At 60.5% G+C, this 57,671-nt stretch carries 52 protein-coding genes, 1 tRNA gene and 2 riboswitches (2 of these 55 running past the window's edge); of the genes, 32 read left to right on the forward strand and 21 right to left on the reverse strand.

Annotated features, from left to right (window positions below; all coding sequences use genetic code 11):
* A protein-coding gene (gene pcrA, locus RY113_RS09185) for a DNA helicase PcrA (RefSeq protein WP_396334232.1) crosses the window boundary here: on the reverse strand, positions 1-1,284 show its 5' portion. Its footprint begins 1,236 nt before the window's first position; only the first 1,284 of its 2,520 coding nucleotides appear in the window; its start codon is at positions 1,282-1,284; its stop codon lies off the left edge, out of view.
* Between the two features lie 109 nt (positions 1,285-1,393).
* Positions 1,394-2,275 carry an inositol monophosphatase family protein gene (locus RY113_RS09190; RefSeq protein ID WP_315914312.1) on the reverse strand — a complete coding sequence of 294 codons (882 nt, stop codon included), beginning with the start codon at positions 2,273-2,275 and terminating at the stop codon, positions 1,394-1,396.
* Positions 2,276-2,307: 32 nt separating this feature from the next.
* Here RY113_RS09190 and RY113_RS09195 point away from each other — a divergent pair, with 32 nt between their 5' ends.
* The 3 genes from RY113_RS09195 (at position 2,308) to rarD (ending at position 4,080) form a co-directional block, all read left to right on the forward strand.
* Positions 2,308-2,934: a hypothetical protein gene (locus RY113_RS09195; RefSeq protein ID WP_315914313.1), complete on the forward strand. Its 627-nt coding sequence runs from the start codon at positions 2,308-2,310 to the stop codon at positions 2,932-2,934.
* 49 nt (positions 2,935-2,983) lie between these two features.
* Positions 2,984-3,055: transfer RNA gene (locus RY113_RS09200), tRNA-Arg, on the forward strand.
* Between the two features lie 71 nt (positions 3,056-3,126).
* Positions 3,127-4,080, forward strand: coding sequence for an EamA family transporter RarD (rarD, locus tag RY113_RS09205; protein WP_315914314.1), 954 nt, complete (start codon positions 3,127-3,129; stop codon positions 4,078-4,080).
* A 56-nt stretch (positions 4,081-4,136) separates the two neighbouring features.
* Here rarD and RY113_RS09210 read toward each other — a convergent pair whose 3' ends face one another.
* The gene (locus RY113_RS09210) at positions 4,137-4,886 is read right to left on the reverse strand and encodes an NUDIX domain-containing protein (RefSeq protein WP_315914315.1); all 750 of its coding nucleotides are present in this window, start codon (positions 4,884-4,886) and stop codon (positions 4,137-4,139) included.
* Positions 4,887-4,991: 105 nt separating this feature from the next.
* Between RY113_RS09210 and RY113_RS09215 the strand changes: the two genes are divergently transcribed.
* The 4 genes from RY113_RS09215 to RY113_RS09230 all read left to right on the forward strand — a co-directional run bounded on the left by RY113_RS09215 (position 4,992) and on the right by RY113_RS09230 (position 7,898).
* Positions 4,992-6,041 (forward strand): SPFH domain-containing protein, encoded by a 1,050-nt coding sequence (locus tag RY113_RS09215; protein WP_315914316.1) that lies wholly within the window; start codon positions 4,992-4,994, stop codon positions 6,039-6,041.
* A 4-nt stretch (positions 6,042-6,045) separates the two neighbouring features.
* The gene (locus RY113_RS09220) at positions 6,046-6,939 is read left to right on the forward strand and encodes a hypothetical protein (RefSeq protein ID WP_315914317.1); all 894 of its coding nucleotides are present in this window, start codon (positions 6,046-6,048) and stop codon (positions 6,937-6,939) included.
* A gap of 48 nt (positions 6,940-6,987) precedes the next feature.
* Positions 6,988-7,323 (forward strand): YnfA family protein, encoded by a 336-nt coding sequence (locus RY113_RS09225; RefSeq protein ID WP_110104825.1) that lies wholly within the window; start codon positions 6,988-6,990, stop codon positions 7,321-7,323.
* Positions 7,324-7,487: 164 nt separating this feature from the next.
* Positions 7,488-7,898: an NUDIX domain-containing protein gene (locus RY113_RS09230; RefSeq protein WP_315914318.1), complete on the forward strand. Its 411-nt coding sequence runs from the start codon at positions 7,488-7,490 to the stop codon at positions 7,896-7,898.
* Between the two features lie 76 nt (positions 7,899-7,974).
* Here RY113_RS09230 and RY113_RS09235 read toward each other — a convergent pair whose 3' ends face one another.
* A complete protein-coding gene (locus RY113_RS09235; RefSeq protein WP_110104827.1) occupies positions 7,975-9,891 on the reverse strand; it encodes an ABC transporter ATP-binding protein in 1,917 nt (638 codons plus the stop codon).
* A gap of 273 nt (positions 9,892-10,164) precedes the next feature.
* Here RY113_RS09235 and RY113_RS09240 point away from each other — a divergent pair, with 273 nt between their 5' ends.
* The 4 genes from RY113_RS09240 to RY113_RS09255 all read left to right on the forward strand — a co-directional run bounded on the left by RY113_RS09240 (position 10,165) and on the right by RY113_RS09255 (position 13,009).
* Positions 10,165-10,977 carry an amino acid ABC transporter substrate-binding protein gene (locus RY113_RS09240; protein ID WP_315914319.1) on the forward strand — a complete coding sequence of 271 codons (813 nt, stop codon included), beginning with the start codon at positions 10,165-10,167 and terminating at the stop codon, positions 10,975-10,977.
* 32 nt (positions 10,978-11,009) lie between these two features.
* On the forward strand, positions 11,010-11,669 hold the full coding sequence (locus tag RY113_RS09245) for an amino acid ABC transporter permease (RefSeq protein ID WP_315914320.1): 660 nt from the start codon (positions 11,010-11,012) through the stop codon (positions 11,667-11,669).
* Positions 11,656-12,456: an amino acid ABC transporter ATP-binding protein gene (locus RY113_RS09250; protein WP_315914321.1), complete on the forward strand. Its 801-nt coding sequence runs from the start codon at positions 11,656-11,658 to the stop codon at positions 12,454-12,456. The genes RY113_RS09245 and RY113_RS09250 overlap by 14 nt, the downstream gene beginning before the upstream one ends.
* Before the next feature lie 133 nt (positions 12,457-12,589).
* Positions 12,590-13,009 carry a hypothetical protein gene (locus RY113_RS09255; protein WP_315914322.1) on the forward strand — a complete coding sequence of 140 codons (420 nt, stop codon included), beginning with the start codon at positions 12,590-12,592 and terminating at the stop codon, positions 13,007-13,009.
* Positions 13,010-13,012: 3 nt separating this feature from the next.
* On the opposite strand, the gene fdhD is transcribed toward RY113_RS09255, so the two are convergent.
* Complete coding sequence (fdhD, locus tag RY113_RS09260) at positions 13,013-13,846, reverse strand: formate dehydrogenase accessory sulfurtransferase FdhD (protein WP_315914323.1); 834 nt, start codon at positions 13,844-13,846, stop codon at positions 13,013-13,015.
* 67 nt (positions 13,847-13,913) lie between these two features.
* Here fdhD and RY113_RS09265 point away from each other — a divergent pair, with 67 nt between their 5' ends.
* Positions 13,914-16,247 (forward strand): FdhF/YdeP family oxidoreductase, encoded by a 2,334-nt coding sequence (locus RY113_RS09265; RefSeq protein WP_110104958.1) that lies wholly within the window; start codon positions 13,914-13,916, stop codon positions 16,245-16,247.
* Between the two features lie 651 nt (positions 16,248-16,898).
* On the forward strand, positions 16,899-17,612 hold the full coding sequence (locus RY113_RS09270) for a hypothetical protein (RefSeq protein WP_146212983.1): 714 nt from the start codon (positions 16,899-16,901) through the stop codon (positions 17,610-17,612).
* A 117-nt stretch (positions 17,613-17,729) separates the two neighbouring features.
* On the opposite strand, the gene RY113_RS09275 is transcribed toward RY113_RS09270, so the two are convergent.
* The 3 genes from RY113_RS09275 to RY113_RS09285 are packed head-to-tail and all read right to left on the reverse strand — an operon-like array spanning position 17,730 to position 20,055.
* Positions 17,730-19,016, reverse strand: coding sequence for a molybdopterin molybdotransferase MoeA (locus RY113_RS09275; protein WP_315914324.1), 1,287 nt, complete (start codon positions 19,014-19,016; stop codon positions 17,730-17,732).
* 10 nt (positions 19,017-19,026) lie between these two features.
* Entirely contained in the window at positions 19,027-19,365 is a 339-nt protein-coding gene (locus RY113_RS09280; RefSeq protein ID WP_245932025.1) for a DUF6457 domain-containing protein, read from the reverse strand.
* 3 nt (positions 19,366-19,368) lie between these two features.
* Positions 19,369-20,055 carry an NTP transferase domain-containing protein gene (locus RY113_RS09285; protein WP_315914325.1) on the reverse strand — a complete coding sequence of 229 codons (687 nt, stop codon included), beginning with the start codon at positions 20,053-20,055 and terminating at the stop codon, positions 19,369-19,371.
* Positions 20,056-20,229: 174 nt separating this feature from the next.
* On the opposite strand from RY113_RS09285, the gene RY113_RS09290 reads away from it, so the two are divergent.
* Together RY113_RS09290 and RY113_RS09295 are read left to right on the forward strand one after the other, a co-directional pair.
* Positions 20,230-20,910 (forward strand): TetR/AcrR family transcriptional regulator, encoded by a 681-nt coding sequence (locus RY113_RS09290; protein WP_315914326.1) that lies wholly within the window; start codon positions 20,230-20,232, stop codon positions 20,908-20,910.
* Positions 20,911-21,168: 258 nt separating this feature from the next.
* A complete protein-coding gene (locus RY113_RS09295) occupies positions 21,169-22,848 on the forward strand; it encodes an MDR family MFS transporter (protein WP_315914327.1) in 1,680 nt (559 codons plus the stop codon).
* A 141-nt stretch (positions 22,849-22,989) separates the two neighbouring features.
* Here RY113_RS09295 and RY113_RS09300 read toward each other — a convergent pair whose 3' ends face one another.
* The 3 genes from RY113_RS09300 to RY113_RS09310 form a co-directional block, all read right to left on the reverse strand.
* Positions 22,990-23,787, reverse strand: a complete 798-nt coding sequence (locus RY113_RS09300; protein ID WP_315914328.1) for an NlpC/P60 family protein — start codon at positions 23,785-23,787, stop codon at positions 22,990-22,992.
* A gap of 4 nt (positions 23,788-23,791) precedes the next feature.
* A riboswitch (cyclic di-AMP (ydaO/yuaA leader) is annotated at positions 23,792-23,993 on the reverse strand.
* A 150-nt stretch (positions 23,994-24,143) separates the two neighbouring features.
* Positions 24,144-24,953 carry a M23 family metallopeptidase gene (locus RY113_RS09305; RefSeq protein ID WP_245932026.1) on the reverse strand — a complete coding sequence of 270 codons (810 nt, stop codon included), beginning with the start codon at positions 24,951-24,953 and terminating at the stop codon, positions 24,144-24,146.
* 5 nt (positions 24,954-24,958) lie between these two features.
* Positions 24,959-25,220: riboswitch (cyclic di-AMP (ydaO/yuaA leader) on the reverse strand.
* A gap of 102 nt (positions 25,221-25,322) precedes the next feature.
* Positions 25,323-26,018 (reverse strand): metal-dependent transcriptional regulator, encoded by a 696-nt coding sequence (locus tag RY113_RS09310; RefSeq protein WP_110104838.1) that lies wholly within the window; start codon positions 26,016-26,018, stop codon positions 25,323-25,325.
* Positions 26,019-26,248: 230 nt separating this feature from the next.
* Here RY113_RS09310 and serC point away from each other — a divergent pair, with 230 nt between their 5' ends.
* The gene (gene serC / locus RY113_RS09315; protein ID WP_110104839.1) at positions 26,249-27,376 is read left to right on the forward strand and encodes a phosphoserine transaminase; all 1,128 of its coding nucleotides are present in this window, start codon (positions 26,249-26,251) and stop codon (positions 27,374-27,376) included.
* 129 nt (positions 27,377-27,505) lie between these two features.
* Here the strand turns inward: serC and RY113_RS09320 are convergent, their stop codons facing one another.
* Both RY113_RS09320 and RY113_RS09325 read right to left on the reverse strand, forming a co-directional pair.
* Positions 27,506-28,015 (reverse strand): DUF3027 domain-containing protein, encoded by a 510-nt coding sequence (locus RY113_RS09320; protein ID WP_110104961.1) that lies wholly within the window; start codon positions 28,013-28,015, stop codon positions 27,506-27,508.
* An 11-nt stretch (positions 28,016-28,026) separates the two neighbouring features.
* Entirely contained in the window at positions 28,027-28,407 is a 381-nt protein-coding gene (locus RY113_RS09325; protein ID WP_110104840.1) for a cold-shock protein, read from the reverse strand.
* Between the two features lie 199 nt (positions 28,408-28,606).
* Here RY113_RS09325 and RY113_RS09330 point away from each other — a divergent pair, with 199 nt between their 5' ends.
* The 4 genes from RY113_RS09330 to RY113_RS09345 all read left to right on the forward strand — a co-directional run bounded on the left by RY113_RS09330 (position 28,607) and on the right by RY113_RS09345 (position 33,195).
* A complete protein-coding gene (locus RY113_RS09330) occupies positions 28,607-28,846 on the forward strand; it encodes a hypothetical protein (RefSeq protein WP_110104841.1) in 240 nt (79 codons plus the stop codon).
* Between the two features lie 20 nt (positions 28,847-28,866).
* Positions 28,867-30,636, forward strand: a complete 1,770-nt coding sequence (locus tag RY113_RS09335; RefSeq protein ID WP_315914329.1) for a helicase-associated domain-containing protein — start codon at positions 28,867-28,869, stop codon at positions 30,634-30,636.
* Positions 30,629-32,278 (forward strand): DNA repair helicase XPB, encoded by a 1,650-nt coding sequence (locus RY113_RS09340; RefSeq protein ID WP_315914331.1) that lies wholly within the window; start codon positions 30,629-30,631, stop codon positions 32,276-32,278. Before RY113_RS09335 ends, RY113_RS09340 begins: the two co-directional genes overlap by 8 nt.
* Before the next feature lie 83 nt (positions 32,279-32,361).
* The gene (locus tag RY113_RS09345) at positions 32,362-33,195 is read left to right on the forward strand and encodes a class I SAM-dependent methyltransferase (RefSeq protein WP_110104844.1); all 834 of its coding nucleotides are present in this window, start codon (positions 32,362-32,364) and stop codon (positions 33,193-33,195) included.
* A 31-nt stretch (positions 33,196-33,226) separates the two neighbouring features.
* Here the strand turns inward: RY113_RS09345 and RY113_RS09350 are convergent, their stop codons facing one another.
* Entirely contained in the window at positions 33,227-34,654 is a 1,428-nt protein-coding gene (locus tag RY113_RS09350) for a sulfatase-like hydrolase/transferase (RefSeq protein WP_315914332.1), read from the reverse strand.
* Positions 34,655-34,695: 41 nt separating this feature from the next.
* A complete protein-coding gene (locus RY113_RS09355) occupies positions 34,696-35,583 on the reverse strand; it encodes a sugar phosphate isomerase/epimerase (protein WP_110104846.1) in 888 nt (295 codons plus the stop codon).
* 115 nt (positions 35,584-35,698) lie between these two features.
* Between RY113_RS09355 and RY113_RS09360 the strand changes: the two genes are divergently transcribed.
* Positions 35,699-37,192 carry a sulfatase-like hydrolase/transferase gene (locus RY113_RS09360; RefSeq protein ID WP_315914333.1) on the forward strand — a complete coding sequence of 498 codons (1,494 nt, stop codon included), beginning with the start codon at positions 35,699-35,701 and terminating at the stop codon, positions 37,190-37,192.
* Between the two features lie 168 nt (positions 37,193-37,360).
* Positions 37,361-39,733 (forward strand): polysaccharide lyase 8 family protein, encoded by a 2,373-nt coding sequence (locus RY113_RS09365; protein WP_315914335.1) that lies wholly within the window; start codon positions 37,361-37,363, stop codon positions 39,731-39,733.
* Positions 39,734-39,866: 133 nt separating this feature from the next.
* Here the strand turns inward: RY113_RS09365 and RY113_RS09370 are convergent, their stop codons facing one another.
* Both RY113_RS09370 and RY113_RS09375 read right to left on the reverse strand, forming a co-directional pair.
* Positions 39,867-40,856, reverse strand: coding sequence for a Gfo/Idh/MocA family protein (locus RY113_RS09370; protein WP_218867984.1), 990 nt, complete (start codon positions 40,854-40,856; stop codon positions 39,867-39,869).
* A gap of 16 nt (positions 40,857-40,872) precedes the next feature.
* A complete protein-coding gene (locus RY113_RS09375) occupies positions 40,873-42,024 on the reverse strand; it encodes a substrate-binding domain-containing protein (protein WP_315914336.1) in 1,152 nt (383 codons plus the stop codon).
* Positions 42,025-42,314: 290 nt separating this feature from the next.
* Here RY113_RS09375 and RY113_RS09380 point away from each other — a divergent pair, with 290 nt between their 5' ends.
* The 9 genes from RY113_RS09380 (at position 42,315) to RY113_RS09420 (ending at position 53,163) form a co-directional block, all read left to right on the forward strand.
* Positions 42,315-43,628, forward strand: coding sequence for an ABC transporter substrate-binding protein (locus RY113_RS09380; RefSeq protein ID WP_315914338.1), 1,314 nt, complete (start codon positions 42,315-42,317; stop codon positions 43,626-43,628).
* Complete coding sequence (locus RY113_RS09385; RefSeq protein WP_110104851.1) at positions 43,628-44,584, forward strand: carbohydrate ABC transporter permease; 957 nt, start codon at positions 43,628-43,630, stop codon at positions 44,582-44,584. Before RY113_RS09380 ends, RY113_RS09385 begins: the two co-directional genes overlap by 1 nt.
* A gap of 10 nt (positions 44,585-44,594) precedes the next feature.
* Positions 44,595-45,539 carry a carbohydrate ABC transporter permease gene (locus RY113_RS09390; RefSeq protein ID WP_110104852.1) on the forward strand — a complete coding sequence of 315 codons (945 nt, stop codon included), beginning with the start codon at positions 44,595-44,597 and terminating at the stop codon, positions 45,537-45,539.
* A complete protein-coding gene (locus RY113_RS09395; RefSeq protein ID WP_315914340.1) occupies positions 45,539-47,002 on the forward strand; it encodes a sulfatase in 1,464 nt (487 codons plus the stop codon). The genes RY113_RS09390 and RY113_RS09395 overlap by 1 nt, the downstream gene beginning before the upstream one ends.
* Complete coding sequence (locus RY113_RS09400; protein WP_110104854.1) at positions 46,999-48,318, forward strand: sulfatase; 1,320 nt, start codon at positions 46,999-47,001, stop codon at positions 48,316-48,318. The genes RY113_RS09395 and RY113_RS09400 overlap by 4 nt, the downstream gene beginning before the upstream one ends.
* Positions 48,319-48,405: 87 nt before the next feature.
* Complete coding sequence (locus tag RY113_RS09405) at positions 48,406-49,116, forward strand: response regulator transcription factor (protein WP_062294031.1); 711 nt, start codon at positions 48,406-48,408, stop codon at positions 49,114-49,116.
* 15 nt (positions 49,117-49,131) lie between these two features.
* The gene (locus RY113_RS09410) at positions 49,132-50,622 is read left to right on the forward strand and encodes a HAMP domain-containing sensor histidine kinase (RefSeq protein ID WP_315914341.1); all 1,491 of its coding nucleotides are present in this window, start codon (positions 49,132-49,134) and stop codon (positions 50,620-50,622) included.
* 133 nt (positions 50,623-50,755) lie between these two features.
* A complete protein-coding gene (locus RY113_RS09415; RefSeq protein WP_110104856.1) occupies positions 50,756-51,049 on the forward strand; it encodes a WXG100 family type VII secretion target in 294 nt (97 codons plus the stop codon).
* A gap of 140 nt (positions 51,050-51,189) precedes the next feature.
* Positions 51,190-53,163 carry a DUF222 domain-containing protein gene (locus tag RY113_RS09420; protein ID WP_315914342.1) on the forward strand — a complete coding sequence of 658 codons (1,974 nt, stop codon included), beginning with the start codon at positions 51,190-51,192 and terminating at the stop codon, positions 53,161-53,163.
* A gap of 33 nt (positions 53,164-53,196) precedes the next feature.
* On the opposite strand, the gene RY113_RS09425 is transcribed toward RY113_RS09420, so the two are convergent.
* The 4 genes from RY113_RS09425 to RY113_RS09440 form a co-directional block, all read right to left on the reverse strand.
* Positions 53,197-54,144, reverse strand: a complete 948-nt coding sequence (locus tag RY113_RS09425) for a ribonuclease HI family protein (RefSeq protein ID WP_315914343.1) — start codon at positions 54,142-54,144, stop codon at positions 53,197-53,199.
* A gap of 176 nt (positions 54,145-54,320) precedes the next feature.
* Positions 54,321-55,946 (reverse strand): chaperonin GroEL, encoded by a 1,626-nt coding sequence (gene groL / locus RY113_RS09430; protein WP_110104859.1) that lies wholly within the window; start codon positions 55,944-55,946, stop codon positions 54,321-54,323.
* A gap of 341 nt (positions 55,947-56,287) precedes the next feature.
* Complete coding sequence (locus tag RY113_RS09435) at positions 56,288-56,902, reverse strand: LytR C-terminal domain-containing protein (RefSeq protein WP_315914344.1); 615 nt, start codon at positions 56,900-56,902, stop codon at positions 56,288-56,290.
* Positions 56,903-56,944: 42 nt separating this feature from the next.
* The gene (locus RY113_RS09440) at positions 56,945-57,202 is read right to left on the reverse strand and encodes a DUF3263 domain-containing protein (RefSeq protein ID WP_245932048.1); all 258 of its coding nucleotides are present in this window, start codon (positions 57,200-57,202) and stop codon (positions 56,945-56,947) included.
* Between the two features lie 234 nt (positions 57,203-57,436).
* Between RY113_RS09440 and RY113_RS09445 the strand changes: the two genes are divergently transcribed.
* A protein-coding gene (locus RY113_RS09445; protein ID WP_396334230.1) for a uracil-DNA glycosylase crosses the window boundary here: on the forward strand, positions 57,437-57,671 show its 5' end (the start). 521 nt of this gene lie beyond the right edge of the window; only the first 235 of its 756 coding nucleotides appear in the window; its start codon is at positions 57,437-57,439; the stop codon falls past the right edge of the window.

Raw genomic sequence — 57,671 nt, forward strand, 5'->3', positions numbered from 1 at the left:
GTTGGTACGGTAGAAAATTGCCACATCGCCGGGACGCAGATCCGTCTCATCCTGGAGCCTGTCAATTTCCTTGGCGATGAAGCGGGCTTCTTCGTGTTCGGACTCGGCCACGTAGCCAATGATCTTTTCACCGTCTCCCTCAGCCGTCCACAGGCGCTTTTCGCGCCGGTTGGGGTTGCGGGAAATCACGGCGTTGGCGGCGCTGAGAATATTTTGGGTGGAGCGGTAGTTCTGCTCCAACTTGATGGTGTCCGCGTTGGGATAGTCCTGTTCAAACTCCACAATATTGCGGATGTCAGCACCACGGAAGGCATAAATGGACTGGTCAGAATCACCCACAACCGTCAGTTGGGCTGGGGCAATGCCAGCGGGACCGCCGTCGTCAGGGCCAACAATTTCACGGACCAACGCATATTGGGCGTGGTTGGTGTCCTGGTACTCGTCCACCAAAACGTGGCGGAAACGCCGCCGGTAATATTCGGCAACGCCGGGGAAGGCACGGAACATGTACACGGTCTGAGCAATCAGATCGTCAAAGTCCATGGCGTTGGCCTGGCGCAGGCGTGAGGCATAGCCCTTGTAGACCTCGGCAACGGCGGCGGCGAAAGGCTCGTTGAAGTTGGTGCTGAGCGCGTTCTCTTCTTCATCGATGAGATCGTTTTTCAGAGCCGAAATCTTATGCATGATGGCTTTGGGTGCGAACTTCTTGGGATCCAGATCCAGCCCCTTGGTCACCAAGGTGATCAAGCGCAGTGAATCGGCGGAGTCATAGATGGAGAAATTCGAGTTCAGCCCAATGACCTTGGCCTCGCGCCGCAAAATCCGCACGCACGAGGAGTGGAACGTGGAAATCCACATGCTCTTCGCGGCATCACCAATCAGCGCCTCAATGCGTTCACGCATTTCCGCTGCAGCCTTGTTCGTGAACGTGATGGCCAGGATCTGACCCGGATGCGCCTGGCCCGTGGCCAGCAAGTAAGCAATGCGGTGGCTGAGCACACGCGTTTTTCCCGAGCCCGCCCCGGCAACTATGAGCAGCGGACCGCCGGTGTGGATCACGGCGGCTTCCTGCTGCGGGTTCATACCTTGCAGCAGTTCATCTGGATCAGGCCACTGCCGTGGCGCGGCAGCTTCCTGATGTTCCCAGGCCGGGCCGGTGCCTGCTCCCGCGAACTCCGGCATGTCAGCGCCGGGGTCTTCCTGCTCAAAGGGCGCCCACGCAGGGAGGCCAGCGCCTGGGCTACGCGTCGGCTTGGGCTTTTGGGGGTAAGGGTCAAACAACATATCCATGGTGCCATCTAGTCTAGTTGGCCCCACTGACAATCCCCTGCACACCCGAAAAAAGCAGTGGGTGCTGGGGTGCGGGGCGGGGCTCAAGTGCGCCTAACCGGACTCAGTGCGCGATGGCTCCGCCTTGCAGCGCCTGGGAAAGTTCGGCCACCGGCCCCGGCGGGCCTGCAACGAACCAGTCCAGCCCATTGACCCGCACCACGGCTGTGGCCCCACCGGCGGCTTCAACGATGCCTTTGCCGGGGAGCCAGTCCCAGGGCGGGACGCTGTGCTGGAACCACACACCCAACTCTCCCTGGGCCACCCGGGCCAGATCGCAGGAGCCAGCACCCAACATGCGCAATGTTGCGGGCAGTTCTGCGGCGCGCTGCCACGGCACGGCTGCCCGGGGCTGCGCCAACCAACTGGGGTGGATGTAGGTTGCGGCGGACAACTCTGCCAGGCTCGCCTGCGGATCCAGGACTATTCTCTCCCCATTCACTGACGTCTCTACAGTGGTCCCGCCCAGCCACAACTTGTTTTCCTCGTGCTGGAACACACCCCCCAGCAGCACCTCCGCAGTGGTGAGCGGGTCCGGCGTCGAACTTTCAGGGTGGCAATCAGCAGGGGAACCAGCGGGCGAGATGAGGTCCGGGAGCACCAAGGCCAGCGCCGTGCACCAATAGGAGGAGCCGCTGGCGAAGTTATACGTGCCATCCACGGGGTCAATAACCCAGCAGCGTCCGGAACTGCCAACATGTCCGGCGCCTTCCTCGCCCACAATCGAATCGCTGGCCCGGGCGGCGCGCAGGGCGTTGAAGATGTGATTCTCGGCAGCGAGATCCGCGGCCGTGGCAAAGTTGGAAATCTCGCCCTTGCACAGCATCCCGGCCCGCAGCTCGGTGCGTCCTTGCGCGCGGATGGAGAAAGCCAAGGACGCGGCCTCACGGAGGATCTTCGCCGCCAATTCGCTGTCGCTGAGCGCGGAGCTCTCAAGAAGTGCCATGGGGCAAGCCTAATCTAGGCGATAATGACATCATGGCTAAAACTCCCGCCCAGCGTGCTGCCAAGCATGGCACGGCTGCTACCCCTTCCACCGTACCGGTCATCAACAACAGCACCAGACGGACACCGCAAAAAGCGCAGGGAAACGTCAATCTGTTCCTGATTGCCAGTTCCGTGGCCAGCTTGTTCCTGTTTGCCTACTTCCATCTGCTGACGCTGAACCAGATGAAGGACCTGTCCGGTGGCCTGGCCATGCCGCAGTCCTTTGTGTTCGGTTTTGACATGGCCCATGTTGAGGCGTTGCGCCTTGCCATGGACGCCGATGCCCAGGGACAACTGAACTATGTTGGCAAAACTGCCGGAACCTTGTTCCCGCTGCTGTTCGCCATCACAGCGCTGACCATGATCGCCTCGAATGTGGCCAAGCGCCCGCTGCGGTGGGCACTCTGGGTGCTGCCGTTGGCTTTTGCCGCGATTTCCTTGTGGGCCAATGCCGCTGTGGATTCAATGATGGCCGCCCAGAAACTCGATCCAGGAGCCGTCACGATGGCTTCGGGGCTGGTCACGGCGTCATGGATGCTGCTCATTGCAACGCTTCTCGCCATTGGCCTGGCATTGTTCCTGGGACGCAAGAAAAAAGTCGCTCCGGCCGCCAGCTGAACACCGCCGTTTTATGCTTGACTACCTGTTCCGCTAGGCTTGGGGACGCGCCTCTGTAGTCCAATGGATAAGACAGCCCTCTCCTAAAGGGCAGATCCGGGTTCGATCCCCGGCGGGGGCACTTTTCATGCCCACACGCAGCGCGGCGGTGCCGGTCATTTTGCGGCGGTGTTCCAGAAAGTGAGAGGGGAAATGGTGCCGACTCACGCTGCATCCCATTCTGGCCGCGGCGTGGCCGTTTCTCTCATTGCTTCGGTTCTTTTTGCCGTCATCTTTTTGATGGCTGGTCTCCTGCCGGGGTGGGGTGCGCAGGAGATCTTTGGCTGGCGCGTGGTTCTGACCTTGGCCACCTTGGCAGTGATCCTGCCGTTTCTGCCGTGGGCTCGCACCGAATCCATAACCCTTTTTTCCCGCGTTCGACGCCGGCCAACCCTCCTTCTGCCCGGGGTGCTTGCCGCTGGGATTGTGGGAGTGCAATTGTGGCTGTTCATGTGGGCGCCACTGAACAATATGGCGCTTTCGGTGTCCTTCGGATATTTTTTGCTGCCTTTGACCATGGTGTTGGCAGGGCGGGTTTTCTTCGCTGACAAGCTCAACCCGCTGCGTAAGCTTGCTGTTGCTGCTGCTGTAGTGGGCGTTGCTCACGAGGCCTTTTCAGCTAACGGCCTGGCCTGGCCAACCCTAGTGGTGTGCCTGGGCTACCCCGTCTATTTTGTACTGCGGCGCAAGATTGGCTTCGATAATCTTCCTGCTTTTGCTGCCGAGCTGCTGATGATGCTACCTCTGGGCGTGTATTTCATTCTGGCCGGACCCCACGGTATTGGATCCGGTGCCGGTATTGGATCCGGTGCCGTGGAAGGTGCCGGTTCCGGCGGACTCTGGGTAGCGATCTCCATTGGTGTTCTGGGTGGCCTGGCCATGGCCTTTTACCTGCTCGCTAGCAAGTGGCTGCCCTTGTCATTGTTTGGGCTGCTGAGTTATGTGGAGCCGGTGCTGCTGGTGGGCGTCTCGATCCTCCTGGGCGAAACCCTTGGCTGGTCTTCACTACTGACGTACGGGCCCATTATGTTGGCGCTAGTGTTGTTGGGAGTAGATGGGCGGCGCAGCGCGCTGCCCGGAACGCCCGGAAGGCCCGGAAGGCCCTGAGTCCCGGCAGTCCCTTGAGTCCCAGAAGCCGCCGAATAGAAGCCCCCTAACAGGCGTCAGTCTTGGCCTGTTAGTGCCGCGGGACGCATCAGGGGCGGGTTGAGCACGGCGTGGGCGCAGGTTGCTCTAGTGGTGTGAGCCTGCGGAGCAAGCCGAAACAGGGCTGCCGGGCGCCCGGCTTCCCCCGTACTCATCTTTCCCGTATCCTCCAGAAATCCCGGCGTTCCGGTGGCCTTTCGGTGGAAGTTGCGCGGGTCCAGCTTTGTGTCCCATACGGCGTCATAGACCGCGCGCAGCTGGGCAATGGTGAATTCCGGCGTGCAAAAAGCGGCGCCCAGCGGTGAGTATTCCAGCTTGGACCTAGCCCGCTCCACGGCATCGCTGAGGATTTCTGCGTGATCGAAGGCCAGGGAATACTCACCGGCCAACACGTCCTTGACCGGGTACCAGCCGGCGCTGGCAGCGTCACTGCCGGGGGCAATAACGGGGAAGTTGGGAGCCAACAGCAGGTGCGCCACCGTCAGCACATCGCCGCGCGGGTCCCGTCCCTTCGGCCCATAGCTCTGCAATTGCTCCAAATATCCGGGCTGTTCCGCCACACCGGCTTCCTCTGCCAGCTCCCGGGTTGCTGCTTCGATCAGACCCTCCCCCGGCAGCACAAACCCTCCGGGCAGGGCCATGCTCCCCTTAAAGGGCTCTATGAGACGGGTGATCAACAGAACCTGTAATGCGCCGGCACTCACGGTGAGGGCAACAACGTCCACTGTCACAGGGAAGCGGGCCGGCTCCGGATATGAAGTATTCATGCCATCACATTAGATAATTATCGTCATATTGACAATAAATGGCGCAGGGGCTTAGAGTTTAGTTATCGTCAAGTTGACGAGAACTAAGAATACTTGGAGAACCTCATGGCCACCATCAAGCGCTACCCCTGGCTCAGCCACTTCCTCGGCAGCCCCACCGGCTACGTCATTCACTTACAGAAGGGCACCGTCCGGCATGAGGGTGTGGGCCAGGCGTTCTGGTTCCGGCCAGCCTCCTCCGTCCTGAGCGAGGTGCCTGTGGACGATCAGGAACTGCCTACGCTTTTCCACGCCATCACCCGGGACCACCAGGACGTCAGCGTCCAGGCGAATGTCACCTACCGCTTCAGTGATCCGGTCTCGGTTGCCAGCCGCCTGGACTTCGCACTGCAACCTGGCGGCGCCTCAACCGCTGCCGGACGTGAGCAGGTGGCAACCATCATTGGCCAGCTGTGCCAGAGCCATGCGATCGATCAGATTGCCGCCACAACTTTGGCCCAATCCTTGGAGCGCGGCGTCAGCGAGCTGCGCACCTTGTTGACAGGAGCACTTCAGGCCAATGCCCGGCTGCAGTCAACCGGCATTGAAATCCTGGGCGTGCAGGTTCTGGCAGTCCGTCCGGAGTCCGATGTTGAGCGGGCCCTGCAAACACCTGTCCGCGAACAGTTGCAGGCGGAGGCGGACCGGGCGGTGTATGAACGCCGGGCGGTAGCAGTGGAACGCGAACGGACCATTTCTGAAAATGAGATGGCGAGCAAGATTGAACTGGCCGCCCGCCGTGAAAACCTGGTTGCCCAGGAAGGCGCCAATGCCCGGCGCGAGGCGCAGGAACAGGCCGCCGCCAACCTCATCAAGGCCCACGCCGAAGCCGAACGCCAAGGCATCGGCGCCACGTCCGAGGCCAGCACGCTCCAGCTCATAGGCGAGGCAACGGCAGCGCGCGAGGCCGCCACCATGGAGGTCTACAAGAATATGGACCAGGCCACCTTGCTGGCCCTAGCCTTCCGCGAAGCCGCCGCGTCACTGCCAAACATCAATAACTTGACCATCACTCCAGATATCCTGAGCGGGGTTCTGGCAGGATTGTTCCAACCCGCCGGCAGCACTGCGGAGCAGCCCGGTTTGCCCAGCGGCTTGCCCAGCACAGGAAGGTAACACCATGGGATCTCCCCGCCTTGTCATCGTCCACCGGCGCACCGAATTTGCGGAGCTGCTCGATCGGCACGCCACCGTGGGCCAGGCTGAATTCTTCCTCCGCACCCGGGGGCGGCGTCTGCAAGATGTGCAGGAACGGCACACTTTCATCATGGCAGCACTGGATCAGGTACGTGCGGCAGCGCCTGCCGATTGGCGCCGCGCGGAGGTGGAGCGCACTGATCTGAGCCGCTTCATGTTTACCGAGGATGATGTGATCGCCGTGGTGGGCCAGGACGGGCTCGTGGCCAACACGGCAAAATATCTCAGCGGTCAGCCAGTTCTGGGCATCGACCCCGAACCGGGTGTGAACGCCGGCATCCTGGTCAGGCATTCCCCCGCATCAACCGCCGCACTGTTGGCCCGGATTGCAGCCGCTGACCCCTCCGCCGTGTCCTGCCAAGATCTGGCTATGGTGACGGCGCGGCTGGATGACGGGCAGGAACTCTCCGCCTTAAATGAGATCTTCATTGGGCACTCCTCCCACCAATCTGCCCGCTACCAAATTACGACGCCGGATGGCCGGCTGGAGAGCCAATCGTCCTCCGGGTTGATAGTTTCTACCGGAACGGGCGCCACCGGATGGTGCGCCTCAATAACGCTGGAACGCGGCGGGCGCACACTTCCCAAACCCACAGACCCATTGTTGGCGTGGTTTGTCCGCGAGGCCTGGCCGTCCCCTGCCACGGGCGCCTCCCTGACCGAGGGCGTGCTGGCTGCAGGCGAGTCCCTGCGCATCTGCGCCGCATCGGACCAACTCGTCATCTTTGGCGACGGCATGGAAAGTGACAGGCTAACAGCCTCTTGGGGACAGGAAATCACGCTCCAATTAGGTACCCGGGCGCTGCGCCTGCTGTAGTGTACCCGGCACAATTTCAGCAAGTGCCCGGCAAGGGATGATAGAGCCATGAGCATTGCGAAAACCATCATCTTGTTCGCCCTGGCTGCGGTTGCCGAAATTGGCGGAGCCTGGCTCATTTGGCAGGCCGTGCGCGAGGACAAGTCATGGTGGTGGGCTGCCTTAGGCGTCATGGCGCTCGGTGCGTACGGTTTCATTGCCGCCCAGCAGGCCGACGCCAACTTTGGCAGGGTCTTGGCCGCGTACGGCGGCGTGTTCATTGCCGGCTCGCTCATCTGGGGCATGGTGTTCGACAAGTTTTCGCCCGACCGCTGGGACGTGATCGGCGCCCTCATTGCGCTGCTCGGTGTCAGCGTCATCATGTTTGCCCCGAGAGCCGCCTAGCCATGCCCCGCCAACTCACTCCGCCATCCCGCCACCCCGCCGCCCTCTTTAGCGCTTTCTTGCCTGCCGTTCCCGGCGGCGCCGAACACGCACGTGCTTCAGATGTTGCCGCGGCCAGCGTCGGCAGGGTACGCGTCGTGGAGTTCCACGGTTAGGATCAACAGGTGAAAAATGTTCTCAAAGTTTCTGCCGTGTGTGTCTACGATCTCTCCGGGCGGCTCCTGACCGTCCGGAAACAGGGCACCACCAAGTTCATGCATCCCGGCGGCAAGCCGGAGCGCGGCGAAACTGCCCCTGAGGCTGGTGTCAGAGAACTGTCCGAGGAAGTCGGACTCCACCTTGCCGCCGTGGACCTTGAACTCATCGGTGTATGGACCGGCACGGCCGCCAATGAGGCCAATACCGACATTGAGGCAACAGTGTTCACCGCACCAGGTCGCTGGGACGCAGATGCAGTGATTCCGGCAGCCGAAATCGCGGAGCTGCGCTGGATGCACCTGGAAGCGGCTGCGGACTTCGATGACCTTGCCCCGCTCCTTACCGAGTACGTGCTCCCCCGCCTCCACAAGGCCTAAGGCACCTGGTGCATATCCGGTTACCCACCTTTTCTCACGGATCTATTCGGGCTGGATCTATTCGGGCTGGATCGATTCACGCTGGATCGGGTGAGGCAGACTGCGGTGAGCTGGCGTCGGCCACAGCCTCAACGGCTTGGGCAAACTGAGTGTCATGGAGCTCGGCGTAGCGCCCGCCCCTACCAATGAGCTCCTCATGCGTGCCGCGTTCTACTATGTTCCCGCCTTCAAGGACCAGAATCATGTCTGCGGCACGGATGGTGGAGAGCCGGTGCGCAATGACCAACGCTGTCCGCCCCTCAAGCGCCTCACCCAAGGCAATCTGGACGGCGGCCTCATTCGTGGAGTCAAGGGCGGCGGTTGCCTCATCCAAAATGACCACGGCGGGCTGCACCAGCAGCAGCCGGGCAATGGTCAGGCGCTGACGCTCGCCGCCGGAAAGCCGGTAGCCGCGCTCGCCCACCACGGTGTCCAAACCATCAGGCAGGGCCTGGGCAAACGCCGAGAGCCGGGCCCGGTGCAGCACATCCCAAATCTCCGCATCCGTGGCCGAAGGCTTGGCCAGGCGCAGGTTGGAACGGATCGACTCGTGGAATAAGTGCCCGTCCTGGGTGACCATGCCAACTCCGGCGCGCAGTCCGTCAAAGGACAGTTCCCGCACGTCAACGCCGCCCAAGCGCACGGTGCCAGAATCGACGTCGTACAGCCTGGAAAGCAGTTGCGCAATGGTGGACTTGCCGGCGCCGGAAGAGCCCACCAGCGCGATAGTTTGGCCTGGCTCGGCACGGAAGGAAATGCCATGCAAAACCTCCTCGCCCCCGCGGGTATCAAGCACGGCAACATCCTCCAGCGAGGCCAGCGAGACCTTGTCTGCGGAGGGGTACCCGAAGCGAACATTGCTAAATTCCACGCCCAGCGGACCGGCGGGCAGAGGAACGGTGGAGGGCTTTTCGGCGATCAGCGGCTTCAAATCGAGGATCTCAAACACGCGGTCAAAGCTGACCAGCGCGCTCATGATGTCCACACGGGCGTTGGCCAGCGCGGTGAGCGGGGCATAGAGGCGGGTCAACAGCAGGGCCAGCACCACGACGTCGCCCGCGTTAAGCGCGCCACCGATGGCCAAGGAGCCACCCAAGCCATACACGAGCGCAAGGGCAAGGGAGGAAACAAGCATCAGCGCCGTGAAGAACACAAACTGCATGACAGCTGTGCGCACCCCAATCTCGCGGACCCGGTTGGCCCGGGAAGCGAACTCTCGGGATTCCTCGGCCGGGCGGCCAAACAGCTTGACCAAGGTGGCCCCGGGTGCGGAGAAACGCTCGGTCATCTGCGTGCTCATGTCCGCGTTCAGGTCAGCAGCCTCGCGCCGCAACCCGGCCAGTGTGGCACCAAAACGGCGGGCCGGAATGAGGAAGATTGGCAACAGGACCAGCGCCAGCAACGTCACCAGCCACGAGGTGTTCAGCATGACAATCAGCGTCAAAATCAGCTGCACAGAGTTGGACACAATCCCGGACAGGGTCCCGGAGAAGGCCTGCTGGGCGCCAATGACGTCATTGTTGAGCCTGCTGACCAGCGCGCCCGTGCGGGTCCGGGTGAAGAACGCAATGGGCATTCGCTGGACATGGTCAAAAACGGCGGTGCGCAGGTCCAAAATGACGCCTTCGCCCAGATTCGCTGAAATCCAACGGATAATCAGCGACAACCCGGCGTCCAGCACCGCCACAATCGCAATGAGCACGGCCAGGCGCACCACCACGTCCACGGCGGTTTTAGCCACAATGGCATCGATGACCTGACCGGCCAACACCGGGGTGGCCACGGCCAGCGCTGCGGAGATCACCGACAGCACCACAAATATCAGCAGTTTCCGGCTGTAGGGCTTAGCAAAGAGGACTGTCCGGCGAAGCGTGTCCTTCGCAATTCCGCCGTTGGACTTGTCCGAACGCATGGTGCTCCAAAGTGAGCTCCAAGCCGCGCCTTCCATACTCATGCGTGTGTTCCTAATCATTAAGAGGTCAAGCTACAAGTTTAACCTCCGGGGCCGTCACAGAAATTCCCGGCACCTAATTCCTCTGCCAGCCCAGCCCAGCCAGACAAGGCAAGGAATTGCGTGAGTCAAATCACCTACGTCACAATTGCGTAATATACGGAAATATTTAGTCTTTGTTTATCCGTCCCCGGTGGTAGCGTCCACGTTATAGGCAGACCGTGGCCCACCCTTTTCACGGCACGCTTTAACTTCTCGACAAAGGAAACCCGCACCATGAATCGTCGCAGCCTTGGACTCGTTGGCATACTCGCAGCAGCTTCATTGGCCCTTGCAGCCTGCGGCGGCGGAACCGGAGGCGGCAGCCCGGCTCCGGGAACGGACACCTCGTTGAGTAGCATCAAGGACGCTGGCACCATCACCTTCGCCACCGAGGGAACGTATAAGCCCTTCAGTTTCCATGAGGGTGGCTCCGGCCCGTTGACAGGGTACGACGTCGATGTTGCCACGGCTGTTGCGGGCAAGCTCGGCGTTAAGGCCAAGTTTGAGGAGACCCAGTTCGATTCCATCTTTGCCGGCCTTGAAGCCAACCGCTTCGACGCCGTAGCCAATCAGGTGACCATTAACCCCGTCCGCCAGGAAAAGTATGATCTTTCCATCCCTTACACGGTTTCCCAGGGTGTCATTGTGGTCCAGGACAGCACCACGGACATCACCTCATTTGCCGATCTCAAGGGCAAGACTACCGCTCAGTCCTTGACCAGCAACTGGTACACACTGGCCACCGATTCCGGCGCCAAGGTTGAAGCCGTTGAGGGTTGGGCCCAGTCAGTGTCCCTTCTCAAGGATGGCCGGGTAAATGCCATTGTCAATGACAAGCTCACGTTCCTTGACTACCAGCACAGCAACCCGAACTCGGGCTTGAAGATTGCCGCAACCACCAAAGAATCCTCAGACTCTGCCTTCGCCTTCCGCAAAGGTTCCACGGCCCTGACTAATGCCGTCAACACCGCTTTGAAGGATCTCTCCGCAGACGGCACCTTGGCTAAGTTGAGCGAGAAGTACTTCGGTGCGGATGTCAGCAAGTAATCGGGTGGCAGACCGGAGATTAGAGTTCAGCCATGGACTTTAGTTTATTTTGGAGTTCCCTGGGACCGCTGCTCCTGGGCGCTATTCAGGGCACCATCCCGCTTACTCTGGCTTCCTTCGCCCTGGGGCTGATGATCGCCCTGGTGATCGCCGTGATGCGCATCAGCCCTAACAAGCTGGCCAGCGCAGTGGCTCGGGTCTACATCTCAGTTATTCGCGGGACCCCCCTGCTGGTTCAGTTGTTTGTTATTTTCTATGGTCTGCCTGCGGTGGGCGTGAAGATTGACCCGTGGCCCAGCGCCATCATCGCCTTCTCGCTGAATGTGGGAGGTTACGCGGCGGAGATCATTCGGGCCGCCATCCTCTCCGTGCCGCGCGGCCAATGGGAGGCCGGGCATATGATTGGCATGTCCCGGAACCAGGCCCTGGTGCGGATCATTCTGCCGCAGGCTGCGCGCGTATCCGTGCCGCCGCTGTCCAACACGTTCATCTCGCTCGTGAAGGACACGTCCCTGGCCTCGTTGATCCTTGTTACGGAGATGTTCCGGGTGGCGCAGCAGGTGGCCGCGTTCAGTCAGGAATTTATGTTGCTCTACCTCGAGGCCGCCCTGATTTACTGGGTCATCTGCCTCATCTTGTCAACGGCCCAAACCAGCGTGGAAAAGAGATTGGACCGCTATGTTGCCCACTGATTTTGCCCTTCAGGTCCGCGGCGTGACCAAGTCCTTCGGCGCCAATACAGTGCTGCGTGGCATCGATCTGGATGTGCCTCGGGGCAAGGTGGTGGCGCTGATTGGGCCTTCGGGGTCCGGCAAGACCACCATGCTGCGTTCCCTCAACGGCCTTGAAATGCCCGACGCCGGAAAAGTCACCGTGGGCGCCAGCATCACCACCGGGCGCCCCGCCCTCAGCGTTGATTTCGGCGACGCGGCACCATCGCAAAAGAGCCGCTCGCAGCAGCTATCCCAACTGCGCGACCGCAGCGCCATGGTCTTCCAGCAATACAATCTGTTTCCGCATATGACTGTCCTGCAAAATGTCATTGAGGGCCCCGTTCAGGTGCAGAAACGTCCCCGGGAGGAGGTCATTGCGGAAGCGGAGGCGCTGTTGGCCCGTGTGGGGCTTGCCGATAAACGTGACTCCTACCCTTTTGAGCTCTCCGGCGGACAGCAGCAACGGGTGGGGATTGTTCGTGCCCTTGCTTTGAAACCGCAGCTGCTGCTCTTCGACGAGCCCACCTCCTCTCTGGACCCCGAGCTGGTGGATGACGTCTTGGCCGTCATCAAAGAATTGGCAGAGGAAGGCTGGACCATGGTCATTGTCACCCACGAGCTGGCTTTTGCCCGGCAGATGGCCGACGAGGTGGTTTTCATGGACGGTGGTGTGGTGGTGGAACGCGGGCCCGCCAGCCAAGTGCTGCGCAAGCCGCAGGAGGAACGCACCCAGGCGTTTGTGCGCCGGCTGCTGCACGAGCTCTAAGCCGTTGGGTCCACAGCCGGACCCGTCGTTTTGTGCCGATTGCAGAGGCATCCGCTACCAAGAAATCCATCACGGACGAGCCGCCTAAGGTCTCGTCCAGAGACGCCAATTTCAGCCACTAACTGTAAGGGTGATGAATAGTATGTTGCGCAAGTTTGTCAGTCTCGTGCTTGTGGGACTTCTAACGTGGACCTTGGGCTCATGCGGTGCTGGCAACCCCCAGAAAGCCGGGGAATCCTTTGGCGTTGCGGCCACTGCTGCTCTCTACTCTGTTTCAGGTGTTGAGAAAAACAGCATCAGGTACACAGATCCCGGCGGCTTGGGCGCCACCGTCACGGCCAGAGTCACGGCTTCCCCGTCTGCTGATCTGGAAACAGTCATGGGCGATTCGCTCCGGGCATTCGCGGAATCGGCGGGTTCAATCAAACCGCTGGTCCCCGTGTATTTCTATGTTTTCCCGAAAGGCGCAGAAGAGAACGGCATCCGCCCTGATGCACTCGGTCTGGCTCAATCCCCCACCATGGATGAGATCCGCGAGTTCACGAACAGGTAGGGCTTAGCCCACGCGCCCTGGATGCGTGTAGATGTTCATGGTGGCGCCGCGGCTGAACCCCACCAAGGTCACACCACTGTTGTGGGCCAGTTCTACGGCCAAGGATGAGGGTGCACTCACGGCAGCGAGCACCGGCACCCCCGCCATCGCGGCCTTCTGGACGAGCTCAAACGAGGCTCGTCCCGAAACCTGCAAGATGGTGTTGCGCAGCGGCAGTTGTTTCTCCCGGAAGGCCGCACCCACCACTTTGTCCACGGCGTTGTGCCGCCCCACGTCCTCCCGGAGCGAGAGCAGTTCCCCGTCCGGGGCAAACAACCCTGCCGCGTGGACACCGCCGGTCTTCTCGAAGAGCTTCTGCTCCCCGCGCAGAACCTCTGGCAGGCCGGCCAGCACCGAGGCTGAGATCAGTACCTCATCCACGTCTGAGGTGAGCTTGAAGTGTGTTGACTTGTGCACGGCCTCAATGGAGGCTGTGCCGCAAATTCCGCAGGCACTGGAGGTGGTGATATGGCGCTGGGCCGAAGGTAGCGGCATGGCCACATCGGGGCGCAACTGGGCCTCTACAACATTGAAGGTCTGCTGCCCATTCTCATCCTCGCCAGCACAAAAACGCAGGGAAATCAGCTGTTCCGGCTCATAAATGAGACCCTCGGAGACAAGGAATCCTGCCACAAGGTCAAAGTCGTCGCCGGGGGTTCGCATGGTGACAGAAAATGATTCGTGGCCAAGCCGAATTTCCAGAGGTTCCTCCACAGCCAGCGATTCCTCACGCACAATACGGCGATTATCGGCCACACTGACCTTGGTGGCCTTGACTCTGCGGATGAGCCGTCCCATAAAAATCCTTTCAAAAAAACTAAAGCGTAAGATCTACACTAGATGCTCCACGATGAAGGGATCCATCATGGCTGGCAAAGCGCCCCAGGAAAACATTGACGAACAAAAGCTCTCCGTTGGCAAAGTGCAAAAGAAGGCCGTGGGCATTCCCGGCATTTTGCACTCCATGGAGGTCTCACTGAACCAAATGGGTGCACTCCGCACGGCTCAAACCCTGTTAAAACTCAATCAGAAGGACGGCTTCGACTGTCCAGGTTGTGCTTGGCCGGATCCGGACAAGCGGCACACGGCAGAGTTCTGCGAAAACGGTGCCAAGGCGGTAGCCGAGGAAGCCACGAAGAGGCGCGTGCCGCCGTCGTTCTTTGCAGAGCACAGTGTGAGCGAGCTGCGGGAATGGGATGACTTCCGGCTGGGCCAGCAAGGCCGACTCACTGACCCCATGTACCTGGCCGAGGGCAGCGATCACTACGTCCCCGTCACCTGGGAGAGGGCGCTGGGGATCCTTGCGGATGAACTCAAGGCGCTGGCGGACCCCAATGAGGCCATCTTTTACACCTCGGGACGCACCTCCAATGAGGCGGCGTTCCTGTACCAGCTCATGGTGCGCGGGCTGGGTACCAACAACCTGCCGGATTGCTCCAACATGTGTCACGAATCCAGCGGATCTGCCCTGACGGAGACCATTGGCATTGGCAAGGGTTCGGTGTCACTGGAGGATATGTACAAGGCCGAGCTGATCATCATCGCTGGTCAAAACCCGGGCACAAACCACCCCCGCATGCTCTCTGCGCTGGAAAAGGCCAAGAAAAACGGGGCTGTCATTGTGGCCGTGAACCCGCTCCCCGAGGCGGGGCTCATGCGCTTTGAGAACCCGCAAACTATTCGTGGACTCGTGGGCGGCGGCACCGCCTTGGCGGACGATTTTCTGCAGATCAAGCTTGGTGGAGATCAGGCGTTGTTCCAAGGTCTGGGCAAGTTTCTGCTCGAGGAACAGCGCCGTCCGGGCTCACCCAATACCGGCCGCGTCTTTGACACCGCGTTCATCGAGAGCCACACCACAGGCCTGGAAGACTATATAGCACAGCTGGATAAAGTGAGCTGGGAGGAGATCGTCACAGCAACAGGCCTCACCGAAGCGCAGATCCGCACCACCGGCGAACGTCTCATTGCGTCCAAGGCAACCGTGGTCTGCTGGGCCATGGGGCTGACCCAACACAAGCACTCGGTGGCCATGCTCCGTGACGTTGTCAACGTGCTGCTGCTGCAGGGCAACATTGGTAAGCCCGGCGCCGGTGTCTGCCCCGTCCGCGGTCACTCCAACGTCCAGGGCGATAGGACCATGGGCATTTTTGAGCGCATGCCAGCCTCCTTCCTGGATGCGCTCGACGCAGAATTCTCCTTCGCCTCTCCGCGCCCAGACGGCTTTGATACCGTGGCCGCCATCGAGGCGATGCGTGATGGCAAGGCTGGAGTCTTCGTAGGCATGGGTGGTAACTTTGTCCGTGCCACACCGGATTCTTCAGTCACCGAGGCCGCCCTGAACAAGCTCTCCCTGACGGCGCAAATCTCTACCAAACTCAATAAGTCCCACCTGATCACGGGCCGCTCGGCGCTTATTCTGCCCACCCTGGGCCGCACCGAGCGCGATACCCAGGCCAGTGGCGATCAGCGCGTCACAGTGGAGGACTCCATGAGCGCCGTACACGCCTCACGCGGGCGTCTCACACCGGCGTCGGGCATGCTGCTCTCCGAGGTGGCCATTGTCTGCCAGCTTGCCAAGCTGCTGTTTTCCACAGACGACGGCGGCACCCGTCCCAATGCGCCCGTGGCCGACTGGGAAGCGCTAGCAGGGAACTACAGCCTGATCCGCTCCCACATTGCTGCAGTAGTGCCCGGATTCGAGGACTTCGAGGCGAAGATCGACGTGCCCGGCGGCTTTGTGTTGCCGCACGGCCCGCGTGATTCCCGCACCTTCACCACAGATTCCGGCCTGGCACATTTCACGGGCAATGAGATGGAGTACCCGCGGGTTCCGGAAGGGCGGCTGCTGCTGCAGACCCTGCGCTCCCACGACCAGTACAACACCACCATTTACGGCAAGGATGACCGCTACCGCGGCATCAAGAACGGACGCCGCGTGGTGTTCGTGAACCAGAAGGATCTGGACACCTTCGGCCTTGCCGACGGCGCCATGGTTGATCTGGTCTCCGAGTGGAAGGACGGGGTGGATCGCCGCGCCCCGGGCTTTCGTGTGGTGGCGTATTCCACGCCCGTGGGCTGCGCCGCAGCGTACTATCCCGAGACGAATGTGCTGGTTCCACTGGATTCAAAGGCCGATGTCAGCGGAACTCCCACGTCAAAGTCAGTGGTGATCCGGCTGGAGCCAGTCGCCACCGATTGAGCCCGTCACCGCTGATTCAGCCCGCCGGAATCAGCGCCCAGCGCTGTTTGTTCCCGCCGGAATCAGGGCCCAGCGCTGATTGAACCCACTGGAATCAGGCCAGTGGATCGTGGGCAGCACTGTCCTAGTGCTCACACTCGCCATTTCTTCCCGTTCCGCCCCACTCCGCCAGCATTCCTCCATTGATCCGTGAGAAAAGGTCGCTTTCACGGGTGAGAGCGACCTTTTCTCACGGATCAATTTCGGATAACGGCGACTCGGGCTTCGGGCATCTCTCCCTTCTTTCCTCCACAGCAGCAGCGCTTTGCCAAGTGATGCACAAAAGCCACGAGCTAGCTGGGATGCGCCGCCTAAATGGTCCTCAATAAGGACATGAGAAATCCACAGCAGCTCCCCTGGAACCTAGCCGGGAAGCCATTCACACTGACTCAAGCCCGCCAAGCCGGTATAAGCCGAGGTAGAACCCGGGCCTCAGACCTGTGGACACCATGCCGGGAAGTACGTATGCCTCAAGGCATGAACGTTAGCCTCCTTGATAGCTGCCGGGCCATCACGTCCGTGACTAACTCAAGTCTCATCAGCCACATCACAGCAGCAAAGCTTCATCAATTCCGGCTCCCCCTCCGGTATCTCACTAATGAAGAGATCCACTTGTCCAAGAATCTTGGACAAGGCAGACCACAGCGCAGCCGAGTTCACGGTCATGAGCTGTCCCTGACCGCCCGTGATTACGCCATGGTTGAAGGTATTCCCGTCACATCCGTTCAAAGAACGCTGGTGGACATTGCAGCAATTCTCACGGTCAATGAACTGGTTGCTGTTGCCGACCAGATCGTTTGTGCCCATAACCTGCATTTTGGTCCCAGAAAGCTCCCGCTAGTGGAAATCAGTGAACTGAATGCGTACATTGCCCAGCACCCACACCAGCGCGGCATACGCACGCTCACGGCAGCCATGAAGCTGGTGCGGGTGGGCGCAGATTCAGCACCGGAGACCCAGCTCAGGCTGTCCATCCAACGTTCAGGGCTCCCAGAATTCATCTGTAACTTTGAAATTAGGGATAATGCCGGGAACCCTAAAATTGCTCCAGATTTGTCATGCCCTCGGTACCGTACGTGCGCAGAATATGATGGCGCACATCATCTAAGTGCCGAACAACAATCAAAGGACCATGACCGCAACTTTCTCACCAGTACGCTGGGGTGGCACCAGGCCGTGATCAACAAGAACGATATGGGAAATGGCGCCCGAGTCGCAATTATCAAAATAGCGCGGATGCTAGTTCTCGGCGGGTGGAATGATCCGGAAAATTTGGCCAAAGGCTCACTGCTTGGCCAGCTGCATGTCCGCAAGGACGTCTTCTGAGAATTCACCCGTGAGAAAAGGCTGCTCTAGCCCCACAGAGCAACCTTTTCTCACGGGTCAATGCAGCGCTGGGCGCTCATCCAGCCGGGCAAGCGAATTCGACTTCCGTGACGGTGTTTACTTCCACGGCAGGTGCATGGCAGGCAAACTCTCACCCATCTTGGCTCCGTGCGGCAACACCGCCATGAGGCCATCGGCCGCTGCGAGTCCGCGCATCATGGCGGAGTCCGTATGGGCACAAGGTGAGGCCAGGCCGTACACCAGCCGGTAGGGCATGAGCCGGGTGGGCCCGTGGAATTCTTTGATGGGCGCTCCACACCGCACCTCTGTCAACGCAGGCTTCGCCATACTACCGAGCCGCGCCAGCAGCGGCGCTCCCAAGGTCATGAGCCCCACCATGGCCGCCAACGGGTTCCCCGGCAAGCCTACAATGAAGCGCCCATCCGGCAGTTCCGCCAGCAGGGTGGGGTGTCCGGGACGCATGGCGATCTGCGGGACGTGAAAAATTCCGCCCATGGCCGTGATGGCTGCACGCAGGAAATCGGCGCTGGAATGTCCTGTTGCGCCCGTGGTAATTACGACGTCGGCCGGGTCCTCTTCGTCGTCGGCCAGCGCATCCAGCATGGAGACAAGGTTATCTGCGGCCCGTTGCAGGCCCACTACGGTACCGCCCAGTAGGCTGACCACGGCGCCCAGCTGAGGCGAGAAGGCATCCCGTACAAAACCAGGTTCAGGCACTCCTGCGGACACCACCTCATCTCCCGTCAGGACAATCTTGACGGCGGGCCGCCCCATCACGGGAAGTTCGTCGAGTCCGCCCAGGGCGGCCAGTGATACGTGTGCCGGGTTCAGCATGACTCCTGCCTTGATCAGCAATTCCGCTTCAGCAGCCTCCTGACCAGCAGGGCGGATGTGCTGGCCGTTTTTTGGCTCTCCCGGACGGGCACCAGCCCCACGCACCAAAATCGGCAGGCCATCCTCGTCGGTGGAGATCTCGCCCGATTCGCTGCGCAGCACAGCCTTGGCGCCGGGAGGAATCAGCCCACCGGTGACTATAGGTGCGGCCTGCCCCGGGGTGATCCGACTGCCCTTCTCGGCCAGAATCCATGGCGGACTCCCCGCAACCGCCCACCCATCCATGGCTGAGGATGCATAGTGTGGCATGGCGTGGCAGGAGACTACATCTGCCGCGAGAATTCGCCCCACAGCCAGTGCGAGTGGAACAGTGTGGGCAGCCAAAGGACGGGCCACACTCCACGCGTGATCGCGGGCTTCGATCCACGTAAGGGGCAGCGCCCGCGACTTCGCAGCCTGCGCGGCAACCCCCTCAGCGGCTGTTGCCTGGGCAACCCCCTCAGGGGCATCTCTGGCAACCTCCCCGGCTGCCATACTGGCACGATTCATCTTGGTCGCCCTATTGTCCTGCGGAGTCAGTGGAGTCAGTAGCGCCTGCGGAGTCAGTGGCGCCAGTGGCGTCTTCAGCCGCGGGCGCCTGTGCTGCCGCCAACTGCTTCGCCATCCGAAGAGTTACCTTCATGGCTGCCTCCTCGGTGGCCTGGCCCGAACCTGCTGCCAAACCGGCAGCCAACCCGGCAATGAAGGTGGTCAGCGGTGCTGCCGGACGCACGATTGAATGCGCCGCAACCCCTGCCACGTTTAAGACAGCGTGCACGTCGACCTCAAGGTCACCAATTTCAAAGGCATCCAGCAATGTATGCGTCCACTTTTGCAATAATTCGTCGTGATCTTCCAACGCTCATCCTTCCGCAGCGGGCGGCCCGGCCGCGATCCCCTGCGAACGGGCGTCCGCCCAAGTATCAATGTCTGCCGTCAGCTGCGCTGGTACAGCAACCTCCAACATGTTCAGCCTAGCAATCAGGGAGAAAACCGAAGCATTCTCCAGTCTGTGTGATGCCCGCGCCGCATCAGCCGCCGCACGTAGTTCCGCCAGCGGGTAGATGGCCGCCAACGGCTGCTGCTTGCCCGCAGCCACAGCCATGACCCCCTCACCGGGCGAACAATCAGCAAGTTTTGCCACCAAAAGACGTGCCACCTCGCCAGCATGGGGCATGTCGCAGGCAAGGACTAAAACATGCCCGGACTCTCCTGCCAAAGCTCCTGTACCCGCAGCAATGCCGGCCGCCGGACCGCAATAGGGCGGGTTCTCCTGCACCGCCACCGCCTGCCCGCGGTGTTTGGCAGTTGCCAGCCAGCCAGCAATCTTCTCCACTGGACCCACGACGGCGATGCCACCGTCGCCTTTTCCTGCCCCGGACGCCGTGGTCCGGTGGGCTGCGATGACGCACGCGGCAGCGTCCACCGTGCGTGCCAGTAGCGTTTGTTCCTCGAGCATGAGCCCCGCTTTGGCCACCCCGCCCAGTCTTCGCGAGAGTCCGCCGGCCAGGATCAGGGCGTGCAAATCTCCTCCGTCAATGTCAGTCATGGGGCCATAGTATCGGCACTGAGCAGCTGAGAATTCTCCACACCCTCAAGAGCTCAGCGAAAAATGAAAAAGTATTTGTGCACTCATTGCAAATTTGCAGGAACTGCAATTATTCTGACTTTGTGCCCAACGGAACAGCGTGGCACAGACTGCGCACCTTATTTTGGAGCCGTCATGAAAATTGATCTGCCGAACCACACAGCATCTCAACTCTGCTCCGATGATGATTCCGATCAGCATTCTTTGCGGAGTAGAAAACGTGCCGCGACCCGCCTCACCATTCGCCGCGAAGCCATTGCACTGGGACTAGCCCACGGCTATGAAAACGTCACAGTGGAGATGATCTGTGCCGCAAGTACCGTCTCCCCGCGCACCTTCTTCAACTACTTTGGCAGCAAGGAAGGCGCCTACATTAGTGCCCATAAGCCACTGCCCACGGCGCAACAACACAGGGACTTCGTGGAAGGCGCCGGGCCCAGTGTGTTCCGTGAACTCTTTGAACTCATCTGCGGCACCTTCCTCGCAGCGGAAACGGATCTGGAACTGTTCCAGGGCAGGCACCGCCTCATCTACCAAACACCCGAGCTGCTAAATAGGGAAAAGTCCCGCATCAGTGAAATGGAAGAAATCTTTGCGGGGTACGTTCTGGAGCGTTTCCAGCACGAGGGGCGCAGCACCACGGACACCCCGGATCTCGAGGACGAGGCGCATATGGTGGTTGCCCTGGCCTCCGGGGCTCTGCGGTTTGCCTTGCAAAAATGGGTTGCTGGCAATTTCACCGCGACTAGGGAAACACTCATGCGCACCACCTCCGCACTGATCCAGCGGGTCACCACCAACGAACACTGGCCCTGAGCACTCAGGCGCCCGCCGCCTGGCCCGCCCCACACCTGAGGCGCCCTGCACTTCCGGGGCACTGCACTTCCGGATCCACTCACTTCCGGGCGCACTGCACTTCCGGATCCACTCACTTCCGGGGGCACTGCACCCCTTGAGCACCGCCCCCAACGCAAAGCCGGCGTGACCGGCCAAGGCGACGGCACGGCGTCGTACTACTTTTGACAATAGATACCCAAAAACTCCTGCACATCATCCGGCCGCTAGGAATCAGCCATGACTTCAACTACCAAAATTGTGAATCCCCCCGCAGCATCGGATCGCCGCAGCATTCTCCTGGTTTTCGCAGGACTGATGTTGACCATGCTGTTGGCCTCCCTTGACCAAACAATTTTCAGCACGGCGCTTCCCACCATTGTTGGCGAGCTCAATGGCGTCAACGAGATGCTGTGGGTCATCACGATCTACATTTTGGCCTCCACCATCATGCTTCCCATTTACGGCAAACTGGGCGATCTCATGGGCCGTAAAGGCCTCTTCATTGGGGCCATCTCAGTGTTCATTCTCGGTTCGATCGTGGGCGGTCTGGCACCTGACATGACGTGGCTGATCATAGGCCGCGGTGTTCAGGGCCTCGGTGGCGGCGGTTTGATGCTGCTCTCTCAAGCCATCATTGCCGATGTTGTTCCCGCCCGTGAACGTGGCCGGTACATGGGTATCCTAGGTGGCGTGTTTGCCCTATCCTCGGTGGCCGGGCCGCTGCTGGGTGGCTGGTTCACCGACGGGATCGGCTGGCGGTGGGGCCTGTGGATGAACATCCCGCTGGGCTTGCTCGCCATTGTCTGCGCCATCTTCTTCCTGCGACTGCCGGCCCATCCAAAGGTTAAGGTCCGTGTGGATGTGGCTGGCATGGCACTTCTTGGCATCACCTCCACGCTTCTGGTACTGGTCAGTACGTGGGGCGGCACCAAGTACAGCTGGGGTTCCCCGCAGATCATTGGTATGAGTGCAGGCACGGTACTTGCCGCCTGCCTGTTCGTCTGGGTGGAGAGCAGGGCTGAGCATCCCATCATGTCACTGCACCTCTTCAAGGACCGCAACTTTAACCTAACGACGGCGGCCGGGCTCATCACCGGAATTGCCATGTTCGGCACACTGGCCTACATGCCCACGTTCTTGCAGATGGTCACGGGAGCCAATGCCACCCAGGCAGGCTTCCTCATGATCCCCATGATGGCTGGCTTGCTGGTCACCTCGATCCTGTCGGGGCAGATCGTCAGCCGCACCGGGCGGTACAAGTGGCTCCCTGTTGCGGGCATGTTCATTGTGGCTATTGCCTTGGTACTGCTCTCCACCATGTCCGCCACCATGGAGGTCTGGTTGATCTGCTGCTACCTGGCCCTTATGGGAATTGGACTGGGCACCTCAATGCAGATTCTGGTGTTGATTGTGCAAAACCAGTTCCCCAACTCGCAGGTTGGCATGGCCACCGCATCCAACAACTACTTCCGCCAGATCGGCGCTTCGCTGGGTTCTGCCGTGGTGGGGAGCCTCTTTGCTCACAGGCTGGCAACACTGCTGACAGAGCGTATCCCGGCTGGCGCGTCCGGCGGCAGCGGTAGCACCGGCATCAACTCTCTGACACCGGCTATAGTACGGGCGCTGCCTGAGCAATTGCGCACCGTGGTGATCGGCTCCTACAGTGACGCGCTGACACCCATCTATGTTTACATGGTGCCGCTACTTGTGCTGGCCGGAATCCTGTTAATGTTCGTCAAGGAAATTCCGCTGGCCACCTCCATCCACCATGGCGGACCCGCCGAGGATGCCCAAGGCAGGGATGGGGTGGGTGCACACGGCGCCGACGCTGAGGGTGCCGGTCCGGAGGGTGCCGGTCCGGACGCTCTAGACGTGCCGGATCAGGAGCTCACTGTTCATCGCATACTCCCGGCTTAGACGCGCGGAATACTTCCCAGGTAGCCGGATGCTCACAGCGCTCGAATATTCAGGGACCGCGGGTACTCCCCGGATAGACGAGGGATTAAATGCCAAAGCCCCGTCGAATGACGGGGCTTTGAGCACGAAAGCTGGTACTACTTAGTGACCCACTGCAATGAAGACCGGTGCCGAGGCTCCCGGTATGCTGGCTCCGGCGATCTGGGTGTTTCCCATGTAACCGCCGTGAACTGCCTGGCCGTTGCCAATGTAAACAGCAATGTGGGCCAGGCCCACGCCACCATCTGCATAGTAAATCAAGTCGCCGGGCTGGGCTTCGCCCTGGGATACTAGCCGGCCCTTGTTCAGGTAGTCACCAGGCCAGCCTACCCAGGAAATCCCTGCAGCAGACAGAGCGTTGCGGACCAGCGCGGTGCAGTCCTGAACCACACCAAGCTGAGCCAAGGCAGCGCTGGCAATGATTGAGCCGACTCCGCTATTGGCTACTACCTTGGGAGCTTCCGGCTCAGGGCTAGCAACGGTAAGCGTCGGAGCTGCTGCTGCTGTTGCTGCTTCTGCTACTGCAGGTGCTGCTACTGCTTCAACTTCGCTGGACTGGGCCTCTACAACTGCCGGCTCTTCAACTACTACAGGAGCCGGGGTGGAGGTGATAGCGGGGGTGGCGAAGGAAATCTTCACCGTGGATGCTGCCGTGATCGCGGAAGCAAGTTCCGTGTTCAGGTTCAGCGTGGTAGCACCGTCGGAAGCGCGCTCCACGGTGGGAGTTGCAGCGTTTGCGGCGATACCTGAAGTCAGTACCAATCCTGACGCTGCTGCGATTACAGCGGCCTGACGACCAACCCCACCGACATTGAAACTGACGGCTTTCGTGAGGGTGGAGATCGGACTGGTCTTAACAACCTCGGCGCGGTGGCGCCCAAGGGCAGTGTTTGAAGCCAAGAAGGATTCCTCTCCCAAAGCCTGCGAGGTAAGCTGTCGGATTCGGATGGGAGTCACCCGGCCGCTCCACGTTGGCGCACGTAAGGAATTTCTTCCTATTCAGTGTTTGAACGCTTCGCGGCTTCACCCCTAGGGTTTCGCAAAAATAACGCGAATCCCGATTATTGGTTCCCCCGCCCCTGCCAGACGATTGATACGAACGGACCATGAGTAGTGGCAGAGCTAGGCAATCAACTCATGGACGCCGACTTGATTCAAAGTTGGCGCGATTACGACGGTACAACAGATTTTTCCCAATGTCACGTTCAGGTCACGGTCCTGTGACTAAGTCGTAACTAAAAGGGCCTGTGGAGGAGTTAGAGCCAACCCATGGGATCGACAACTTCATCGTCAATAATGACTTCAAAGTGGAGGTGGCAGCCTGTGGAGGCGCCCGTTGTTCCGCTGAGGCCTACCTGGTCTCCGCGCTCAAGCTTCTGCCCCACCTTGACGCCGAGGCTGCTCATGTGGTTGTAGGAAGTGGACAGACCGTTACCGTGGTTCACAACAACCCTGTTGCCGCCGCCGTAATTGTGCCAGCCAGCGAACGTCACTACGCCGCCTGCGGCAACAAAAACGTCGGAGGAGCACGGGGCGGCAAAGTCCTGACCAGTGTGCTGTTCACCGATTTGGCCGGTGATGGGGCTGATGCGGTTTCCGAAGGGTGAGGTGGTCTCAATGTGCTTCAGGGGCGCTGAGAGGGTTCCCTTGGCCGCCTGAGGGGCCACGTTGGAGGCGTTGACCTTCAGCGTTTCCTTCAGTTGACCATCGGGATTCAGGGCGCTGGCAATGTCCGGAGTAGCAAAAGTAATGGGGATCTGAGCGCCGGCTGTGACTGGACTCTCCAGTGAAACCGCGGCTGCAGCATCCATGGGGAATTCATCCGCACCTTGGGCTGAGGGAAGCGTGACAGCCAGGACCAGGCCTGTGGCTGCCATGGCAACACCCATTTTCTGGCCGGCGCCGCTGGAGGCTCCGGCACGCAGCAGCTGGGCTACTGAAATTCCTGAAGGGGCAGCTGCCCGCTCTGCGGCAATCAGTTCACGTCGGCTCCCGGGCACTGACATGAGCTCATGAGTTGCCTGCGATGACGCGCGACGGCGTCCCCGCTGTTTAACCTCTGACACTAAAAACCTCTCTACATAAAGCACCTGCGAAGTTAGCTGTCGGATTCGGATCAGAGAGTGTAACTTTCGATCCGGCCTACGCCCTTAGGCACACGCATAGCCATGGCGCAGTCCAACAGGATGCTGCGTCAGGGTTGTTGCGGGTATTGCATTCGAGTGTGGACTTCACCCCAAGACGGCCTATTGGGCCGTCAAAAGTGGTTCCCCCGCCCTTGCCTAAATGATTACTGGCCGGGCTGCGAAGGCAAGGTTCGGTGTCGCAGAACGGTAACGCTTTGATTACGGCGTCAGATAAATACTATACGGCACAAGCGGTAAACGTAACAATTCCGTTACCTGTTCTATTGAAAATGCCGTGTCAAAAATCTCTTAACCCATGGAGACGAACACGTGGGATGCCACTTCTGGCGGCAATTCCAAGGCGCCTTCAATGCCGGGAACCCGTACGGAGATGTACTCGCCCACCTGGGCTAGGGAGATACGGGCCCCTGGGCGCAGCCCACCCTCATCCAATTGGAGCAGGAGCTCGGGCTCCACCTGTATCCTTTCGGACAGCCGGTGGATGATCACTTCCTGTTCGGGAGCATAGGCGGCCATGGCAGCAACGAGTGTGACCAATCCGGCAGCAAATAAGGGCGCCACTTCGCCACCTAGCTCTTCCAACCCCGGAATGGGGTTTCCGTACGGCGATTCCTTGGGGTGGCCTAGCAAGTCGAACAAGCGCTGCTCAACTCTTTCGCTCATGACGTGTTCCCAACGGCAGGCTTCTTCGTGCACATAAGCCCAGTCCAGACCAATAACATCCGCGAGAAGCCGCTCCGCCAGACGGTGTTTGCGCATGACACGGGTTGCCTTCTCACGGCCGGCTGTGGTCAGTTCCAGATGCCTGTCACCGGAGACGATCACTAAGCCATCGCGTTCCATCCGCCCAATGGTCTGGGAGACTGTGGGCCCAGAATGGTGAAGGCGTTCGGCGATGCGGGCCCGTAGAGCCACAATGCTCTCTTCTTCCAATTCCAGGATGGTCCGCAAATACATTTCAGTCGTGTCAATCAGATCGGCCACGGCAGCATCCTCCTGTTTTGGGCAAGAATATTGAGCAAAGTCTTTTCATCTCTACGTTAGCCTGAATACCATACCTGTTGGTAACCAGTCCATCCCTGGCAGCCGTTCTCCGTTGAACAATATTTTTCGTTTCCCACTCATTTTTCCGCTCAGCGAACTTCTACGGCAGAATTGGCAAGAGTCCTTGATCAACCAAGGAAACTTCCATCGCTTAAATTTTGGAGCCAGCTGTGAGCGAATCCACGCCCCTCACCATTCCCGCCAACCTGCACCCGGCCGACGGCCGCTTCGGCGCCGGCCCCTCCAAGGTCCGTCCCGAGCAGGTCGCGGCACTCTCCGAAGCCGGCACATCACTGCTTGGCACCTCCCACCGCCAGGCGCCCGTGAAGAACCTTGTGGGCGATGTCCGCAGCGGCCTGAAGCAGTTCTTCAATGCACCCGACGATTACGAGGTGATTCTCGGCGTGGGTGGATCCACCGCGTTCTGGGATGTTGCGGCGTTTGGTCTGGTGGAAAACAAGGCACAGCACCTCTCCTTCGGTGAGTTTGGTTCCAAGTTTGCCTCCGCCACCAACAACGCCCCGTTCCTGGCCGCCTCCTCCATCATCAAGGCCGAGCCCGGCACGCGTCCGGTGTCTGTTGCCGAGGCCGGCGTGGACGCTTACGCCTGGCCGCAGAACGAAACCTCCACCGGTGTTGCCGCGCCCGTAAAGCGCGTGGCCGGTGCCGATGACGGTGCGCTGATCCTTATCGATGCGACCTCCGCAGCCGGTGGCCTAGCCGTGGACGTGCGTGAGAGCGATGTTTACTACTTCGCCCCGCAGAAGAACTTCGCCTCCGACGGCGGGCTGTGGCTTGGCCTGTTCTCTCCCGCCGCGCTGGAGCGTGCCGCCCGCATCGCGGCCTCCGACCGCTGGGTGCCGGACTTCCTGAACCTCAAGACCGCCATTGATAACTCGCTGTTGAACCAGACGTACAACACGCCTGCGCTTTCCACACTTGTCACCTTGAACAACCAGGTGCAGTGGCTCAACTCCAACGGTGGCCTCGATTTTGCCTCGGCTCGCACCGCGGATTCCGCCGGACGCCTGTACACCTGGGCCGAGGAATCCGCCGTGGCCAGCCCGTACGTGGTGAACCCCGAGGACCGCTCCAACGTCATTGTGACCATCGACTTCGATGAATCCGTCGATGCCGCTGCCGTGGCCAAGGTGCTGCGCGCCAACGGCATTGTGGACACCGAGCCCTACCGCAAGCTGGGCCGCAACCAGCTGCGCATCGCCACGTTCGTAGCCATCGATCCCGAGGACATCACAGCATTGATCAAGTGCATCGAGTTCGTCATCGAAAACATCTAATAGCAATTAGCCAGCAGCCCACGAAGGCACAGCAGGCAAAGTAAACACAGTAAAGGCCCCCTCCGGAGAACGGTGGGGGCCTTTACTGTGCCTACTGTGTACTAACTGCTTTTGCTAGGCGTTAGGGAATTAGTCTTCTGTGTCTTCTGAGGCGCCGTCTTCTGAGCCGCCGTGCTCCGAGTGAGTATCGCTACCGTGCTCAGCGTGCCCGTGCCCAGCCGGCCCATGGGCAGCAGCCAGAGCGGCAGCCGCTTCTTCTTCCTCTTGCCGATCCTCCGGGCGAACCCGATCAGACCAAGGCACCCACGGCGGTGCCAATACAGAGCTCTCTGTAGGCAACATGCCCACTTCATTGACAGTGGAGTACTTGCCACGCGCAATCCGGCTCAAGGAAGCGAACCACACCCACCCGGCATAGCCCGGCTGAAGAGATTCGAACAAGTGGCTCACGCAGCGAACACCTTCACTGCGGGCACCCAGATGCTTGCCAATGAACGCACCATCGGCAATGGTCAACACCGCGTCGCGCGCAGTATCGACGTCGGCCGCAAGGAAAGCGTCCGGCTTTCCCACCCGCCACGCCGGAACACCGGGCAGCGGTGCAGGAATGGCGGTTGTAGTGCTGGGAATTTCGGTCATGGTGGGCACCGTTACGCGTCGAAGTTGTCGGCAACCTTGCGCAGCGCAGCAGCAATCTTGCTTGCGTCGCCGTCAGGATATTTGCCGTTGGTCAGTGAACCAACCGAGTGTTCAAGCAGGGAAAGCAGGTCCTGGACAATGGGTGCAAGATCCCGGGCGGGCATCCGCTTGGCCTTCGCCACGGAGGCGCTGCGGTCTAGAACCTTCGCGGCCATGGCCTGAGCGCCCTTGCGCCCATCCGCCACACCAAATTCCAGCCGCATGCCGGGCTTGATGTCACCGGCATCGGCGGGCAGGGCGTTCGCGCGCAAAAACACCTCGCGGCCGTCGTCGGCGGCAATGATGCCAAAGCCTTTTTCGTTGTCGTACCACTTCACTTTGCCGATAGGCACTTGCTTTACCCCTTAAAAGTTGAAATTCGTGAAACGCATTCCGCGCCTGCGCGGTTGCTCTACGCCGTTCCCGGTCCCGGGAATCTGGCGGGCGGTGCCTGCAATGGCGGGTTGTGCAGCTCTACTGAGTACTAGGTTACCGCCTTGATGAAACCCGTGTGGCTTTGTGCCACACCTGTCCGCTGTTAGCGTTATGACTATGAGCCCCCATTTTTCTGCCCCGCAACGGTTGAACCGCGGCTGGGCGATCTTCAATTACACGGCCATGGCGCTGGCTGTCATCGCCCTGATCGCCCTCATTGTGGTTCTTATCAGCAAGTGGGCCGGCGGCCTCCCCTGGCCCGGATTCAACTGGATTGCCATGCTCGCCCTTCCCGCAGCCTTCCTGATGATGGGCACCAGCGTCCTGTACGCAGTGGCCGCCCGCCGCCGCTCCTAACCCGCCTGACTCGCTGCTCTATGGGCACCTTGGCGGCGTTTGCGGCGGATCTTGCCAACCGCCCGGAGCCGGCCCTGCGCAAACTTCTGCTGCTGCGCCCCGATGCCTTGAACCCGCCGGTGCCCACATTCGCGGCCTTGGCTGCCCGGCTTTCCACCGCCTCCTGCATTTCCCGCGCCCTCGATGCACTCAACGCCCCGGCCCTGCAACACCTTGGAACCGGCCCGTGGAATGCTCAGACTTCCCCCAACTCTTCCCTTATGCCGGAGCTCTATGCCCGCGGCCTACTGCTCCTTCAAACGGATAACCAGACGGACGACGCCGGGACCGGGCACTACATGCATGCCCCCTATGTGCTTCCCCTGGCCCTTGTTCCCAACCCGCAGATGCCCTCCTCAACTCTTCCGCCCGAACCTGTGGTGCGTGCGGTCACCGAGGCTGTGTGCAAGAACGCGGCGGGAAGTGCCGCAGATGCCTTGTTACGATCCGTCGATACGCTCGCGGACCTCGCTGCGCACACACCATTGCAGGCGCTTCGCAGTGGCCAGTTCGCGGCACGTACAGTGCGCCTCGTGGCCCAAAACTTGGAAACGGATGAACTACACACCCATTTTCTTCTGGACCTGTGCGCCACGGCAGGGCTGTTGACGTTCCAGACTTCCACCCGGGACTGGCGGTGGGCAGCCCCTTGGTGGAGCGAGCTGGAACGGCAGGAGCAATGGGTGGGCTTGATCCGGTCCTGGCTTAGCTCCCCCGCAACAGCTGGCGAGCCAGCACTAACTAGCAGGGCGAGGCTGCTGTCAGTGGTGGCTGGCAGACCGGCTTGTGCCCCGGTCGCCGTCACCAGCTCTGCCACCACCTCTGTCTCGCCCTCCGGGATCACCTCAGCCGGGGCCCTGAGCCTGAATTCAGTCGTGGAATCTTATTTGTGGAATCACCCGCGTACAGCAACGGCGGAGGTGGCAGCACTTCCGGAATTACTCACCCACTTGGAATGGCTGGGTCTGACGGGCGCCGGGGCCTGCAGTTGCGCCGGGGACGCCGCCGCCCGGAACGATTGGTTACAGGCTGCGAGCGCTGTGGCGCAGCTCTTGCCTGCGGCGATTGATCGCTTTGTCATTCAAGGCGATCTCACGGCCATCGCCCCGGGGCCCCTCCTTCCCCACATCGCGGCACAACTGAGGTGCGTGAGCGTTGTGGAGGGGCGGGGTCCGGCCGGAATCTTCCGTTTCAGCGAATTGTCCCTGACCGCTGCCATGGGAGCTGGCATGTCCGCCGAAACCATCCTAAATTTTCTCAAACGGTATTCAAGCACAACTGTGCCACCATCATTGGAATTTCTTATTGCGGAAGCGGCCCGGGCGCAAAGAACGCTGGCGCCAACTCCCACACAATGCCTTTTTGCACCCCAGCAACCGGCACCCCCGCACTGGGTGGGGGACGCGCCATGGCCAGGCTCCGGCGTCGTACTTCTCGAAGAAGTGGAAGCACAGCTGGCACTCTTACGGGCGGCAGGGAAAAATACGGCCGGGAAAAATGAGGCAGGGCAGGGTGAGGTAGGGCCCGCCCTGGTGCTGGAGGGGGTGCGCCGAGCTGTTGCCTGCGGATTGAAGATACGGGTTCATGCGGTCAATAATGTAGGCGTAACTGAACACGTGACGGCGGTGCCAGTCTCATTTTCGGGTGGGCTGCTGCTCACCCGCCTGGCTGACACCGGCGCGCCCCGGCGTTTTAGTATTCACCGAATTCAGAGTGTGGACGTGCTGGAAGGAGAGGAGCTCCGTGGCTGATGGCCCGCTGATTGTTCAAGGGGATAAGACGATTCTGCTGGAGGTGGCGCACCCGGATGCGTACGAGGCTCGCCACGCCATTGCCACCTTCGCCGAGCTGGAGCGCGCGCCGGAGCACGTGCACAGTTACCGGATCACCCCGCTGGGGTTGTGGAATGCGCGTGCCGCCGGTCACGACGCCGAGCATGTAGTGGACGCCCTCCTGCGCTTCTCCCGTTATCCAGTGCCGCACCCGCTGCTGCTGGATATTGCCGAGACTATGGCCCGGTATGGCCGGCTGCGGCTTGAGAAGGACCCCGTGCACGGGCTGGTTCTACGCAGTGACGATGAGATGATCCTGGCCGAGGTCAGCCACACCAAAAAGGTTGCCGCGCTGCTTGGTAGCCGCATTGATCCGCTGACGGCGGTGGTGCATGGTTCTGCCCGCGGCGAGCTCAAGGCCCTGCTACTCAAGGCCGGGTGGCCCGCCGAAGACCTTGCCGGCTATGTTGACGGGACGGCGCACCTGATAGCGCTGACGGACGGCACGGCGCCGGGACAGTGGACGTTACGCCCCTACCAACGCCGGGCCGTGGAGAATTTTTGGGCCGGAGGATCAGGCGTTGTAGTGCTCCCCTGCGGTGCCGGCAAAACCATTGTGGGCGCGGCGGCCATGGCGGCATCGGGAACCACCGTCCTGATCCTTGTCACCAACACCGTCTCAGCCCGGCAATGGAAAGCGGAACTGCTCAAACGCACCTCACTGACGGAGTCGGAGATTGGCGAATACTCAGGTGCCGTGAAGGAAGTCCGTCCCGTCACCATCGCCACCTACCAGGTCCTGACCACGCGCCGCAATGGCATCTACCCGCATCTGGAACTGCTCAATGACCATGACTGGGGACTGTTGGTGTACGACGAAGTTCACCTTCTGCCTGCCCCCATTTTCCGCATGAGCGCGGATCTGCAGGCCCGCCGTCGTCTGGGGTTGACCGCCACCTTGGTGCGGGAGGATGGCCGCGAGGGCGAGGTGTTCGCCCTGATCGGCCCCAAGCGCTTTGACGCCCCCTGGAAGGAAATTGAGGCCCAGGGTTATATTGCCCCAGCAGATTGTGTTGAGGTTCGTGTTGATCTCTCCCGGCCCGAGCACCTTGCCTATGCCACAGCGGACGACGGCGAGAGGTACCGTTTGGCGGCTACCTCACCGGCGAAGACGGTTGTTGCCCAGGCTCTTGTGGCCGCGCATCCCGGGGAACAAATCCTGGTGATGGGCACGTATCTGGACCAGCTCGACGAGTTGGCGGAACGGCTGGATGCACCCCTCATCAAGGGCAACACGAAGGTGGCAGAACGCGAACGGCTCTTTGAGGACTTCCGGCAGGGCCTTATTTCGGTGCTGGTGGTCTCCAAGGTGGCCAATTTTTCCCTCGATCTGCCGGAAGCCTCAGTGGCTATTCAAGTCTCCGGATCCTTTGGTTCCAGGCAGGAAGAGGCGCAACGCCTGGGCCGGCTCATGCGGCCCAAGAAGGATGGCCGGACCGCACGCTTTTACACACTCGTGGCCCGCAATACCGTGGATGCCGAGTTCGCCGCCAAACGCCAACGCTTCCTGGCCGAACAAGGCTACGCCTATCGGATCATTGACGCCGCGGACATTCGCTAAAGACTACAGTTTTTGAAGGCGCATTAACTTGGCCGCCGAACTTGCCACGTGTCGGTTGGCACTCGGCGGAGTAGGATCAAAAAATGCGGGGCCCTCCGCACTTTGCTCGCGCCAAGGGAGACGCCATGAACACCGAGGAGTCTGTTGCCGCCCACTACGGACGCGGCAAGGTAGAGGAACAGTTACTGGGGATCATTAAGGCCGGCGGCGGGAACCCCGAGCACTTTGCCCCAGCCGATCTGCACGGCGCAGACCAGCTCCACATTGGTGGGGCAGCCGCAACCACGCGCATAGCCCAGCAGTCGGGCATCAATGCCAGCACCCGGGTCCTTGATTTGGGGTCAGGTACCGGCGGGGTATCCCGCCATATAGCCCACAGCTTCGGTGCCACCGTTCACGGCGTGGACCTCACCCCGGAATTCGTGGAGCTGGCCCGCTCACTCACGGCCCGCACTGGACTCACTGACCAGGTGGCGTTCAGTCAGGGGAGCATCCTCTCACTGCCCTTCGACGATGATTGCTTTGACGTGGCTCTCCTGATCCATGTGGGGATGAACATCCAGGACAAGGACACCGTCTTTGCCGAGGCGGCCAGGGTACTGCGTCCCGGCGGTGTCTTCGCCATTTACGATGTCATGCTCATGGGCGGGGACGTTGAAGGGTATCCGCTGCCGTGGGCACTCACGGCGGACACTTCCTTTATGCAGCCTCCGCTCGCCTATAGCGACGCCCTGTCCCAGACCGGATTCATTGTGGACAGGGAGGCCAAACCGTTGGCTCCGGGAATTGCGTTTCTGGAAAGAGCCACCAGCTCAGGAGGACCTGCCGGGGTGGATTTGCCCGCCATGGTGAACTTGCTGGCGGCCTTCCGGTCAGGGGTTTTGGCACCCGTGGAAATATACGCCCACCTGGGCTGAACCCTGCACTCCAGCACTAGATTCGCCCGTCCTAGACGCAGGCCCCGCCCACGTGTCTCCCCCAAGCCTCGTGCAAGGCGAGGAGTTCAGCGGCGAGGGCTGGTTCGGCGTCGTACAGGTTGGTGGTTTCGGCAGGGTCCGCAGCCAGGTTGGCCAGGAAGAAGCCGCTGCCGGGCTCGGCGTGCTCCACCTCCCTGATGGCCTCCGCGACGGGCGAGCCGGGCTCAACCCACACCAATTTCCAGTCCCCACGCCGCACAGACCACTGCCAGCCGCAGTCCCAATGCAGGGCGTCGTGACTGGATGTGGCCAGCAGATCGCGGCCGTCGCTGTACGCATAGCGGGACGGGTCCGCGCCGGCTGCAGCCATTGCCGTGGGCAGGATGTCCATGGAACTCGTGAGCCCGGCCAGCGTGGTGCCGGCCTCCACGTGCCCGGGCCAGCGCAGGAGGAACGGCACGCGCACGCCACCTTCCCACAGGGTGTACTTTGTCCCACGTAGCGGCAGGTTCACACCGTAGTTGCAGGTGGATCCGCCATTGTCAGTGAGGTAGATGACGATGGTGTCCTCGGTGAGGCCCAGCTCATCGAGTTGGTCCAGGATGAGCCCAATTTGGGCATCCATGAGCTCCAGCTGGGCCAAATAGTAGGCGCGGCCGTTTTCCAGGTGCGGACTGATGGCGCCGTCATACCAGTCAATGTACTCACCGGCGCCGGGGTTCCAGTCCTCGTAGGCGGGCAGCCCGCGCTTCTCCAGCTCCTCGGCGGGTAGCTGCCAGCAGAAGTTGTGGACGGCGTTGAACGCGACGGTGGCCAGGAACGGCGTCTGCGCGTGCTCGGCCACGAACTGGCGGGTCCGCTCACCAATGGCGTCAGTCAGGAAGCCCTCGAGCTCCTGCGGTTCTTCGCCGTTCCACAGAGGCTGGACAGCCATGGGGAATGCGGCCTCGCCGTACTCTGCCACCGACTCCTCCGAGTGGTGCAGGTAGTTGAGCCGGCCCATGGATTCCCCAGCCAGGCCGTAAAACGATTCGTCGTAGCCGTGTTGCGGAGGGGTGCCGCGGTGGCCGTGGTGTTCGCTGCCGTAATGCACTTTGCCGAAGTAGCCGGTGGTGTACCCCTCCGCGCGCAGCAGCTCGGCGATGGTGGGCACGCTCTCCGGGCCAATTTCTGAGTCCGTGAACCAGCGCGCACCCCATCGCTGCTGGTAGCTGCCGGCGGCAAGTCCCGCCCTGGACGGCGAGCAGATGGGCGCCGTGACGTACGCGTTGGAGTACGAGGCGCCTTCCCGTGCCAGCCGGTCCATGTGCGGGGTAGCAACATCGTTCTGCACGCCGAGGATGGAGCGGTCGGCGTAGCCGTGATCATCGGAAATGATGACCATGATGTTGGGCTGGCTGGATGTGCGCGGCTGGTTGGGCTGGCGCTTACTGACGGGCTTGCTTACAGACGAGGGCATGGCTGCTCCTGTAGGTGTTGAATGAGGGGGCAAGTTCAGGGTTACGGAGCCAGTACGGCCTTGAGCGATTCCAATGCCTGTGCCACGGGCGGCAGCGTTGGATGCCAGGCACGTTCCCATTCAAGGGAAATCCATGGCTCGGTAGTACCGCGGGTGGCCAAAATTCCTGCCACCAGATCCCGCATCTGCGCCAGCGGCAGCTCTCCGGCGCCGGGCAGGGTGAGGCTCACCGCATTGGTGCCCTGCTGACGAACGCCGTCCTTGTATTGGGCGTAGGCCAGCGAGTCCGCGAGCAACTCGGCAGTGCGCGCGGGCGCCTCGTCGTAGCGCCACGGGTGCATCAGGTCCCAAATCACCTGGACAGGCGCGTCCGCGTCAACATGAGCCAGAATCCGCACTATATCCTGCGCCCGCGGGTGCGAATCGTGAGTTTCCAACAGCATGCTCACGCCACGGGCCCGGGCATGGGCGGCTGCAGCGTTGAGCCGGGCGGCACCGTGCTGATCCGCCGCCAGCAGTTCCGCGGACGGCTCCTCCCCCGGCCCACACGGCTCAACGCCGGCCCCCGGGAAAACCCTGACCTGTGCGGCGGACAGATCTGCGGCAAGGTCCACGGCGGCCAACAGTTCCGCGAGCACCGGATCGTTTACGCCCACCCCCTCGTGGGGGACGGCACAGACCCGGACGTAGCTGGCCAGGGCCAAGACAGTGATCCCGGCAGCGGCGAGGGTGCCCGCCACGTGGGCGCGCCCGGCCGCATCCATGGAAGGGAAGACGAACTCGCCGTCGGCGGCACGGAGCTCCACACCAGTTGCCCCCGATGCGTGGGCGGTGGCAATCACCTGTTCCAGAGAATCCCCGGGACACCCCAGGGTGGAAAACGCCAACGGCATGGCAATCCTTTCATCGGCAAACAACGGCAGTCCCATTAACTCTAGTGCGGAAAACGCTTTCCATCAATGTTTGCGGTCTATTGAGTCCTCCTTTATTCCTCTGCCGGAACACTGGTATTGATAAGGGTTAAACACCTTTGAAGGAGCACTCGTGACCGGCCAGCCTGCCAGCAAGCCCAACATCATTTTCATCCTCAGCGATGATCAAGGCCCGTGGGCGCTGGGCTGCGCCGGAAATGATGACATCCACACTCCCGTGCTGGATTCCCTGGCCGCCAACGGCACCAGATTGGAGAATTTCTTCGCCGTCTCCCCCGTCTGCTCCCCCGCCCGTGCCAGCCTCATGACGGGGCAGATCCCGTCCCGACACGGCGTCCACGACTACCTCACCGGAGTGGAGGTCGGAGCCGGGGCCCCGGATTATCTGGCCGGGCAGGAAATCTTCACCGACGTGTTGGCCGATCACGGCTACCGGATGGGACTGTCCGGAAAGTGGCATCTGGGCGCCAATGACGCCCCGCGCAAGGGATTTGTGCACTGGTACGGACTAGAAGGCGGCGGCAGCCCGTATACCGGCGCCACCATGTACCGCAACGGCGAGCGCGAGGAAACCACCACCTACCTGACCGACGCCATCACCGAGGACGCCCTCGCCTTCCTGGCACGGGAAGGTGCCCGGCGGCAGGAATCAGCTGCAGCCCGACCTGGAGAAGTGGAGCCGTTCTTCCTGGCTGTGAACTACACGGCACCGCACAAACCGTGGAAGGGCCAGCACCCCAAAGAGTTCGAGGACCTGTACGCGGACTGCGCCTTCGAGAGCTGCCCGCAGGAGGAGCCGCACCCGTGGCAGCCTACCGTGAACGGGGTGGCGATTGGCGGGGAACCGGACGTCCGGGGCGCCCTAGTGGGCTACTTTGCCGCCGTTAGCGCCATGGATGCGGCTATTGGGCGGCTCATGGCGCACCTTCAGGAGCTGGGCCTGCGTGAGGACACCCTTGTCATTTTCAGCAGCGACAACGGCTTCAATTGCGGCCACCACGGCGTGTGGGGCAAGGGCAACGGCACGTTCCCGCAGAACATGTACGACTCCTCTGTCAAGGTTCCTGCCATCTTCAACTGGCCCGGACGCATTGCCCCCGACCTTATCCGTCACGAGCTGCTCTCCGCGTACGACATCGCAGCCACCATCCTGGACCTGGTCGGCGTGGACCCGGCACCGTTTGAAACGGGGCCCGGCTCATCCTTTGCCCCGCTGCTGCGTTCCGGTGGGGTGGCGTCCGGGAGGGCGGGAGACGCCGTCGTGGTTTATGACGAATACGGCCCGGTCCGGATGATCCGCACCCACGAATTCAAGTACGTGCACCGCCACCCGCACGGCCCGCACGAGCTCTATGACCTGGTGGCCGACCCTGGTGAGCGCAGGAATTTAATGAACGACGCCGCCCCGCACCCTGCGCTGGTGGGTTTGCGTTCGCAGCTGGCTGGCTGGTTTGCCAAGCACGGGGTACCGGAGTTTGATGGCGCAGCGCTCCCGGTTGCCGGTGCGGGCCAGCACAGTCCGTTGCGGGCCGTGACCCTGGGGTCTGTGACAGGAGCCGCGGATCCGCTCGGCGCCTTCACGGGCCCCAATTGGGATGGTGTGTAAGAAAAGAAAATCCCGTCGCGCTACGGGGAACGGCAGCGAGAAAAGCACTATCCGAAAGGTTGGTCCCTACCAGTAGTCCTTTATTCCTCTCTTGCGCTGCTTCTGTACTGCTAGGTATCAAAGGGCCCTGCATCCAGTGCGGCGTCCGTGGAGTAAAGGAAACTTGCCATGACGCATGGACTGACCAGACGGCACATTCTACAAGGCGCTGGAGCCTTGACCTTCGCCGGACTTCTTACGGGCGGTTTTGCTCCGCTGGCTCAGGCCGCGGAGACCGCCACGGCTCCGGAGCTTGATGCCTTGCGGGAACGCTGGGTTGATCAGATCACGGGCCGCAAGCTCATCACGGCCGGCGATCCCGAATTTGCAACAGCGCTAGTCCGACTAGACACCGAGGTGACCTCCTCAATTTCCAAGCTACTACCGGGCGGTAACCGTGTGCAGATTTTTTCGGACGCCGCGTTCAGTGCTGATACCCACATGGTCACCACGTACAAGCGGCTGGCTCAAATGGCTACGGCGTGGGCCACCCCGGGGTCAGCGCATGAGGGCAATGCCGAACTTCTCCATCATCTGCTGGCCGCTTTGGAAGATGGCAACAGATTGATTTACAACACCTCACAACCGGAATTCGGCAACTGGTGGAACTGGGAAATCGGTGTTCCCCGTCCCTTGGGTGATGCTCTGGCAATCTTGGGATCGCACGTCCCGGTGGAACTACTGGGACGGTATATGGCCGCCGTGGATCATTTCATTCCGGATCCAACCAAGCAGTTCTCGGCAGAGCGCGGGCCTATCCTCTCCCAAGGAGCCAACCGTGTGGACATCTGCCAGGGCAGCATCATCCGCGCCATTGTTGGCCATGACCCGGCCCGGTTGGCACAGGCCATCAATGCACTGAGTCCGGTATGGCAGTACGTTACCAGCGGCAACGGATTCTTTGACGACGGCTCGTTTGTGCAGCACTCAACCATCGCGTACACGGGAACGTATGGGCTGGTACTGCTCAGTGGGCTTTCTAAATTGTTCTCGTTGCTCAGCGAATCCGAGCACGCCGTCTCCGATCCCAGCCGGGACATCCTGTTCAAGACCGTCGAGGATTCCTTCGCGCCGTTCATACACAATGGCCAGATGATGGATTCTGTGCGCGGCCGCGCCATCTCACGCACGCAGGAACGCAGCTACGACAATGGTGACATGGCCATTGAAGCGATCCTGTGGCTGGCCCGCGCTGTGGACCCTGCCACTGCCAAGCGCTGGCGCAGGCTCTGCCAGGGCTGGATCTCACGCAACACCTTCGAACACCCCATGACGGGGGCGTCGATCCCCCGCACAGCACTGCTGAAGGACTTGGCAGCTGCACACGTAAGTCCACTCGCTGAGAATTCCGGGCACAGCTTCTTTGCAGGCATGGACCGCTCCGTTTACCGTGGAAGCGGCTGGGCGCTCAGCCTAGGCCTGTGCAGCAACCGCATCGCCTGGTATGAGTGTGGCAACGGCGAGAATGATTTAGGAGCCCAGACCGGTTCCGGCATGACCTACCTGTACACGGGTAAAGCGGACCACTTTGACGACAATTTCTGGCCCACCGCAAATCTGGTCAAGCTACCAGGGACCACGGTGGACACCACCCCCCTGCCCCCACGAGTTGAGGGGCAGTGGGGAGAGCGTACGCCGGGGAACGACTGGACCGGAGGAGTCAGCCTGGGCACCAGTGGCGCTGTGGGCATGCACCTCCTCGCCCCGGGTGGCACCGGCATGCAGGCACGCAAGGCCTGGTTTTACGCCCCGGACATGGTAGTGGCGCTCGGGGCCGGCATCCACTCGCCATCAGAGGCTAGGGTGGAGACCGTTGTGGAGCACCGCAATCTGGGCCCTGCGGGAGGCCAGAAGATCACCCTCGACGGCCGCAGAGTGGCTTCCGCAGCCGGCTCACCGAGCATCCACAAAAACCCGAAATGGGCCCACGTGGAAGGGACCGGCGGCTACCTGCTGTTGGGTAGCACCGCACTGACAGTGTTGCGCGAACAGCGCACGGGGGCGTGGAAAAATATCAATAGCGGCGGCCCCGCAGATATCATCCAGCGTGAATACGCCACGCTGCTCATAGACCACGGAAAACAACCGAAAAAGGCCAGCTACGCCTACGCACTGCTACCGGGAGCCACTGCCAAGACTACCGAAAAGGCAGCTCGCAAGGCACCGCGCATCCTGCGCAATGACACTGTAGGACAAGGCGTTGCGTTAGGACACAAGGAATCCGCAGCAGTGTTCTGGCAGGCAGGTTGGGTAGGTAACATTTTTGCCAATGGACCCGCGTGTGTACTTTATTCGGGTAATCCAGGTCACGGCCGTCTCGCGGTAGCTGACCCCACCCATGCTGCCGAGTACTTGGCGATCACGCTCAAGGGCACAAAATACCGCCGCGTCACGGGTGGAACAGGCGCCACTCTCTCACGCGATGCAGCTGGCAACACGGTGGTCACAGTACGGGTGGCAACACTGCTGGGCCGGACAGTGGAGCTGAGCCTGCAGCGCTAACCACCCGGACATAACACGCTCCACTGAAGACGGGGCCAACCCGCGAAACGGCTGCATAAATATACCCTTCTCGCGGGGTGGCCCCGTCTTCACTCCACCCCGTATTTGCGAAAGCTCAGCGTACTTGAAAAGCTCAGCGCACCAACGCCGGTGTCAACTCAACGGACTCACCGCTCTGAGCAGATTCGTAGGCGGCCAGCACCAGCTCGACCACGTGCTTGGCGTGCGTGCCACTGACGGCTGGCGCAGCCCCGCGCACGGCAGCGTGAAAGTCAGCGAGCTGGGCCGTGAAGGCATTCTGAATATCATCTGCCGAGCTTGTGTGCAGGACTGTGCGGACGCCGTCGATCTTCATGAAAGTACCTCTGCGTGGATCAGCAGTGATGGTGCCCCGCTCGCCCACCACGAGTACTTCATCGATGTTTTCCGGAGTGTCGGAGACAATAGTGATGCGTAGCTGCACATCATTGGCGAGGCGCAATTCCATGGTCCCGTCAGTTTCAACGGGTGCGCCGAATCGGTTCAACGTGCTCGAGGTGATCCGCACGGCGGGCGCACCGCCAATCCACAAACTCCGGTCCAGGCAGTGTGCACCGATGTTGATAAAGGCGCCGCCGCCGGAAACAGCTTTATCAAAGAACCAGTCTGGGCGGGACCCTGGACGGTAGTCGGTGCTTCGGTAATCGTGGATCATCAGCACCCGGCCCAGGACACCGCTCTGAAGCGCCGCCATGAGGGCCAGCTTTTCAGCCATGAAGTGCTGGATCATCCCCACCACCATGACTACCCCGGCTGCCTCGCAGGCCGCCTCCATAATCTTGGCGTCCTCAAGCGTGGTGGCCATAGGCTTTTCCACCAGCACGTGCACGCCATGGGATGCGGCAGCCACCACCATGTCCTTGTGCAGGCTGTGCGGGGTGTTAATAACAACCGCGTCCACCACCCCCCCAGTCAACATTTCCTGATAGTCGGTGTAGACGCTCGCCCCCCAGGGTTGGGCAACGTTGCCGGCAGTTTCCGCGTTCAGGTCACAGACCGCGGTGAGGGTTAGCCCCGCAATGTCCGCAATTCCTTGTGCATGAAATCCGGCCACCGCACCTGCCCCAATAATTCCCAAGCGCATGATTGACTCTCTTTCATTAGCGTTGTTGTAGTTTGTGGGCGCGTGTGTCAGCGCCGTGTTTAGCTCCACAGGAGTCCCTGATAACCAGCCTGGGCCGCAGCCGTACCTGATGGACGGGGCAGTCGTCACCTTCTACCAGTCGGCGCAGCAAGATTTCAGCCGCCATCTTTCCCATCCGATGCTTGGCCGGTGCAACCGCTGTCAGGGGAACTTCAGCCAAATCAGCGAGCTCATCATCATAAGAAACCAAAGCCAAGTCATGCGGGATTGCCACCCCTGCCCGCCTAGCCGCCGCTTCAAGCAAGGCCGCCTCCCTATCACCAAAGACCAAGGCCGCTGTTGAACCGCTGGAGAGTACTTCTTGGAGGAGTTGCTCCGCCGCCCCTGATTCCCACTCCGACTTCAACGCCCGCAGCACCAGAGGAGTGAAGCCCAGATCTGCCGCCGCACGCTTATAACCTTCCACAATGGCTGCCTCGGTTGGCGTGTTGGATCTGGTCAGGAGGGAAACCGTTGGGTGCCCCAACTCCAAAAGGTGGGTGACGGCGTCGTATGCACCACCTTGATGGTCCGAGCAAACATGCTCAGTCCTATCCCCTGGGCCCAAATCCATCAGACTACGCTCGAGCAAAACCACGGGGACATTGAGCGAACTCAATTCACGCACCCGCTGTTTCGGATCCGCAATCCCTGCCAGTGTGGGCACCAGGATCAGCCCGTCAACCCCAGAGTCGATCAGGAATTGGATACTTGAATCTTCCCGCGCAGGATCATAGTTGTAGGTAGCCAAGCGCAAGCTGACATCGTGGCTTGAGAGCGTTTCCTCAATGCCTTGCAGCACCCGTGGGTAATAGAGCTGAGTGTCTGGCAGGAGAACACCCACCGTAAAGCGAGAACGTCGCCGGGCAGGCTGGCGCTCAGCTACAAAGCTACCTGCGCCTTGGCGCCGGACTACGAACCGTTCCGTTTCCAGTTCCTCATAGGCCCGGCGCACAGTGGTCAGAGACATGCCGGTCTCGGCCGCCAGCTGAGCCTCGGTGGGCAACTTGGCACCCACGGCCCAGGTCCCAGCCAGTATGCCGCGGCGCAGATCGCCCGCCAGAGCTTGAAATTTCAGCTCTCTGGTGTCCGCGTCCCGAATCTTTTTACCCTGTGATGTGTTCTTCAATGTTCCCTCTCCAGCTACTGCTGCGCTTGAGTCTGCCAAAGGTATAAGAGAGGAATATATGAGTACTTTGCATATTCCTCTTGTAGCCTGCACCGCACCTTTGCGTCACTACCCATTAAATGCGCGAGTTATGGGTCAACGCCTTGAGGGTAGCGGTAAAACTAAGATAAAGATAACTCTAAGTACTCATTGAATCCTATCTTTACTCACTGTTTGAGTATTCTCACTGGCCCGTGACGCAGAGCACAACTCCACGCAGGGCACAATTACTTCTAGCAAGGGTGTACGCAATGACAACCAAATTCCGTTTTGCACGGACACTGGCCGTGATGGCCGGCGCAGCCTTGGCACTCTCCGCCTGTGGTGGCGGCACCAACGGTTCACCAGGAGATGGCGGCACAGAGGGCGGTACATTGTCGTACTGGTCCATGTGGAAAGAGGGCGAGCAGCAGCAACTGATTATTGCCCGCGCCATTAAGGATTTTGAAGCTGAAACAGGCGCAACTGTCAACGTCCAGTGGCAGGGACGTTCCAACGTCCAAAAGCTCGTCCCCGCTCTGAATACCAACAATGTCCCTGACATTGTTGATGGCTCCTACGCCAAGCTGGCCCCTATTCTGGGCGACACCGGACAGGCTCTTCCCTTGGGCGATGCTTATGCCGCTGAGGTTGAGGGCACCAAAGTTTCCGATCTGATTCCGAAAAAGTACCTTACTGCGAACAACATTCTCGATGCTGACGGGACGCCCTGGATGCTGCCCTACAGCCTCACATCGGATGGTTTCTGGTTTGACGCAGCGCAGCACCCCGAGCTGGAGACCGCTCCGCCGGCATCATGGGATGACTTCATTGCACTATTAGATAAGTACAAGGCAGAGGGCAAGGTTCCGCTGGCAGCCGACGGCGACATTGGCGGCTACAACTCCATGTGGTTCACCACCGCACTGGTGCGCACCGACGGAGCAGGCTCCTTCGCGAAGGTGGTCCAGGATAAGACAGGCGCCGCTTGGGATGCTCCGAATGTCTTGGCCGCAGCCAAGAGGGTTGAACAAGTTGTCAAGGGCGATTATCTGATCAAGGGCTATAACGCCAGCAAGTGGCCTGCCCAGCAGCAGGTTTGGGCCACGGGTGGAGCCGAGCTCATGCTCAACGGTTCCTGGATCCCGACGGAAACAGGTACTTACGCTTCCGAAGGTTTCAAATTCTCATCCTTTCCATTCCCTGCCGAAGCCGGACAACCAGCATCGGTACGCGCAGACTTTGGCGGTTGGGCCATTCCCAAAAAAGCCAAGAACCCGGAACTGGCTCAGAAACTGGCCACCTTCTTGCTGAAGAAGGACTACCAGGACGCCTACGGCACCGAAGCTAAAGTCCTGCCTATCCGCACCGATGCAGCCACCTCTCCGGAAATGGCATCTGTGAAGAAGTCCATTGACGGGGCCAAAGAAATCTACCTACAGAACGACGGCGTCACGGCCCCCGGCTACGTTGAGAAAGTCTTCTGGCCCATCAACGATGAGCTGTTCCTTGGCAAGATCAACGCTGGAGAATTCGTCCAAAAGATGAAAACCGCAACGGTTCAGTACTGGAAGGACAACAGCTAATGTCACGCACCACAACCCGCCGCTCCCTTTCCGCGGCAGCAGCCGCGGAGAGGGGGCAGGGTGGCAGCAGCATTGACCGTCAGCGGCGCAAGCTTCTTGTACCGTTTGTTGGCCCCGCCTTCATTGTCTACACGCTTCTGTTCATTATTCCCGCCATCGGCGCGGCCTGGATCAGCTTGCATGAATGGGCCGGCTCCGGCCCCATGAAGTTTGTAGGCGTGAAGAACTACATCAGGGTATTCCAAGACGATCTGTTTATGAAGTCCTTTGGCAACACACTCCTGCTGTTGTTCGTGGTTGGTGCCGCCATCTTCATCCTTGCCTTCGCCATGACGTTGGTGCTGCGGGATATGGCCGGGAAAAAGATTGTCCGCAACGTCATCTTCTTCCCGCACCTGATCAATGCCCTCGTCTTCGGCGTACTGGCCGGCTTCATCTTCAACCCGGGCGGCATGGTCAACACTCTACTGAAGCCTTTTGGTGTCACTGAACCACCCGCTTGGCTGGCCCAAGACAACATCTTCCCGCTCATCATGGCCACACTGGTGGCCACCACCACCGGTTATTTCACCACCATCTTGATGGCTGGTGTAGATCGCATTCCTCCTTACTACTACGAGGATTGCGCCCTGGCCGGCGCCAATGCATGGCAGCGTCTGAGGTATGTGATTCTGCCCCTAACCTGGGACGTGTTTGGCACCTGCGCTGTGCTGTGGACCATCTCCTCCGTGAAGATCTTTGAGATCATCTGGGTATTCGGCGGCAGCAGCGGTGCCGGTATTCCACCCACACAGAGCTGGACCACCGCCGTGTACACGTACGTCACGGCCTTTTCCGGCCAGTCCACACCTGCCTATGGGGCGGCCACCGCCTCGGCCATCATCTCTTTGGCCTTGGTATCCGTCCTCGTGGTGTTCCTGCGCCGCGCTATGCGCCGTGACGCCGTTGAATTCTAAGGATCAGCCCATGTCTACTCTCACCGCACCCGACCAGGTACCGAATCAGGCACCGGATTCACGCACCGATACGCCCGGGAAGAAGCGCAGCAAGAACTACCGCGGCGTCAGCCCGGCCCTGCGCGCTGAAAGCAACATCATCCGCAGCATCGGCGTGTTCTTGTTGTGGGCTGTGGTTGCCGTCAGCATCGCCATGCTGCTGTGGATGGTTCTGCAGGCATTCCGCGACACCCGTTCTATCCTCTCCAGCCCTTGGGGAATGCCGGAAAGCCTAGACTTCTCCAACTTCGTGCGGGCCTGGACTGTTGGTGACTTTGCCACAGCAACGTTCAATTCTGTCATCACCACTGCTGTGTCCTCGTTTATAACGGTGGCTCTGGCAGCACCCGCTGCGTACTACCTCAGCCGTGTGGAAAGCCGCCTGACCAACGGGCTGAGCCTGTACTTCATCCTTGGCTTGGGTATCCCGGCGCAGGTCATCTTGATCCCGCTGTTCGTGATGCTGAACAAGGTTTACCTGACGGACAGCCTTATTGGGCTGAACTTGGTCTACATTGCCGGTTCCATGCCGTTCACCGTATTCCTGCTGACGGCGTTCTTCCGCAGCCTGCCCATGGAGATGGAGGAGGCCGCCGCTCTCGACGGCGCCACTGCCCTGCGCACCTTCGTCCAGATCACCCTCCCACTGGCCAAGGGAGGCATCCTGACCGCATTTGTTCTGCAGGTGGTGGCGCACTGGAATGAAACGCTACTGGCGCTGACACTGATCCAGTCCACCGAAAAGTACACCCTGCCCGTTGCGTTGATTTCCTTTGTACAGCAGCAAACCTATTCAGGTGCTGATTGGGGCGGACTCTTCGCCGGCCTCTGCATCGTAGTCCTGCCCATGCTGGCCATCTACATCTGGCTGGGACGCCGGCTCACGGAGGGCCTGACCTTGGGAATGGGCAAGTAGTGCCCACTCCCAACCTGCTGTTCATTGTCGCCGACCAGTTCCGGGCCATGTGCCTGGAGCCGGGCGGCGACCCTGTTTCCACCCCTAATCTGGATGCCATGGCCTACGACGGCGTATCCCTGGCCCACGCTGTCAGCAGCTACCCGGTGTGTAGTCCGCACCGGGCCATGATGATCAGTGGGCAATATCCGGACGCGAACGGGGTCACCCACAATGTGAACTCGCAGACCGCCACTTGGGGCGTTGGCTTACGCCCGGATGCCCCCTCGTGGGCTTCGGCACTCAGGGATGCCGGATACAACACCGGCTACATTGGTAAGTGGCATTTGGAGGCCCCGGTGCCCGAGGATGCCATCCACGGCACCGGTCCGCTGGAAGATGGGCGGTACTGGGATGCTTGGTCGCCGCCGGATCGCCGCCACGGCTTCGATTTTTGGTATTCCTACGGCTGTTGCGATGAGCACCTCACCCCTCACTATTGGACCTCCGACGCCGGACGGCACCAGCGCACTAACGTCGCCGGGTGGTCAGCCGCCCATGAAACGGACGTGGCCATTGGCTTTCTAGAACGCGCCGCATCCATGGCCTCCGGGGATGCGGACCGGACGCCCTTTGCCTTGGCTCTTTCCTGGAACCCACCGCACCAGCCCTACGATCAGCTGCCGCTGGTGCACAACACCAGCTACGGCGCCCTTCCCCCCGCAGAGCTATTGAACCGTCCCAACGTGGACCTCGACTCCCCCGCCGGGCGCGAGGCCGCCACTATTGCACCCCTCTATTACGCAGCCGTTTCTGCCATCGATGCGCAGGTGGGACGGTTGCTGGCAACCCTGGACGCTCTGCATCTGGCGCAGGACACACTCGTCATTTTTACCTCGGACCACGGCCAGCAAATGGGGAGCCAGGACCTTATCTACAAGAATGTGCCGTACGAAGAGTCCATGCGGATACCGTGGGTCATGCGCTGGCCCGGGCGCCTGACCTCCTCTGCCGCGGACAGTGTGGGGATATCCAGTGTGGACATAGCACCTACTCTGTTGGGACTGCTCGGACTGGGCGAGCAAGTCCCCGCAGCAATGCACGGCACCGATGTCTCGCCTGCGTTACTCGCCCACGGTGGCGGGGCCCAAGGGGGTGGCGCTCAGGGGGGTGAAGCTGGGAATCTGGGTTCGCCGTCGTCCTTGTATTTCTACTACCCGCGCAACAGTTCCGATGTAGATATCCGGGGGTTGCGCACAGCCTCCACCAAGTTCATTGCCCGTTTCCAGCCAGCCTCCGGGCTGTCCACAGAGCTGTTTGATCTGGCCGGAGATCCATTCGAATTAGAGAACATCACCGATCCCTCCGCAATCCGGCACTGGGCGGGGAGCCTTTCAAACGCCTTGGCAGCGGCGGGCCAGTCATGGAACGGCGACCAAGCACTGAAAGTATTGGCAAACACTACGTTGGGAGTGCAACTATGAACATCCTTCTCATCATGGCCGACCAGTTTGCTGCCCACGCACTGGCACGCAGCCGTTCCACCGACGCGCATTTCAAAACGCCCAACCTTGACCGGTTAGCGTCTGTCTCCACGGTTTTTACCCAGGCCTACACGCCGTTTCCGCTGTGCGTGCCGGCCCGCAGCTCCATGATTACCGGAAAATATCCGCACCAGCTGGGCATCATGAACAATAAGTCTGCAGATGCTGCTCCGCGCTCCGAGCCTGGCCACGGTTCACAGTCACTTGGCCATTGGTTCACCGCGGCGGGCTATGACTGTGCCTACGCAGGCAAATGGCATGCCCTCCAGGCCAGCGCTTCCGTGAATGACGGCTTTGCCCCCATCCACCCCTTCGGCGACGAGGGTCTGGTGGAGGCGTGCCATGACTGGCTGGGGCAGCGTAGTGGCGAACGCCCGTTCCTACTGGTGGCATCCTTTGACGATCCTCACACCATTTGCGAATACGCCCGTTCTCAGCCCATGCCTTACGGGGATGTGCCAGCCGCCGCCGTTGCTGAGGCTCCCCCGCTGCCGGCGAACTTCTATAAGGCGCCCTACGCCTCTGAGGCACCAGCCATGGAACAGGTTGCAGCGGCACGTCTCTACGGCACGGCTGGATTCAGTCCCGATGACTGGCGCAGCTACCGCGCCACCTATGCCGCACTGGTTCAGCGCGTTGACCAACGCATTGGGCAGCTGCTGGACGGGATTGATGTGGCGAGTACCTCCGTCATATTTGTCAGTGACCACGGTGACGGCGACGCGTCGCACGGCTGGAACCAAAAGACTGCCCTGTACCAGGAATGCATTAAGGTGCCATTTCTGGTGCAGGTGCCAGGGCGGCCCGCAGCGGTGGTCACTGAGCCTGTGGCAGCCGTGCTGGGGCTGCTACCTACGCTGTGCGAAATCGCGGGAATACAGGTGCCGGAGGGCCTCGCCGCACCATCAGCACTGCAGCGGGACGGGAATCCGGTGGTGGTGGAAACAGCGTTCGCGGACGCAGCAGCATTGCCCGGTGCACGAACATCGGGCCGGGCGCTCATCCTGGGGCACTGGAAATACACGGTATACGGGTGGGGACAATACCGCGAGCAGCTCCATGATCTGGCCGCCGATCCGCAAGAGCAGCGCAACCTGGCCGTGGAAAATGCCTTCGCGCCGGAGCTCGAACGGATGCGGACGGAGCTATTGCGCTGGTGTGAGGAGACTGGGGATACGGCGTTCCGCAAGCGTCTGGTGCTGCCGAAAACGGCGCCGGCTGGAAAACATCAAGAGATCTTTCGGGTTCCCTACTAGCAGCTGGGAACTAACTGGGCGTAAGCTGACAGTACATACCCACGGAATATCCAGCGTATTCCCAGCTAATGGTCGGAGACTGAAATGGTGAAAAAGACTGGACCTGAAGCCAAGCTGCTCGTTGTTGACGACGAGCCCAATATTCGTGAGCTCCTATCCACTTCCCTGCGTTTCGCCGGGTTTGAGGTTATCGCCGCCGCCAATGGCCGCGATGCCTTGGCTGCTGCTGAGGAGCACAATCCTGACCTGGCCGTTCTGGATGTCATGCTCCCGGACATGGACGGATTCACCGTGACCCGCCGGTTGCGTGCAGCCGGGCGGCACTTCCCTGTGCTGTTTTTGACGGCCCGCGATGACACCGAAGATAAGGTCACAGGCCTGACAGTTGGCGGCGATGATTACGTCACCAAGCCCTTCAGTTTGGATGAGGTGGTGGCCCGCATCCGTGCGGTTCTGCGCCGCACCCAGCCCACGGAGGACGATGACGCGGTACTGCGCGTTGCCGATCTGGAGCTCGACGACGATGCCCACGAGGTGCGCCGCGCCGGCAAGACCGTGGAACTGTCCCCCACCGAGTTCAAGCTGCTGCGTTATTTGATGCTGAACCCCAACCGTGTGCTGTCCAAGGCCCAGATCCTCGACCACGTATGGGAGTACGATTTCAACGGCGACGCCTCCATTGTGGAATCCTACATTTCCTATCTTCGCCGCAAGGTGGATATTGATGCCTCCCTCCCCGCCCTGATTCAGACCAAGCGCGGCGTGGGGTACGTGCTGCGAACGGCTGACAAGCGCTAACGCACACCCAGTCCATTGATTACGTTGTGGAAAAACGCCTCCCTGCGCTCACAGCTGGTGGCCATCATCAGCGCCCTGTTGAGTGTGTCTTTGTTGGCGCTGGGAGCCACAACGTTTCTTTTGCTGCATTCCTTTCTGGAAGACCAGATGGACACGCAGCTGACCACTTTCCAGCGCTCCATTGTGGGCTACGGAACCGTGGATTCGCAGAATACCGGACAGACCCCGTTTGCCTTCGACTACTATGTGGGTTTCCACTTTTCCAATGGTTCGCTGGCTGATCAAAACCGTTCAGGGCAGGACAAGCCGGTCTACCCGGGCCTATCCATGGCCGAGGCACAGGCCCTCAATGGTAAGAAGTTTTCGGTCCCGAGCAGCGATGGCGGAGCTCCGTGGCGGGTGACTGTTATTGCCCCTCAGAAGTTCAGCTTTGGCACGGTGGAAATGAATCAGGGAGGCACTCCCTATGTGGGTTATGTGGTGGTGGGGCTTCCCTACGAAAACCTCAACATCACCATGGAGCGCTTGGCCGTGGTCATTGCCGGGGTTGCCATCCTGGCCGTCACGTTGGGCACCATGATCGCCTATTGGACGGTCACCCGCTCCTTCAGACCGCTGGGACGCGTGGAAAAGACGGCCGCGGCCATTGCTGCTGGCGATCTGTCCCGGCGCGTGGATATTGAGAATCCCGCCACGGAAGTGGGCCGGCTATCCGGCTCCCTGAACGCCATGCTGGCCCATATTGAACATGCTTTTGCTGCACAGACAGCGTCAGAAAAGAAGATGCGCCGCTTTGTGGCTGATGCTTCCCATGAACTGCGCACCCCCTTAGTCACTATTCGCGGCTTCTCCGAGCTGTACCGGCACGGCGCCCTTCAGACCCCGGACGATGTCGGCACAGCCATGGGCCGTATTGAAAGCGAGGCCAAGCGCATGGGCGAGCTGGTCGAGGACCTGCTGATGCTGGCCCGCATCGACGAGCAGCGTCCTCTGCAGCTCAAGCCCGTGGACCTGCTTATCATTGGCCACGACGCCGTCCTGGACGCCAAGGCCACAGCCACGGACCGTACCTTTAGAGTCACCGGGCTCGACGGCGGCCCCGGAACCCCTGCCACTGCGGTGGGAGACGAGGCGAAATTGCGTCAGGTGGTGACGAACCTGATGGGCAATGCGCTGCGCTACACCCCCGATGGCTCCCCCATCGAGATCATGGTCGGGACCCGCCACGATGGTGAGGCCCAGTATTCTGTGATCAAGATTCGCGATCATGGCCCCGGCATCTCAGCCGAAGAAGCTCCTCGGGTGTTTGAACGGTTCTACCGCGCGGATTCCTCACGCGATCGGAACACCGGCGGCAGCGGACTCGGCTTGGCCATTGTTTCAGCCATCGTGGCATCCCATGAGGGAACTGTCAGGTTGGAAAACACCCCCGGCGGAGGGGCCACCATGGCGATTGAGCTGCCCTTTAGGGAAGACAGCACTGAAGCTGATTCCTCCACAGACTAGAGCAGGGGCGAGCCTGTCCACGGGCCGGGCATCAAGTGTTCCGCTGCCCCAGTGCGCCTCTTAGGCTGAGCTTACCCAGTGACATTCGCTGGACATAGGCACAAGCCCTAGGTTTGAAGGCAAGGTAACCCCCATGGCACAGTTCAACGTCAACAGTGACGATCTCGCCCTGAAAAGCACCGCAGTCAAAGGCTCAGTGGAACGAATCCGGACCGAGGTAGACGCCATGAAGCGCAACCTCCTGGATCTGCAGTCATCATGGACAGGGACAGCGGCCACCAACTTTCAGTCGCTCATGACGGAATGGCACGCCACCGAGCTAAAGGTGGAAGCATCTTTGGAAAGCATCAACTCCGCACTGTCCATGGCTGCAACTCAGTACGCTCAAGCTGAGGCGGCCAACACCCGCATGTTCACCATTCGCTGAGCTGTCAGGGCTGGTTGGGTTGGGACGGGTTGGGCTGGGTTGGGTTGGGTTGAGTTGGGTTGGCCCAACCAGCTTCAAATATAGAAACTATATATTAGAAAATTCTATCCATATGGTAAAGATTCATATATAATTATGGTATGGGCACGGCCAATTGGCCCGGATCTTCAGAGGAATCCAACCTTTCCGGACCGTCAGTTTCAGGAGTCAATCTCGAGAAGGCTCTCGAGAATTACTTCTCCACGGCCTTCCACTTCCCCGTAGAACCCTCCTCCGGGAACCAACACCAGGATCTTTTTTTCTCCGATCTTCCAGATCTTCCAGAAGGTGCTGACGATGGTCTGATCGATGAAGAAATGTTCTTCGACGCGGTGGCAGAACAAGCCCGGCGAGAATCTGCAGCCAGCTTCGGAGGCGCTGAAAGCTGCGGTGAAGGATTTGGTGAAGGATTTGAAGGATACGACCCCGCGCTCCAAGACAATCGGCTGCCGTACAATCCACTGGCTGGCGAACCACTGGCAGACAATCCGCTGGCAGCCAATCCACTGCCAGCAGGCATGGCGCGGAAGTACCTCGATGTCCTGCGCTTCGCCGAGCCACTGATTATGCCACCCCCACTGAGGGTGGCTGTTTATGGTGGGAGCAAACGTGTTCAGCGGCTGCTCCCCACCCTAACGGCTGAAGAGCAAGCTCACTACATTCAGTGGACACCCGAGCTGGGTGCGGCAGCATTGGCTGGCTTGGATCCCGCGAACCTCTCGGACGAAGAACTCCTCACCTACATTCAGGCCACGGAGCGTCAGGCCTCCTGGTCCATGGCCCGGCAGGCAGCGGCCATCAATGAGTTTTCCACACGTCGACCGCCTGTGTGCGGCGAAGAACCACCCGAGAAGCACCCGGACCGCTCCCGTTATGCGGCGGCAGAGCTCATGGCCATGTTTGCTATCAGCACCGGCGCCGCTGAACGGCTCATTACCGACGCTGAGCTTCTGACCCGGCACCTGCCTGATACCTTCGCAGAATTTGATCAAGGCTCGCTGGACATCCGCAGGGTCCGCTCAGTGATCAGGGGATGCCAGAACACTCCCCCGGAAATTCTCCACGAACTGGAACCCAAATTTCTCAACCAAGCCATGAACAGCAATCCCAACTCGCTGACGCGAAAAGTTCGCGGGCTCGCCGAACGTCACAATCCAGAGCCCATTTCAGAACGTCATCGCAGGGCACGCACTGGCAGGGATGTTTGGCTCACGCCGTTGCCAGATGGCATGGCCCTCCTGGGGGCACGCTTGCCAGCCACTGATGCCACCCTACTTTTTAACTCGCTCGATGAGTGGGCACGGTCAGCCAAGCTGAACGGTGAGGATAGCCATGGAATCACTCCCACAGGGCGTCCATCTCGTTCGCTCAGCGAATACCGGGCGGATGTGCTGATCGATCTGCTGCACCAAGTTCTGCTGCACTCATCCACCCCGCCGCCGAACAGTTCTGGAGTGAACAGTTCTGGAGTGAACAGTTCCGGAGCAAACAGTTCTGGCGAAGAGGCGAACGGCGCAGGCTGGAGCGGTGCAGGGCCGTACTTCAGGAATCGAATTCCGGCCATTCTAAATATCACGGTTTCGGCGGACAGGCTCCTGGGGAAGTCGGCAGATCCTGTGATACTTGATGGATTCGGCCCCATCCCAGTAGACGATGTCAACCACCTAGCCGCCACTGCAAAGTTTTGGCGAAGATTCCTCACCGACCCGGATACTGGGAGAATGGTGAGCATTGGCCGGAAATCACGAAAACCGCCAAAAGCCATGGCTCGTGAAGTTCGGTTTAGGGACCCCGTCTGTACCGGTATTGGGTGTGACCGTCCCGCCCGCTCCTGCGAATTGGACCACACGAACCCATTCAACAGAATCACGTACTCCTCAGATGGCAGCGAACTGCCGCCCGGAGAAACCAGCCTCGAGAACCTGCGCCCACGCTGCCCTTACTGCCACCACCTCAAGGACGATCCTCATACAGGGTGGACTGTGGAGCATGTCAGCCCGGGCGTCACGAGGACAACAACACCAACTGGGCGCGTGTACATACAGACCCAAGGTGACATCGAGGCCCCCTTCTAGGGCAACTGCTGAAAACTGCCCCGGCTATCCGCACTACCGTTCTGTGGTCCCTTGATGAAAGCGCAGACGCCATTGTTGGCCATCCAGCTGCCACAGAGAACTTCGCAGGGTGTTTCCATTCGTTGACAGAGTGCGGTAGCTCAGCAGGGCAGTGGCTGCGTCCACCTTGTTCAGGTTGAGAACTTCCATTTCAACGTCTGCGGCCACCTCATCAGCTAGTAGTTCCAGCGTTTCCGCACGCGAACGCAGGTTTCCGGAGGCCCCAATCTCTTCGAAGTCGGGGTGCAAAAGCTCCGCTAAACGGAGCGGATTGGAGCGGACACTAGGGTCAAGTAGTTCCTGCTCGAGCTCGCGCACAACATCCAGGCTGCTCTCAACTGGGAGCACGAACGAGGGGTCAGGCTCATCGTCCAGCATGGAGAACAGCTCCGGTTGTGCTTGCCCTGCAGGCTGCCACGACCCTGAGGCAGCAGAGTTGGCGGCAGGAATAGCGGCAGGGTTAGCACCAAGGTTCGCGCCGGGGAATCCGGGCCCGGCGTTGGGGGAACGTTTGGCTTGGTGTGCGGTGGCTGCGTCCCGTGCGCGGTCATCAGCGGCCTCGTTCAGCTCATGCCCGGCATGGCCTTTGACCCACTCAAAGGTGAATTTGCGGCCCACAAGCGCGGCATCAATCTCCTTGAGAAGGTCCAGGTTCAGAACGGGCTTGCCGTCCGATTTTCGCCAGCCTTTGCGCTTCCAACCTGGCATCCACTTGGTGACGCTGTTGATCACGTACTGACTGTCGCACAGGATGTGCAGTGGTTCCTCCGGCATGTGTGCCGTGGATTTGAAGAGGTCAAGGACTGCCATGAGCTCACCCATGTTGTTGGTGCCGTGGTCCCAACCACCAGCACGCCAGCAGTTGTCATTTACATACCATGCCCAGCCAGCCGGACCGGGGTTTCCTAGAGCCGAACCATCGGCGGCAGCAACAATTGTCATGTGTTACATACTTTCAGACTCCACCGACACTCAGGCACCAAAGGGGCGCCAACACCCCGCCGTCAGGGAAAGAAAAAACACCCCTGCCTGTAGCGGAGATGGATTTCGCATGCTTTTTGCGAAATCGTACTGCCCGCGGGGCAGGGGTGTTTTTACTTGAGCGATAAGACGGTGGGTTAGAAGCCGCCCATTCCGCCCATGTCGTCGCCGCCGCCAGCCGGGGCAGCCTTCTCAGGCTTGTCGGCAATGACTGCTTCAGTGGTGAGGAACAGTGCAGCAATGGAAGCCGCGTTCTGTAGGGCAGAGCGGGTTACCTTTACCGGGTCGCTAACGCCAGCAGCCAGCAGGTCCTCGTACACGCCGGTTGCAGCGTTCAGACCGTGGCCGTTGGGCAGTGAGCGGACCTTGTCCACCACTACGCCAGGCTCCATGCCTGCGTTGAGGGCAATCTGCTTCAAGGGAGCGTCAATGGCAACACGCACAATGTTGGCGCCTGTTGCTTCATCGCCGGTCAGTTCGAGAGAGTCAAACGCGGTAACGCCGGCCTGGATGAGAGCAACACCACCGCCGGGGACGATGCCTTCTTCCACAGCTGCCTTGGCGTTGCGCACTGCGTCTTCGATGCGGTGCTTGCGTTCCTTGAGCTCAACTTCAGTTGCGGCACCGGCCTTGATGACTGCAACACCGCCGGCCAGCTTGGCCAGACGTTCCTGCAACTTCTCGCGGTCGTAGTCGGAATCGGAGTTTTCGATCTCGGCACGGATCTGTGCAACGCGACCTGCGATGGCTTCGGCGTCGCCGGCGCCTTCAACAATGGTGGTCTCGTCCTTGGTGACAACAACCTTGCGGGCCTTGCCCAACAGGTCAAGCGTGGTGTTTTCCAGCTTGAGGCCAATTTCTTCAGCGATGACCTGGCCGCCGGTGAGGATGGCAATGTCGGAGAGCTGAGCCTTGCGGCGATCGCCGAAGCCCGGAGCCTTGACGGCAACGGACTTGAACAGGCCACGGATCTTGTTCACGATCAGTGTGGCCAGTGCTTCGCCTTCAATGTCTTCGGCGATGATCAGCAGCGGCTTGTTCGAAGCCATAACCTTTTCCAGAACTGCAACAAGGTCCTTGACGCTGGAGATCTTGGAGTTCACGATCAGGATGTACGGATCTTCAAGAACCGTTTCCTGGCGCTCGGTGTCGGTTACAAAGTAAGCGGAAATGTAACCCTTATCGAAGCGCATGCCTTCGGTGAGCTGGAGCTCCAGGCCGAAGGTGTTTGACTCCTCGACAGTGATGACGCCTTCCTTGCCCACCTTGTCCAAGGCAGTAGCAATGAGGGCACCAATCTCGGGATCACCGGCGGAGATGGACGCTGTTGCGGCGATCTCTTCCTTGGTCTCGATTTCCTTGGCGGAAGCCAGCAGTTCCTTGATGACGGCTGCAACAGCCTTCTCGATGCCGCGTTTGAGGGACAGCGGATCGGCGCCGGCAGCTACGTTGCGCAGGCCTTCCTTGACCAGGGCCTGGGCCAGCACGGTGGCCGTGGTGGTGCCGTCGCCTGCAATGTCGTCAGTCTTCTTGGCGACTTCCTTGACCAGCTCGGCGCCGATCTTTTCATAAGGATCGTCAAGTTCAATTTCCTTGGCGATGGAGACACCGTCGTTGGTGATTGTGGGTGCGCCCCACTTCTTTTCCAGCACTACGTTGCGCCCGCGCGGGCCCAAGGTTACCTTTACGGCGTCGGCGAGGATGTTCAACCCACGCTCAAGGCCGCGGCGTGCCTCTTCATCAAATGCAATGAGCTTGGCCATGGAGGCTTCAGTCCTTTCGGGACAGTCATTAGACAATTTCAAGATTCCTCGCACGGCGCCCGCGACGGACGGATGCGCCTTCTGCTGATATAGATACAACAGCGGCAAACCCTCGCCATGTGAGGAAATGTTATTACCCTGACGAAAGCGAAACTGCTAGAAATTAGCAGTCACCACCTCAGAGTGCTAACTCAATAATTAGCACTCGGTACCTCAGAGTGCAAGCGGGAGCGGCACTATGTGCTTGCGGCGAACGGCCGGGCAGGGGCTGGGTCGGGCATTCCCGAAGCTGGCGCAGGGCTTCACTGCAGCTGGCGCCGGGCCTGCAGAGGGTAAAAAACTTACGCTCCCGGGCCCAACACAACCGCTAGGGGAAGCCCGAGTTCTGCAGTATCCACCAACTCAGTGATATTCAGCAGCCCTCCGAGGGCTACAGCATTGGCCTTCTGCTCGAGGCCGCTGTAGAAAATAACCGATGTATTTTGCGGCTGCCCGCCCCAGTTGGAGGACTGTGACACAACCCATCCATCGCCCTGGACTGTACCGGCGTAGCGTGCGGCAAGTCCCGGTACTCCGGTGGCGTTGAAGATGGCCACGGTAACGCTCTTATCAACCACTGATTCGGGAGTTGCTTCAGCTGTGGGTGTTGACGTCGGCGTTTCCGTAGGCTTCGTGGTGGCAGAATCGGTCGGGGCGGGTGCCGTGGTGGCAGGCGCCGTCGGCGCAAGTGTCGGTGCCGCGGTGGTTTGGTTGGCCACAAGGGGCGGCGGCGTGGTGTTACCGAGAATTTTCGGCATGATGAAAAAGGCCAGAAGACCAACACACAAGGCGGCGACGCCAACAATCATCAAAGGCATTAAGGAGCGCCCCTGGGCTTCCATCGAAGACCGGTGGACGCCGTGGCGTGCCGAGTTCTCCTCGACGGCGTCGAATTCATCCCGCGGGTAATTACTCATTGTGCAGTGTGGTCCTTGTGGGTACGGTGGCGAAGGCGTGCGTTAGTTCCCGAGCCGCCGTGCGGAACGGGCCTGTTGCCGTGACAAACGTAGTCTACGCAACCGTTTGACCAGCATGGGGTCATAGGCCAGCGCGGCTTCCGTGTCGATCAACGCATTCAGAACTTGATAATAGTGGGTCGCTGAGAGCTCAAACTTCTCTCTGATGGCCTGCTCCTTCGCGCCGGCATACTTCCACCATTGGCGTTCCAGATCCAGCATCTGCTGCTCGCGTGCACTGAGCCCCACAGGAGTCCCCAGCGTTGCGGTAGTTTCTGCGGAGGGCTCTGCGGAAGCAGTCTCGTGATGGAGCGCTTCAGTCACAACAGTCCCTTTTCCGCTTGTCTCTCCCGTTCGGGCAGCAATCATGAGCCCGCTCTGTCAATGATAGGGGTGAATTACCGCCCTGTCATTTGGGATTGCGTGGATGGGCCGGGCGCTAGTGGGCGCTGTGGAGGAAGTCCCCTTCCCCCACCATGGCCCACAATGGAGAGCATGGACAGCGCACCCAGCCTTTTTGACCTGCCGGCCCCGGAACCCTGGGATGGAACACAATTGCAGGCCCTTGCCGCCTTGAAATCCGCTCCCCTGACGCAAATGGCCCCTGATTGGGCCACAGCATTGGCCTCCTTGGAGGCCACCTTGGCGAGCTTGGGCGCCATGCTTGAACATGAGTACGATTCCGGAACTCGCTTCCTGCCTCTACCCACCCAGGTGCTGCGCGCCCTGG

Origin of the sequence: Arthrobacter sp. lap29 (assembly GCF_032458965.1) — a bacterium.
Taxonomy (GTDB): domain Bacteria; phylum Actinomycetota; class Actinomycetes; order Actinomycetales; family Micrococcaceae; genus Specibacter; species Specibacter psychrochitiniphilus.

Bases quoted from the DNA above. Each gene is read 5' to 3' on its own strand.
- RY113_RS09190 (WP_315914312.1), bottom strand. From the start codon at position 2,275: ATGGCACTTCTTGAGAGCTCCGCGCTCAGCGACAGCGAATTGGCGGCG.
- RY113_RS09195 (WP_315914313.1), top strand. From the start codon at position 2,308: ATGGCTAAAACTCCCGCCCAGCGTGCTGCCAAGCATGGCACGGCTGCT.
- rarD (WP_315914314.1), top strand. From the start codon at position 3,127: ATGGTGCCGACTCACGCTGCATCCCATTCTGGCCGCGGCGTGGCCGTT.
- RY113_RS09210 (WP_315914315.1), bottom strand. From the start codon at position 4,886: ATGAATACTTCATATCCGGAGCCGGCCCGCTTCCCTGTGACAGTGGAC.
- RY113_RS09215 (WP_315914316.1), top strand. From the start codon at position 4,992: ATGGCCACCATCAAGCGCTACCCCTGGCTCAGCCACTTCCTCGGCAGC.
- RY113_RS09220 (WP_315914317.1), top strand. From the start codon at position 6,046: ATGGGATCTCCCCGCCTTGTCATCGTCCACCGGCGCACCGAATTTGCG.
- RY113_RS09225 (WP_110104825.1), top strand. From the start codon at position 6,988: ATGAGCATTGCGAAAACCATCATCTTGTTCGCCCTGGCTGCGGTTGCC.
- RY113_RS09235 (WP_110104827.1), bottom strand. From the start codon at position 9,891: ATGAGTATGGAAGGCGCGGCTTGGAGCTCACTTTGGAGCACCATGCGT.
- RY113_RS09240 (WP_315914319.1), top strand. From the start codon at position 10,165: ATGAATCGTCGCAGCCTTGGACTCGTTGGCATACTCGCAGCAGCTTCA.
- RY113_RS09245 (WP_315914320.1), top strand. From the start codon at position 11,010: ATGGACTTTAGTTTATTTTGGAGTTCCCTGGGACCGCTGCTCCTGGGC.
- RY113_RS09250 (WP_315914321.1), top strand. From the start codon at position 11,656: ATGTTGCCCACTGATTTTGCCCTTCAGGTCCGCGGCGTGACCAAGTCC.
- RY113_RS09255 (WP_315914322.1), top strand. From the start codon at position 12,590: ATGAATAGTATGTTGCGCAAGTTTGTCAGTCTCGTGCTTGTGGGACTT.
- fdhD (WP_315914323.1), bottom strand. From the start codon at position 13,846: ATGGGACGGCTCATCCGCAGAGTCAAGGCCACCAAGGTCAGTGTGGCC.
- RY113_RS09265 (WP_110104958.1), top strand. From the start codon at position 13,914: ATGGCTGGCAAAGCGCCCCAGGAAAACATTGACGAACAAAAGCTCTCC.
- RY113_RS09275 (WP_315914324.1), bottom strand. From the start codon at position 19,016: ATGAATCGTGCCAGTATGGCAGCCGGGGAGGTTGCCAGAGATGCCCCT.
- RY113_RS09285 (WP_315914325.1), bottom strand. From the start codon at position 20,055: ATGACTGACATTGACGGAGGAGATTTGCACGCCCTGATCCTGGCCGGC.
- RY113_RS09290 (WP_315914326.1), top strand. From the start codon at position 20,230: ATGAAAATTGATCTGCCGAACCACACAGCATCTCAACTCTGCTCCGAT.
- RY113_RS09295 (WP_315914327.1), top strand. From the start codon at position 21,169: ATGACTTCAACTACCAAAATTGTGAATCCCCCCGCAGCATCGGATCGC.
- RY113_RS09320 (WP_110104961.1), bottom strand. From the start codon at position 28,015: ATGACCGAAATTCCCAGCACTACAACCGCCATTCCTGCACCGCTGCCC.
- RY113_RS09330 (WP_110104841.1), top strand. From the start codon at position 28,607: ATGAGCCCCCATTTTTCTGCCCCGCAACGGTTGAACCGCGGCTGGGCG.
- RY113_RS09335 (WP_315914329.1), top strand. From the start codon at position 28,867: ATGGGCACCTTGGCGGCGTTTGCGGCGGATCTTGCCAACCGCCCGGAG.
- RY113_RS09345 (WP_110104844.1), top strand. From the start codon at position 32,362: ATGCGGGGCCCTCCGCACTTTGCTCGCGCCAAGGGAGACGCCATGAAC.
- RY113_RS09350 (WP_315914332.1), bottom strand. From the start codon at position 34,654: ATGCCCTCGTCTGTAAGCAAGCCCGTCAGTAAGCGCCAGCCCAACCAG.
- RY113_RS09355 (WP_110104846.1), bottom strand. From the start codon at position 35,583: ATGGGACTGCCGTTGTTTGCCGATGAAAGGATTGCCATGCCGTTGGCG.
- RY113_RS09365 (WP_315914335.1), top strand. From the start codon at position 37,361: ATGACGCATGGACTGACCAGACGGCACATTCTACAAGGCGCTGGAGCC.
- RY113_RS09370 (WP_218867984.1), bottom strand. From the start codon at position 40,856: ATGCGCTTGGGAATTATTGGGGCAGGTGCGGTGGCCGGATTTCATGCA.
- RY113_RS09380 (WP_315914338.1), top strand. From the start codon at position 42,315: ATGACAACCAAATTCCGTTTTGCACGGACACTGGCCGTGATGGCCGGC.
- RY113_RS09385 (WP_110104851.1), top strand. From the start codon at position 43,628: ATGTCACGCACCACAACCCGCCGCTCCCTTTCCGCGGCAGCAGCCGCG.
- RY113_RS09390 (WP_110104852.1), top strand. From the start codon at position 44,595: ATGTCTACTCTCACCGCACCCGACCAGGTACCGAATCAGGCACCGGAT.
- RY113_RS09400 (WP_110104854.1), top strand. From the start codon at position 46,999: ATGAACATCCTTCTCATCATGGCCGACCAGTTTGCTGCCCACGCACTG.
- RY113_RS09415 (WP_110104856.1), top strand. From the start codon at position 50,756: ATGGCACAGTTCAACGTCAACAGTGACGATCTCGCCCTGAAAAGCACC.
- RY113_RS09420 (WP_315914342.1), top strand. From the start codon at position 51,190: ATGGGCACGGCCAATTGGCCCGGATCTTCAGAGGAATCCAACCTTTCC.
- RY113_RS09425 (WP_315914343.1), bottom strand. From the start codon at position 54,144: ATGACAATTGTTGCTGCCGCCGATGGTTCGGCTCTAGGAAACCCCGGT.
- groL (WP_110104859.1), bottom strand. From the start codon at position 55,946: ATGGCCAAGCTCATTGCATTTGATGAAGAGGCACGCCGCGGCCTTGAG.
- RY113_RS09435 (WP_315914344.1), bottom strand. From the start codon at position 56,902: ATGAGTAATTACCCGCGGGATGAATTCGACGCCGTCGAGGAGAACTCG.